Genomic DNA, 56533 nt, shown 5'->3' on the forward strand with positions numbered 1-56533 from the left:
CTGGGCGCGACCACGAGCAGCGCCGCGATGGCGCCGAACACCGGCAGCGTCCCCGGGAAGATCAGGGCCGCGATGATCCAGGTGACGACGGTCGCCGCCGCCGTCTTGACCAGCTGCAGCACCGGCGGCCGCGTGTCCACGGTGAAGCTGGACGTGAGGCGCATGGCTCCACGGTAGCCGCGGCGCGAAGGCGCGGTCACTGCTTCGGCGCCGCCTCGATGCTCGCGAGCACCGCGCGCAGCCCCCGGGCGGCGTCGTCGCGGAGCGCATCGGGCACCGCGGCGAGCAGCTCCCGCTCCACGTCGAGCACCTCGGGGAACGCGGCGTCGACCAGCGCGGTCCCCTCCTCGGTGAGGGCGATCAGCGCGCCGCGCCCGTCCGCAGGATTCGCGGTCCGCAGCACCAGCCCGCGGCGCTCGAGCGCGTGCAGTCGCTTCGTCACCGCGGGAGCGGAGGCGAGGCCGATCGTCCGCAGCGTCGTCGGCGACTGCGGCGCGGCGAGCCGGCGCAGCGTCGTCAGAACGTCGAACTCGCCGCGGGTCAGCTCGAAGGCGGCGAGCCGCTCCTCGGTCGCCCGCACGAGCAGAGCGGAGGCACGGATCAGCCGCCCGGCGATGTCCACGGCCGTCGTGTCCAGCTCGGGCCGCAGCCGGCGCCAGCCCGCGCGGATCTCGTCGACGGCGTCCGGGGCGGCGTCCGGCGCAGGGCTCGACACAAGATGATTCACGAGTAAAGTATATCTGGTTCACCCGTGAACGACCTCTCCGGCCGGTGCCGCTCGGATCCGCCCGCCGACCCGAGGACTCCGATGCCCGCCACCCCCTCCCTCCGCAGCGCGCTGCCGCACCCCCGCGAGCTGGTCGCCTTCGGCCCGCACGACGGCGCCCACCGCGTCGCCCTGCGCGCCGGCGTCTCGATGGCCGTGCCGCTGCTCGTGCTCTGGGTGTTCGGCCGCACCGACCTCGCCCTCTACGCGACCTTCGGCGCCTTCACCGCGCTCTACGGCCGCCGGCACACCCACCGCCCGCGCCTGCTGATGCAGGCCTCGGCCGCCGCTTACCTGGTCGCGATGGTGACGATCGGCACCGCCGTCGCCCTCTCGCCGCAGCGCGACTGGCTGATCATCCCGGTGGTCACCGCCGCCGCCGCCGGCGCCGCCTACCTCAGCGACGCCCTGCACTGGCACCCGCCCGGTCCGCTCTTCCCGGTGTTCGCCGTCACCGCCTGCGCGTCGGTGCCGGTCGAGGCGACGCGGATCCCGGAGGCGTTCGCCCTCGCCGCCGCGTCCGCCGCCTTCTCGCTGCTCGTCGGAGTGAGCGGTCTCGCCGCCCCGCGCGCCCGCCTGCTGCCCGCGACCCCGTGGCGCCCGGCCTTCCGCGCCGCCGCCGCCCGCTCCTCGACCCGCGCCGGGATGCTCCGCTTCGGCGCCGTCGTGCTGATCGCCGGCGCGATCCCCACCGCGACCGGCCTCGGCCACCCCTACTGGGCGATGGTCTCCGCCGTCGCCGCGGTCTCGGGCGCCGACGCGACCGCCCGCCTCGTCCGCGCGGGCCACCGGATGCTCGGCACCGTCGTCGGCGTCGCGATCGCCGCCGCGCTACTCACCCTGCCGCTGTCCCCGCTCGCCACGATCGGCGTCGTCGTGCTGCTGCAGATGCTCGCCGAGCTCGTCGTCGGCCGCAACTACGGCCTGACCCTCGCCCTGATCACCCCGCTCGCGATCCTGATGGTCGAGCTCGCCCACCACACCGACGAGTTCGTCCTCCTGCGCGACCGCGCCCTCGAGACCGCCATCGGCGTCGCGGTCGGCGTGGCCGCCACCCTGCTGTCCCACGCGGTCGCCTCCCGCACCTCCCGCCCGACAGCCGGACGCTAGACGCCGAACCGCAGACAGCAGACAGCAGACAGCAGTACATGCTGATCGAGTAGCCCGCGCAGCGGGCGTATCGAGATCCACCCCCACCGAGAGTCGAGTCTGCAGACCCGCCGTGCTGATGACGGCGGGTCTCGATACGCCCCTCCGGGGCTACTCGACCAGCATGGAGGGACCCGGCGGGGCTACTCGACCAGCATGAGCGGACGCGGAGCTACTCGACCAGCACGACCGGGCGCCGCGCGTCCTCGCCCCACCCGGGCACGACGGAACCCCCGGTCGGCTCGCGCTGACCGGGGGTTCCGCCGGCGGGGGTCGGCGGGCACCGGACCCGATGGGCCCGCCCGCCCCCGCGGGAGACGCGCAGTCGCGCGGAGGTTTCCCCCCACCGCGCGACCCTCACGCCTCAGCTAGGCGACGAAGCTCCACTTCTGGTGGTTGCCTCCGTTGCAGGACCAGGTGCCGAGCTGACGACCCGCGGTCGTGCTCTCGTCGGGCACGTCGAGGCAGGCGCCGCTCGCGCGGTTGACGATCGTCTGACCGCTGACCTGCCACTGCGTCGTCTGCCCGGACGTGCAGGGCGCCTGCACCAGCGCGCCGCCGGAGCCCGAGGTACCGGACTGTGCGAGGCAGAGCCCGCTGTGCTGCGTCTGGAACTGCACGTAGCCACCGGCCGACGCCCGGGCGAACACGGCGTTCGACCCGTTGCCGCAGGTCCACTGGACCACCTTCGAGCCGGTCGCGGTCGAGTCGTCCGCGACGTTCACGCAGAGACCGCTCGACGCCGACTTGATCGTCGACCGCGGCAGCGCCGGGGCGGCGTTCACCGTTCCCGCGGCGGTGTCGATGACGACCCCGTCCACCTCGGGCATCGCGACCGAGGTGTTCGTCGGGAAGCGCAGCGGCTGCCAGACGTAGCTGGAGTCGTTCACCGCGCCGTTGTTCGCGCCCGCCCAGCGGTCGCCCATGTAGAGGTAGGAGGTGCCGGCCGTGCCGCTGATCGTCGCCACATAGGTCGGCTGCGAGCGGTTGCCGGTCGGCCCGCCGAAGTCGGTCGGCGTCGACCAGGGTCCGGTGATCTTCGTGGCCGTGGAGTACTTGTTCTGGTTCGGGCTCCAGCCCGTGGTCCCGGACGAGAGCGCGAAGTAGACGCCGTTGCGCTTGAAGATCGTCGGCGCCTCACGCGACTGGTTCTCCCAGTGCAGGCCCTGGAACGACTCGACGTTCGTGTAGGACGCGTTGAGCTTGAAGATCGCCGTCGACGCGTTCGTCGTGGGGATGGCCGTCGACGAGAAGAGGTACGCCGACCCGTCGTCGTCCTGGTACACCGTCATGTCGCGCGACTCGTAGCCGAGCGGCCGGAAGCTGCCCTGGTAGGCGTAGGAGCCGTCGATCGTGCTCGACGTGGCGACCGCGGTCCGGCCCTCCCAGTAGTTCTGCCCGTTCTCCCAGTGCATCCAGAGCACGTACTTCTGCGTGGCGGCGTTGTAGACCAGCTTCGGCCGCTCGATCGTGGAGACGTTCAGCTCCGGCGCCGAGTTCTTGGTGAGGATGTCGCCGCGGAACTCCCAGTTCTTGAAGTCGGTCGAGCGGTAGAGCGGGACCGAGATGAAGCGGTTGTCCGCGTCGGTGCTCTGCCCGACCCAGTAGTAGTACTGCCCCACCTTGAGCAGCCCGGCGCCGTGACCGTGGATCGGCTGGCCCTGGGTGGTGAGGAACTGCGTGCCGTTCGTGACGGTCTGCGGCGCCGCCGTCGCGGGCGCCAGGCCCGCGACCGCGACCAGCGCCGCCGTGGCGAGCGCCATGAGCGCCAGCCTGATCCGTCCTCGTCGTTTCGTCATTGAAACTCTCCTTCTCAGTTGAGGGTCATCGAGGGGACGACCCACGTCGTGGTCGACATCGCGGGAGCGGATGCCGTGAATCGGTTGCCGGCGAGCGCGACCGACGGCAGCGCCGCGAGGTCCTGGGAGGTGCCGGTGCGCACTCCCGAGGCGGTCGCGGTGGCGGGAGCGAAGCGGCTGAGGTCGTAGGTGACCGTCGCGGCAGCGGAGGTGTTGTTCACCGTGACGAGCACGACGCGCCGGCCGGCCTCGTCGTGGAAGGCGACGGTGTCGTTGTCGCTCACGCCGATCACCCGATAGCCGCGGCGGACGTAGCGGCTCCACTGCGCCATCGCCCAGAACTTCTTGTTCCGGGTGTAGTTCGAGAGGTCGGCGGAGGCGTTGTTGAGGTCGGTGTCGAGCATCCCCCAGCCACCGGAGTCGACCGCCTGCCAGTAGGCGAAGGCGCTCGCGCCCAGCCACTTCACGTCCCAGAGGATGTTCTGCGAGAGCGTCATGCCGCTCGCGTCGCCGTTGCCGTGCTCGGAGTCCCAGATCCGGGTGCCGCGGGCGGCCGTCTTGAAGCCGGTCCGATCGGAGCCCTCGTAGCTGTGCACGTTGTACTGGCCGACAAGCGCCCGCGTCTGCGCGGACCAGCTGTTCACCGTGTCGCGGCCGACGTCGATGCTCGTCTCGTCCGATGCGGCGATGCGCGTCGGCGAGCCCTGCCGCGCGAGCTCGTCCGCCAGTGCCTTCAGCATCGTCGCCTGGTTCGCCGGGAACATCCGGTTGCCCTCCTGGCGGTTGCCGAAGGTCCAGTAGGCGGCGCTCGGCTCGTTGACCGGCGAGAGCGTGCGGAACGGGACGCCCCACGTCGTGCGGAAGCGCTCGTTGACCGTCACGAGGTACCGGGCGAAGGCCTCGTAGCTGTCGGTGCGCAGGTTCTCGGCGGCGTTCCTGCCCCCGGTGACGCTGCCCGAGATGGTCATCCACCAGGGCGGCGAGTTGGCGAACGACTCGGCGAGGAACTCGCTCGCCGGGATCCGCGACTTGGCGGCCTGGAGGAACCAGCGCTGATTCGGGTCGGCGGACCAGTCGTAGGCCGCCGAGGCGGACGCGAGGTAGCCGGGAATGCGGGCGCGCAGATCCATGTGCCCGGGGTAGGCCGGGTTCTCGCCGCCGCCGATGTTGTAGCGGACGATGTTCAGCCCGAGACCCTTGTCGCGGTCGAAGAGTAGATCGGCGTAGGTGTCGCGCACCGCCTGCGTGCCGCCGATGCGGTGCGCGAACCAGCAGAGCGCCGTGCCGAAGCCCTCCCACACCGGTCCGCGCTGCCCGGGGTCGACGACCGCGGTGCCGGTGGCGGCGTGTGCGGGCGCGGCGCCCGACCCAGCGACCGCCGTGACCGCGCCCGTGAGCGCCGCCGTGCCTGCGAGGGCGAGAAGCCCTCTCCTGTCCATCGTCATGGGTACCTCCTTGTACCTGTGGTGCTCGTGCAGCGGCGCTCCATCGGCGTCTCCGCTGCACGGATGTCCACGTCAACATCAGTCAGGCGAACGTAGCATGGCAGCGCAACCATCTCCAGCCCGATCCACACCGCCAGCACCAGAAGCCTCGGACGGGGGTCACCCACGTCCGCGGCAACGTCGTGCCCGAGTGCCATGAGCGACGCGCGTGGAAACGACAGAACCCCCGGTCGGCTCTCGCTGACTCGGGGATTCTGACTGGCGGTGACGATCGCTCCTCGTCGAACTGATCGACGTACCGATGTTCCTACGCCGCCGTCGCAGGCACTTCCTAGTGGATGGTGAGATCGAATTGCTGAGCGACCCGCGCCAAGTGCGGATCGTTCTTCTCCACGGTCAGCCGCCGGCCCTCCGCGACCTCCGTACCACCGAAGATCGCCCAGCACTCGAAATCCCCGACCTTCGACATGTAGCGGATTCCCGAGTACAGAAGCTCACCGTCTTCATCCATCGCAACGTACGCGTGGAGAGCGATCGCACGCGTGACGAGACGATTCGCTCCCCGCACACGCGCGACATCGAGGTGCTCGATGCCGAGCGAGGTCAGGACGGGCGCCATCACTTCCGTCAGGTAGGTGTGGGTCTCGGTGGCCTCCACGTCGAGGAAGGGTGCTGGCTGCACCGGATGGATCGCCACAAGAGCGCGATTCATCCGCCACTCTGCAGGCACACTGCCGACCGACATGAAACCTTCGTCGCCCGCCTGAGAGAGAGCACGCATCCGTGCACTCGGACGCAATCGCGCAAGCGTCTCGGCGTAGGAGCCGCTCGGATCTGTCGCGGCGTACATCACGTCACCGCCGGGCACGTCGAAGCGATTGCCTGCAGTCGCGACCGCCGCGTCGACCGGATCGATTCTCGAGAAGTGAACGGGCTGAGATGCTCTCCCCACCCTCCAGAGCGAACCCGGGCAGTCGACCTCTGCCGGCTCAGCCACCGTTCACATAGGCGCGCGCCGCCGCCATCACTTCCCGGAAACGACCCTCTGAGAGCGCCTCAGCAGGAGCTTCGTCCTCGAGCTGAGGATTCATTCCCATGAACCACGCTCGGATCGTGTGCTCCCCCTCCACCGAGAGCAGAAGGGCGAAGACCTGGTAAGTGTTGCGAACGATCCGCTCGTCAGTCGGCCCCAAGCGAAGCTGTTCGTTCTCAACCCACCGAGAGATCGTCCGGACGTCTCTGCCCACGATGAGAGCAAGAAGATTCTTTCCCAGCGCGCCGGCAAGACGGCGGACGATGTCATCGGGACTGACTGCAAGCGCGTCAGTGTGGGCGCTGGTACGAGCGGCGTTCGTCCGAGCTGTGGTGTTGGGCACGGTTCTCCTCCTGTGGCGGCGCGGCATCGGTCGCCTGACCTGCTCGAAGCACCCCGTGGACATCATTGTCAACGAAATGTCCGACTGGAGTCAGCGTAGTTGACGGTTCTGTGAACCATATCTGTCGACGCTGCGTGTCGGGTACCCCCGTGAGAGCTCCGTATGAAAGCGGATTCCGTAGCACCCGCACCCGAGTCGGCTTCTGTCCCACCCGCGCCGACGGTGTCGCGCGGTCCGGGAATGACAGAACCCCCGGTCGGCTCTCGCTGACTCGGGGGTTCTGACTGGCGGTACCGGTGGGATTTGAACCCACGGTGGACGCAAGCCCACACATGTTTTCGAGACATGCTCCTTCGGCCGCTCGGACACGGTACCGAGGACGAGTGTACGCGAGGCTCAGGAATCCCGCCAATCGGCGCGGGAACCGCGGCCGAGCACGGGCGCCGGCCGAGCTCAGGCGGGCGCGGGCAGGAGGAAGGCGAGCACCCGCTCCCACTCGGAGACGGCGAGCAGGTGGCCGCGCCCGGGCACGACCTCGAGGCGCGAGTCGGGCAGGCGGGCGGCGTACCACTCGCCGTGCAGGCGGCCGACGGTCGCGTCGTCGGCGCCGTAGAGGAGGAGCGCCGGGGCGTCGACCGTCTCGACCGCGAAGCCCCACTCCTGCAGGGTGTAGCCGACGATGTCCGCGGCCTGGCCGAGGTTGCCCTGGGCGACGGCGCGCTCGAGCATCGCCAGGAGCCGATCGCGGACGCCGGGCGCCTCGAGCACAGCCGCATCGGCGGCGTCCCCGCCGAGCACGCCGAGCAGCGACTCGGGGCTGGGTGACGGACCGAACGCCGTGTCGAGCGCGGCGGCGAGGGAGCGGACCGCCTCGTCCACCGGCCGCTCGCGCAGCTGCTCGAGCATCGCCCGGTTCTGCTCGCCGACCCACGGCACGGCGTCGTCGGGGGCGGGGGTGCCGAGGACGGCGACGCGCTCGACCAGGCCCGGGTAGTTGGCCGAGAGGGCGAGGGCGACGCGGCCGCCCGCTGACCAGCCGGCCGCGGTGACGGAGGCGATGCCCGCAGTCGCGAGGTACTCGGCGATGTCGGCGGCGGCCTGCTCCGGGCTCGCGCCGGCACCGGCGCCGGCGGGGTCGACGTCGGTCAGCAGCGCCGAGGCGCCGTAGCCGGGGCGGTCGACCGACAGGAGCCGCACGCCGTGGCGGGCGGTGGCCGCGGGGTCCGGGTCGAGACCGGCGGCGCCGGGCGCGGGGTGCGCGAGCACGACGACGTGCTCGGCGTCCTCCGGGCCGGACCAGACGACTCCGAGCGCGCGGCCGGACTTGAGGGTGTGCACCGTCGAGGACATGCGCTCAGTCTCCCGCAGACCACCGACACCGCCCGCGCGCCGCTCGGGCGCCCGCGGGACTCCTCCCCACCGGGTCGCTCGGCCGGCTGTCCACCGTCCGGGCGCGGCGCGTCCGGGTGTCGGCGGTGCCCGCTAGGGTCGAAGACACGTTCGAAGGAACGCTCCGATGTCGGAGGCCGGCCGTAGCGTCGCCGGTGCTCCCTCGCTCCACCTCTGCCCCGCACTCCCCCGGCCCGGAAGGACCCCATGGCCTCCTCGAAGACGCGCACCGCCGCCTACCGCTGCTCCGAGTGCGGCTGGACGACCGCGAAGTGGGTCGGCCGCTGCGGCGAGTGCCAGCAGTGGGGCTCCGTGATCGAGAGCACCGAGCGCACCGGTCTCGTCCGAGCGGTCGCCGCCGTCGCCCCCACCGCGGCGCGGCTCGCCAAGCCGATCACGCAGATCGAGACCACCTCGGCCGCCCACCGGCCCACCGGCGTGGGCGAGCTCGACCGGGTGCTCGGCGGCGGCATCGTCAACGGCGCGGTCGTGCTCCTCTCCGGCGAGCCGGGCGTCGGCAAGTCGACGCTGCTGCTCGAGGTCGCCTCCCGCGCCGCCGCCGAGGGCCAGCGCGTCCTCTACGTCAGCGCGGAGGAGTCCGCCGCGCAGGTCCGGATGCGCGCCGAGCGCACCGGCGCCATGCACGACAGCCTGTTCCTCGCCGCCGAGACCGATCTCGCCACCGTCCTCGGCCAGATCGACGAGGTCCGGCCGGACCTCCTCATCGTCGACTCCGTGCAGACCGTGGCGAGCGACACGGTGGACGGCCTGCCCGGCGGGCCGAGTCAGGTCCGCGAGGTCGCCGCGACGCTCATCCGGGTCTGCAAGGAGCGCGCCCTCCCCCTCGTCCTCGTCGGCCACGTCACCAAGGACGGCTCGATCGCCGGCCCGCGCCTGCTCGAGCACCTCGTCGACGTCGTCTGCCACTTCGAGGGCGACCGCCAGACGGCGCTGCGCTTCGTCCGCTCCCTCAAGAACCGCTTCGGCCCGACCGACGAGGTCGGCTGCTTCGAGATGACCGCCGAGGGCATCGCCGAGATCCCCGACCCCAGCGGCCTCTTCCTCAGCCGCACCCGCTTCCCCACCCCGGGCATCTGCGTCACCGTCGCGATGGAGGGGCGCCGCGCCCTGCCCGTCGAGATCCAGGCGCTCGTCATCGCGAACGACGGCGACCACCCGCGCCGCGTGACCAACGGCGTGGACGCCTCCCGCGTCGCGATGATCCTCGCGGTGCTCGAACGCCAGGCCGGCATCCCGCTGCGCCGCTGCGACGTCTACGTCTCCACCGTCGGCGGCGTGAAGCTGATGGAGCCGGCGGCCGACCTCGCCATCGCCGTCGCGATCGCCTCGGCTCACGCCTACACGCCCCTGCGCGCCGGGATCGCGGCCTTCGGCGAGATCAGCCTCTCCGGAGACATCCGTCCGGCGTCCGGCGCGAAGCAGCGGGCCAACGAGGCCACCCGGCTCGGCCACCCCTCCCACCTCGACTCGAGCGCCTTCACCCTCTCGAGCGCGATCACCCACGCCCTGGTGCCGGTGCCCGCCCGCATCCCCGTCGGCTGACCGGCGCCCCGCCGAGCCGCCGCCCTAGGCTGACGCCGTGAGCAGCGACACCGAGCGGAGCGACGTCGCCCCCGCAGCGACCCCGCCCGCCCGCCGTCGTCGCTTCCCGATCCCCGCCCTGCTCGACCAGGCCTTCTTCGTCCTCGGCGGAGTCGCCGCGACCCTGCTGGCGGTCGTCCTCGTCACCGACGGCGTGCGCTCCGGCTGGGCCCAGATCGGCTTCTACCTCGCCGTCTGGGTGCTGGTCGCCTACCTGGTGCTGCCGCGGCTGCACCGCATCCTCACCCGGCTCTACGTGCCCGACTACTTCATCGGCCGCGCGCGCACCAGCGACGGCCTGCTCGGCGACCCGGTCAACCTCGCCCTCCAGGGCAGTGACGCGCAGCTCGTGCACGCGATGACCTCCTCCGGCTGGACCCGCGCCGACGAGGTCACCGGGCGCAGCAGCTGGCGGATCATCACCGCCACGCTCACCCGCCGCAGCTACCACCGCGCCCCCGTCTCGCCGCTCTTCGTGTTCGGGCGGCAGCAGGACGTCGCGTTCCAGCAGGAGGTCGCCGGCAACCCCAGCAAGCGCCACCACGTGCGCTTCTGGCGCTGCCCCGAGCGCTGGTTCCTGCCGGGCGGCTTCCCGGTGGAGTGGGTCGCCGCCGGCACCTTCGACCGCAGCGTCGGGCTCTCGCTCTTCACGCTCCAGGTCACGCACAAGATCTCGCCCGACACCGATCAGGAGCGCGACCACATCGTGGCGAGCCTCCGCGAGCACCACCCCGAGGTCGGCGTCGACGTCATCCAGGACTTCTCGACCGGCTACCACTCGCGCAACGGCGGCGGCGACTCCATCGTCACCGACGGCGACCTGCCGGTGATCGACCTCCGCGCGATCCTCCTGCCGCCCGGCGCCGCTGAACACGACGCGATCGCGCCCGCCGCCGCCACCGAACTGGCCGGCGCGCTCGGCACCTCGCCCGCGACGGTCCTCCGCCGGCCCGTCACCACCCACGTCGGCGCGCTGATGCTGGTCGCCCGCGGCCTCGCCTACGGGCTCCAGGCCGTGCTGCTGCTCGCCGGCGCCGCCTCGCTCGACGATCTGACCTGGCTCGACGGCGGAACCGCCACCGCGGGCGGCTCGACGCTCGACGAGGCCTCGACCCGGCCGCTCGCGGTGGGCGTCCTCAGCGCCGCGATGCTCCTCTGGCTGCTCCTCGGCGCACTCGTGCTCCGCGGCTCCGGGACGGCCCGCACGCTCGCCCTCTCCTCCAGCCTGCTCAGCACGATCACCGCCTTCGTCGCCGTGCTGCAGGGCGGCGCGGCGATCAGCCTGCAGACCAACCTCGGCAGCGTCGCCTTCGACATCCTCGTGCTGCTCGCCCTCTCGAGCCGCAGCTCCCGCGACTACGCCGCCGCGAAGAGCCGCCTCCGCGCCTCACGACGCGTCGAGGCGAAGAACCGGCGGCGCACCCGCGGACGGGCGACGATCTAGACCCCGCCGCCTCCGCCGCCCCCGCCGCCACCACCCGAGCTGCCGCCACCGCCGGCGCCGCCGCTCGACGAGCTCGACGACGAACCGACGTAGCTCGACGCGGTCGAGGAGAACGACGCGACGCTCCCGGCGAACGCCGCCGCCTGGAAGCCGGCCCGCCCCGAGTACCAGCCCGGGCTCTCCCCCGTCTGCTCGTAGGCCGTAGCGAGCGCCGCCGACCACTCCTTCTCGAGCCCGAGCAGGACGGCCCACGGCAGCAGCCGCTCCGTGACCTCGACGACCTCGACCGGTCCGACGCTGCGCCGGTCGGCGCCCTTCGGCGACTGCAGCATCGCGAACCGGTCGGCCTCGGCCAAGCGCAGGTACAGCTCGAGGCCCTTCAGGTGGTCCCGCAGCTCAGCGCCCGCGGCGGTCAACGGCACCTTCGCGAGGAGCACGCAGACCACGGCGCCGACGGCCACCGCCACCAGGACCAGGACCAGCGGCAGCGCACCGCCGAGCACCGCCCCGAGCAGCAGCGCTCCGGACACCACGGCGCCGACGGCCGCGACCACCGCGAGCAGGATCAGGAGCACCGAGCCGCGCACCGTCCCCGGGCGCCGCAGCCCCTCCTCCACGACCCGCTTCGACAGGCCCGTCTGGAACGCCGACACGGCCTTGCCGAACTCCTTGTCCTTCGCGCTCAGATCGCGCACGGCCCCCGGCTCGGGTGAGGCTCCGAAGGCGATGTCGAAGAACTCCCGATCGAGCGGAGCGACGGGCCTCGGCCGACCCGCACGCCGCGGCCCTGCCGTCCCCGGGTCGAGCACCCGGAGGAGGAAGCCCGGCTTCCTGCCCGAGTCCTTCTCCTCCACTCGGACCAGCCCGCGCACCGCCGCATCGAGGAACGCGGCGGCCGGCGCGCGAGCCCCCTTCCCGCGCAACGCCGCCGCGAGGAAGAGCCCCTCCGCGGGCGGCTCGTACTCGGCGATCACGGTCGGGCGCCCGGGAGCATCGCGCAGCACGGTCACCCGACGCCGGACGGCCGCGACCAGCACTCCGAGCAGCACGAGCAGCGACGCCAGCTGCACCCAGGCCCAGGCCGAGGCGAAGTAGCCGTCGTCGCGCGGCGTGAAGGTCCCCGGCGCGAAGCCGACCGCGACGGTCACGTTCTCGCCCGCCGCAAGGTCGGTGCCGCTCGCGGTCACCACGGAGCCGTCGCGGCCGATCGAGCAGCCGTCGGTGGAGCCGGCCGAGCCGCGGTAGCAGGACGCGGTCCCGGTCGCCGCCTCGGCCAGACCGTCGGAGAGCCGGATCCGGATGTCGTAGCGGTCGAAGGGCTGCCGCCACTGGGTGCCGTTCGCGTCCCAGTAGAACTCGTCCTCGCCGCTCCGCGTTCCGGAGCCGGGCAGCGTCACGTCGTGCTGGGTGTAGGTGAAGACGTAGGTCTGGCTGCCGCTCACGAAGCCGTCCGCGGCGCTCGTCACGAGGAGGATCCCGTCCTCGGTCTCGGTGTCGACGGGTCGGGTACTCCCGGTCTCGTCGGTCACGGACACCAGGTCGACGCCGGTCGGGTAGCCCTCGTACTCCAGCGGGATCGCGCGCTGCATCCCGCGGTTCTGGTCCTCTGGGAACTCGGCGACGAAGGTCTCGACGGTGGTCAGTGTCGAGCGCCCCTCCGCGTCCCGGCCCAGCCCGTAGTCGACGGCGTAGCGGGAGAAGCGGAAGTCGTCGACGCCGCGCGCGAGGCCGCCCACGGGAGCGGCGGCGGCAGGGTCCGCGGGAGCCCCGGCCACCGAGGGTACGGCCGCGACCGCCGCGGGCGCCCCCGCGAGCGCAGCCACGAGAAGCACACCCGCCGCTCCCGCGGACAGCCCGGGTCCGCGCGCTCCGGAGCCCCGCCCCCTCGGCGTGATCGCGGACAGGAGCCGGCGGAGCGTCCTCATCATGTCCGTGAGCGTACGCGCGCGTGTTCCGCGCCACCTCCCCCTGAAGGGCGACAGGCGGGACGGACTACTGCAGCAGGAACTGCGTCGGCGACCCCGAGGGGATCCCCGCGACCGACACCGACAGGTTGTACGCCGCGCCGCCCGCCTCGACGGCCTCGCGCCCGCCGGAGCAGGTGTCGGGCGAGGAGCGCGTGCGGTCCCAGGTGATCGAGCTGCCCGTGACCGAGGTGCCGGCCGGCAGCAGGATCGGGAGGTCGGACGCGCCCGTCTGGCAGTCGGTCGAGGTCCAGACCGGGTCCGAGCCGCTGCTGATCGTGAAGACCTGCCCGCTCGTCCCCGCGTCGATGACGCAGTCGGCGCTGGAGATGTTCGCGAGCGAGAGGGAGAGCTGCGGTGCCTCGTCCGGCCCGTAGCTCGTCGCGTCGGTGACGGCCGTGACCGCGACGGTGTCCGCGGTGCAGGCGGCGGCGTCGGCGGGCGGCGAGCCCTCCGGCGCCGTCGACGGATAGAGCGTCGGCAGCGCCGAGGCCGTCGGACTCGCGCTCTCGGCGGCCCCGCGCGCTCCCGCCCACGGCTGGAGTGAGACCACCGCGGCGATCGCGGCGATGATCACGAGTAGCGCGAGGATCAGGCCGGCCCTGCGCCGCCGGTAGACCCGGGAGGGCAGGCGGCGGGGAGGCGGAGTCACCGACACAGGCTACGACGTGCGCGCGCTCAGAGCGTCTTGAGCATGCGGGTGTTGCCGAGCGTGTTCGGCTTCACCCGGGCGAGGTCGAGGAACTCGGCGACACCCTCGTCGGGCGAGCGCAGCAGCTCGGCGTACACCTCGGGGTCGACGACCTTCTCACCGATCGGCGCGTAGCCGTGGCGCTCGAAGAAGCCGACCTCGAAGGTCAAGCAGAACAGGCGCTTCAGCCCGAGCTCGCGCGCGTCGTTCTCGAGGCGCTCCAGGATGTGGTGGCCCACGCCCCGGCCGAGCCAGTCCTTCGCGACGGCGAGGGTGCGCACCTCCGCGATGTCGTCCCACATCACGTGCAGCGCGCCGCAGCCGATGGCGGTGCCGTCACCGGACTCCGCGATCCGGAACTCCTGCACGGCGCCGTAGAGCACCACGCGGTCCTTGCCGAGGAGGATGCGCTCGTTGACGAGCGGCTCGCTGAGCTCCTGGATGAAGGGGACGTCGCTCGTGCGCGCGCGGCGCACCGGGTACTTCCAATCGGCCATCCGACAAGCGTACGGCCGAACGACGACGAGCCCGTCCCTCCGCGAGGAGGAACGGGCTCGCTGTCGTGCTGTGCGGGTGCTACGCCATCAGGTCGGGCGTCGCCGGGCCGGCGGTCGCCGCTCCCGCCGTCGCACCGGCGCTGATCGAGATCAGGCGCGGCGTCGTCGTGAAGACGAACTTGTTCTCGAGGAAGTCCACGTGCACGTGGTCTCCGGAGCCGAGCTGGCCGTGCAGGATCTGCTCGGACAGCTGGTCCTCGATCTCGCGCTGGATCGCGCGGCGCAGCGGGCGGGCGCCGAGGGCCGGGTCGAACCCGACCTCGATCAGCCGCTCCTTGGCCGACTGCGTCAGCTCCACCGTCATGTCGCGGTCCAGCAGACGGTCGCCGAGGCGGCCGATGAACAGGTCGACGATCTGGAGCAGCTCCGGCTTCGACAGCTGCGGGAAGACGATGACGTCGTCCACGCGGTTGAGGAACTCGGGCTTGAAGTGCTTCTTCAGCTCCTCGTTGACCTTGCCGCGCATGCGGTCGTAACCGGTGGCGTTGTCGCCCTCGATCTGGAACCCGACGGGACCACCGGCGATGTCACGCGCACCGAGGTTGGTGGTCATGATGATGACGGTGTTCTTGAAGTCGACGACGCGCCCCTGGCCGTCGGTCAGACGACCCTCCTCGAGGATCTGGAGGAGCGAGTTGAAGATGTCGGGGTGGGCCTTCTCGATCTCGTCGAAGAGGACCACGCTGAACGGCTTGCGGCGGACCTTCTCGGTGAGCTGGCCGCCCTCCTCGAAGCCGACGAACCCGGGAGGGGCGCCGAACAGCCGCGAGACCGTGTGCTTCTCGCCGTACTCCGACATGTCGAGCGAGATCATCGCGTTCTCGTCGTCGAAGAGGAACTCGGCGAGTGCCTTGGCGAGCTCGGTCTTTCCGACACCCGTGGGGCCGGCGAAGATGAACGAGCCCGAGGGGCGCTTGGGGTCCTTCAGGCCGGCGCGGGTGCGGCGGATGGTCCGCGAGAGGGCCGCGATGGCCTCCTCCTGGCCGATGACGCGCTGGTGCAGCGCCTTCTCCATGAAGACGAGCCGCGAGGACTCCTCCTCGGTCAGCTTGAAGACCGGGATGCCGGTCGCCTGGGCGAGGACCTCGGCGATCAGGCCCTCGTCGACGACGCCGGTCGCCTTGACGTCGCCCGACTTCCACTTCTTCTCCAGGCGCAGGCGCTCACCGAGCAGCTGCTTCTCCTCGTCGCGGAGCGACGCGGCCTTCTCGAAGTCCTGGTCCTCGATCGCGGCCTCCTTCGCGGTGCGGACGACGGCGATCTTGTCGTCGAACTCGCGCAGCTCCGGCGGGGCCGAGAGGATCGACAGGCGCAGGCGGGCGCCGGCCTCGTCGATCAGGTCGATGGCCTTGTCGGGGAGGAAGCGGTCGCTGATGTAGCGGTCCGCGAGGTTGGCGGCCGAGACGATCGCACCGTCGGTGATGGACACCTTGTGGTGCGCCTCGTAGCGGTCGCGCAGGCCCTTGAGGATGTTGATCGTGTGGGGCAGCGACGGCTCCGCGACCTGGATCGGCTGGAAGCGGCGCTCGAGCGCGGCGTCCTTCTCGAAGTGCTTGCGGTACTCGTCGAGCGTGGTCGCGCCGATGGTCTGCAGCTCGCCGCGGGCGAGCAGCGGCTTGAGGATCGAGGCGGCGTCGATCGCGCCCTCCGCGGCCCCTGCGCCGACGAGGGTGTGGATCTCGTCGATGAAGGTGATGATGTCGCCGCGGGTGCGAATCTCCTTCGTCACCTTCTTCAGGCGCTCCTCGAAGTCACCGCGGTAGCGGGAGCCGGCGATGAGCGAGCCGAGGTCGAGCGTGTAGAGCTGCTTGTCCTTGAGCGTCTCGGGCACGTCGCCGCGCACGATCGCCTGGGCGAGGCCTTCGACGACGGCGGTCTTGCCGACGCCGGGCTCGCCGATCAGGACGGGGTTGTTCTTGGAGCGGCGGGAGAGGATCTGCATGACCCGCTCGATCTCCTTCTCGCGCCCGATGACCGGGTCGAGCTTGTTGTCGCGCGCCGCCTGCGTGAGGTTGCGTCCGAACTGGTCGAGGATCTGCGAGCCGCCCTGAGGCTGCTGCTGCTCACCGCCCACGGCGACCTGCTCCTTGCCCTGGTAGCCCGAGAGGAGCTGGATGACCTGCTGGCGCACCCGGTTGAGGTCGGCGCCCAGCTTGACGAGCACCTGTGCGGCGACGCCCTCGCCCTCGCGGATGAGGCCGAGCAGGATGTGCTCGGTCCCGATGTAGTTGTGGCCGAGCTGCAGCGCTTCGCGCAGGGACAGCTCGAGGACCTTCTTCGCTCGCGGCGTGAAGGGGATGTGGCCGGTGGGCTGCTGCTGCCCCTGGCCGATGATGTCCTGGACCTGCTCGCGCACCGCGTCGAGCGAGATGCCGAGGGACTCGAGCGCCTTGGCGGCCACTCCCTCGCCCTCGTGGATCAGGCCGAGCAGGATGTGCTCGGTCCCGATGTAGTTGTGATTGAGCATCTTGGCCTCTTCTTGGGCCAGGACGACGACGCGCCGTGCGCGATCGGTGAATCTCTCGAACATGCTGTCACTCCCTACAGAACCCGCAGGGGTGGGCTCCGATAGCTCGACTGTAGCCAGCGCTCCCCCCGGTCGGACCCCCTGTTCGCCCTGGGCGTGAGGGGGGTGCCCGGTCGCGGCCGTGCGGCGGCGCCGACGTCCCGCGACACGTCCGCCTCCGGGCGGATGCGGCACGGTCTCCCGTGCGGGATCGTGACTCAGCGCTCTCGCCCCGAGAGCCTCGATCACCTGGGGGACCAGCACCACATGACACGACTCGCACCACCCTTCGCCCGCGGCGCCGTCGCCGCCACCGCCGCCGCTCTCGGCCTCGCGCTGCTGGCGGCGACGCCCGCCTCGGCCGCCGAGATCGAGGGCGAGGAGATCTTCGAGTACAACGGAGGCGGCATCACCGTCGACGCAGGTCCCGAGTACGCCGGCTACGACGTGTTCGTGCAGTCGCAGGTCCCGCGCACCGTCGAGGGCTACGAGGGCGGTGGGGTCTGGAACATCCGCAAGGCGTCGCTGGACGCTGAGGGCACCGCCCGCGTCGTCAACTTCGCCGGACCGACGAACCTCTACTTCTTCAGCCCGAGCGCTGCGCAGCCGGGCCTCGAGCTGCCCGAGCCCGATGCGAGGGCGGCCATCTACCGCGGCGGCGAGATCGAGTATGACGTCGACCCGGAGGCCGGCACCGCCGTCGTCGACGGGGCCGTCCCGACGGTCACGGCGCCCGCCCTGACCGACCTGCAGACGTACGGCACCCCGCTCACGCTCGCGACCGTCCAGCCGTCGAGCTACACGGTCGACGAGGCGTTCGACCTCACGTTCTCCGAGCTGTACTGGGCGGGGCCGGGCGACCTCGACGGGCAGGCGACCAGCACCGTCGTCTACTCGGAGCCGACCACCATCGGCACCGCGGCGATCGCCGGCGGCTCGGTCACCACCACCATCGGCGCCGAGTACACCACCGACCCGCACACGGTCGTGCTGCTGGACGGCTACGGCCGCGTGCTGTCGGCCGCGACGCTCGACGGCGGTGCCGCCGCTCCGGAGGCCGAGCCGACGGCGACGCCGACCACGACCCCCGTGGCCGTGGCTCCGGTCGCGAACACCGGATCGAAGCCGGGCGCGAAGCCCGGCGCTCACCTCGCGGAGACCGGCGTCGAGGCCGGCCCGATCGCCCTGCTGGCGAGCGGCCTGCTCGCCGCAGGCTTCGGCGGACTCGTCCTCGCCCGCCGTCGCCGCGTGAGCGCCTGACGCACCACTCCGGAGCGGAGCGGACCGGAGTGCGCGAGCACGCCGGTCCGCCCGCTCCCGGCACGACGAGGCGAGCACTGCTGGCGGTGCTCGCCTCCTCCGTGCTCCCCGGGCTCGGCCACCGGATGCTCGGGCGCCGGCGAGCGGCGGCCGTCCGCGCCGGCCTCGCCGCGCTCGCCGTCCTCGGGATCGCCCTCGGCGCCTGGACCGCGTCCTCCGACCCCGCCGCGCTCGTCGGTGCCGCGACGGACACCCGCGTCCTGCTGCTGCTCGGCGCGCTCGGCGCGCTGATCGGCCTGTTCTGGATCTCGGGCCCGATCGCCGCCGCCCTGCTCGCCCGGCGCACCGCGGCACCACGGGCGGCGCTCGCACTCGTCACCGCGCTGGCCGTGCTCGCGCCCCTCGCTGCGACCACCTGGTGGGTCTCGACCGTCTCGGCCCAGCACCGCCTGCTGACGGCTGTCTCGGCGTCGGGGCGCGGCGTGGAGCCCGTCGACGGCCGCTACACGATCCTGCTGATGGGCCTCGACGACGACCCGCTGCGCGACCAGGTCCTCCTGCCCGACTCCCTCACCGTCGTCAGCGTCGACGCGGTCACCGGGCGGAGCGTGCTGTTCGGTGTCCCGCGCACCGCCGCCAACTTCCTCTACCCGCCCGGCTCCGCGATGGCGGCCGCCCTCCCCGAGGGGACCCGCTGCCTCGCCGGCTGCGGGGTCAACCACACCTATCAGTACGGGCTCGAGCACCCGGAGCTCTACCCCGGCAGCGCGGACCCGGGCGCGGACGCCGTGCGGGAGGCGGTCAGCGGCTACACGGGCCTGCCCGTGCAGGCGACGGTCTCGATCCGGATGACCGGCTTCGTCGAGCTCGTCGACGCGCTCGGCGGCGTCTCGGTCGTGGTCGGCCGCCCCGTCCTGCAGGCGGGCGTGCCCGACGACGGCAGCGGGCGCCCGGTCGAGTACGGTCCGCCGATCGAGGCCGGCCTCCAGCACCTGGACGGCGGCGAGGCGCTCTGGTTCGCCCGCTCGCGGGTGAACACCTCCGACGCCGACCGCTCCGAGCGGCAGGGCTGCCTGCAGGCCGCGCTGTTCCGCCAGGCCGACCCGCTGACGGTGCTGACCCGCTTCCAGGCGATCGCCCGCGCGGGCGGCGAGAACGTCTCGACGAGCCTCCCCGCGGAGTCCCTGCCCGCGCTCGCCCGCCTCGCCGTCGCGGCCCGCGCGCACCCGTTCGTGCGCGTCGAGCTCGGCCTGCCGCTGACCCTCCCCGAGCAGCCCGACATCAACCTGGTCCACCGGACGGTCGCCGAGGCGATCGCCGGGACCCGCGAGGAGGACGCCTCGACGATCGAGGTCCCGGCAGCGGACGCCCCGGTCGAGGGACCGGCGGTGACCGCTCCGGCCGGCCCGGACGGGGCGGAACCCGCCTGCAGCGTTCCGTGAACCGCCGCCACAGATCTATGCAGAGGCATACACTTCCGGCATGAGCGACCTGGAGAAGCACCCGGAGGAGCACCCGGTGCCCGCCGGGCGCAGCACCGCCGTCGAGAGCCCCGCCGTTCCCAGCCCCGTCGTCGAGATCCTCGAGGCGCGCCTGGTGCCGCTCGGCGGACCCCGCGCGATCGAGGTGCGGCGCACCCTCCCCCAGCGCTCGCGCTCCACGATCGGCGCCTGGTGCTTCGCCGACCACTACGGCCCCGTGCGCCTCGGCGCGGAGGCGGGCATGGACGTCCCGCCGCACCCGCACACCGGGCTGCAGACCGTCAGCTGGCTCTTCGAGGGCGAGATCGACCACCGCGACAGCGTCGGCAGCCACCAGCTGGTGCGTCCGGGCGAGCTCTACCTGATGACCGCGGGGCGCGGCATCTCGCACTCCGAGGTCTCCACCGGCACCGAGCCCGTGCTGCACGGCGTGCAGCTCTGGGTGGCGCTGCCCGAGGAGGCGCGCCTGGGCGACCCGTTCTTCGAGCACCACCGCGGCGTCCGCGTCGCACTGCCCGGCGCGGTGGCGCAGGTCTTCGTCGGCGAGCTGCTCGGCGCCTCCGTTCCCGCGAGCGTGTTCACCCCGCTCGTCGCCGCGCAGCTCGACCTCGAGCCCGGCGCGCGCGTCGAGATCCCGCTCGAGGCGGCCTGGGAGTACGGCGTGCTGGTCGATTCCGGCCCGATCGCCGTGGACGGCGTGGACGTGGCCCGCTCCGACCTCGCCTACCTCGCGCCCGGCCGCGACGCGCTCGTGCTCAGCGCCGGCGACGAGGGTGCGCGCGTGGTGCTGATCGGCGGCGAGCCGTTCCCCGACCAGCTGGTGATGTGGTGGAACTTCGTCGGCCGCAGCCACGACGACGTCGCCGCCGCGCGCGAGCGCTGGCAGGACGACGTCATCGCCGGCGGGGACGCGGACGGCCCGTTCGGCACGGTCGCGGGCTACCCGGGCCGAGCCCTGCCCGCGCCGACGCTGCCGACGGTCCGGCTGAAGCCGCGCCGGCGCGCCTGAGGCGGCGCGCCGGCACCGGCCGGGTCAGGAGGCGCTGTCCGCCTTCTCCTTCGCGGCGCGCTTCTCGGCTGCCTCGCGGTCGGTCGCCTCGGCGGTCTCGCGGAAGGCGCGGCGCGGATCCTGCAGCGCGCTCATCGGCGACAGGTCGCGGCGCGAGACCGCGTCGACGAGCCAGCCCGCGATGATCCGCCACTTGCGGTCGAAGGTCGGCATCGCCGCCCCGTGATAGGCGCGGTGCGCGAGCCAGGCGGGCAGCCCGCGCAGCTTCACGCCCTTGATCAGCCCGGCGCCCTTGCCGATCCCGTACTCGGCGACCGTGCCGACGGACACGTGCCGGTACTCCTCGACCGGGCCGCCGGTGATGTCGGCGATGATGTTGCGCGCCAGCAGCTTGGCCTGACGGACGGCGTTCTGGGCGTTCGGCGGGTAGTACGCGGGCTGCTTCGCGGCGGTGAGGTCGGGGACCTGCGCGCCGTCGCCGGCGGCCCAGGCCGAGCCGACGGGCTCGCCGTCCTCGGTGATCACCCGCAGGCGGGCGTCGGCCATCACGTGGCCCTTCGGCCCGCGCGGCGCGTCCGTGGCATCGAGGATCGGGTTCGGCTTGACGCCGGCGGTCCAGACGATCGTCGCGGTGGGGATCCGCTCGCCGCTGGAGAGCTCGACCACGCCGTCCTCGCAGGAGGGCATCGTGGTCTTCAGGTGCACGTGCACGCCGCGCTTGCGGAGGTGGTCGAGCGTCCAGACCGAGAGCTCCGGGCCGACCTCGGGCGCGACCCGGTCGAGCGCTTCGACGAGGTGCCAGGTGACGTCGCCCATCGACAGCGAGGGCTGCGCGGCGAGGGTGCGGCGGCTGAGGTCGAGCAGCTCGCTGAGCGCCTCGACCCCGGTGTAGCCGCCGCCGACGAAGACGAAGGTGAGCAGGCGCCGGCGCTCGGTCGGATCGGTGGTCAGGGCGGCCTTCGCGATGTTCTCGATGACGCGGTCGCGCAGGTGCGCGGCCTCCTCGACCGTCTTGAAGCCGATGGCGTGCTCGGCAAGACCGGGGGTCGGGAAGGTGCGGGTCACCGCACCGAGGGCGAAGACGACGTGGTCGAAGGGCAGCGTGCGACTGGTGCCGTCGATCGCCGCGACCGTCGCGGACCGGTCGGCCAGGCTGACGCCGGTGATCGCGCCGCGGACGATCCGGGTCCGCTTGAGCGCCTGCACCAGCGGCACGGTGACGTGCCGGGGCTGGACGTGCCCGCCCGCCACCTCCGGCAGGAGCGGCTGGTAGGTCATGTAGGGGTTCGGCTCGACGACGGTGACGTCGATCGGCGTCGCTCCGCGGAGCTTCTCGAGGCCCCAGGCCGTGTAGAGGCCGACGTAGCCGCCGCCGAGGATGAGGATGCGCGTCGTTCTGGTCGCCGCCATGACGTTTCCCTTCTGAAGGGCCGACCCGGCAGGACCGGGCGCCCGCACCGTGCTGAGGACGCTCCGACGCTACGCCGGGCTCCGCGCGCGGACCAGGGCCTTGCGCGAGTCGCCACGGCCCGCAAGCACGGACCGCGGACGCTGCCGCGCAGGGGCGGCCTCAGCCGGCGGCGAGGTCCTCTCCGCTCAGGCGGCGCCGGTACTCGCTCGGCGACAGGCCCGTCTCCGTCGCGATGGCCCGCCGCAGCCGCTCGGGCGAGGAGAAGCCGGAGCGCCGGGCGATGTCGCTCAGCGGAAGGGCGGCCGAGTCCGGGGTACCGACGAGGCGCAGCGCGTTCTCGGTGCGGACATCGGAGATCAGCCTGCGGAGGGTCGAGCCGCGCTCGTCCGCCACGGCGCGCTGCAGCGTGCGCAGGCTGACCCGGCAGCGCCGCGCCACCGTGCTCGGGTCGAGCGTGGGGTCGCTGAAGTCGGCCTGGATGACCTGCAGGGCGGCCTCCACCATGTCGTGCAGTCCGAGGCGCTCGCGCGAGCCCTCCTCCCGCTCCGAGCCGAGCAGCCGCGCGAGGCGCAGGACGGTGCCCTCGAGGTACTCGGCCTGCACCGCGTTCTCCGGGTCGAGCTCGGCCAGGAACGCGCGCAGCATCGTGCGCGCGGTGGCCGTGGTCGAGGTGGCGGGGATCAGCCGGACCGGATCCGCGCGACGGCGCTCCGAGACGCCGTTGTCGGCGCAGAGCACGAGGAGGCGGACCGGGCGGGCGGAGCGGACGACGACCGGGTCCTCCGTGGAGAGCGCGAGCCCGCCGTCGTCGACCTCGAGCAGGTCGGCCGACGCGTCGACGGCGAGCGAGCCCTCCATCGGCAGCACGAAGACGGAGGAGCCGTCGACCGCGCTCGTCCCGGGCCAGCGGACGGCGAACGGCGTCGAGACGACGTGCAGCACGCGGACGCGCTCGGTCGCAGCGATGACGAGGTCCATCCGGAATCCTGTCGCCGTCGGGACCGACACGTCGACGGTGCGGCGGAGCGCGGCGACGCCCTCCGCGCCGCGGAGCCGGATGGCGCGGGCGCCGGCGCTGAGCGGGATGCAGAGCGGATTGCGGTGAGAGGGGCGAGGGATCACGGTGGCGACTCCGTTCGAAGGTGAGCGAACGTCGACGAGCGCTCGCCTTCGGAGCGTAACAAAACCTGAGGGACTCTCGCCATCCCTGAGCGAAGCTCGAGGAGTCGCTATTGGAGGGCCGAGGTGAGCCGCGCCAGATTGTCGAGGATGGTCGAACGCAACGGCTGCTGCCGCCACTCACGCAGCGTCAGCTCCCGGGAGTGCTCCCGGTAGTCCTGCTGCACCTCGCGGAGGTCCTCGACGAAGTCGGAGCCGCGCACCATCAGCGACACCTCGAGGTTGAGTGTGAACGAGCGCATGTCCATGTTGCTCGAGCCGATCACGGCCACGTCGTCGTCGATGGTGAAGTGCTTCGCGTGCAGGATCGTGGGCTTGCGGTACATCCAGATCCGCACGCCCGCCGTGAGGAGCGTCTCGTAGTAGGAGCGCTGCGCGTGGTAGACGACCGCCTGATCGCCGATCTCGGAGACGAAGAGCTCGACGTGCACCCCGCGCCGGGTCGCGGTCGTGATCGCGTAGAGCATCGCCTCGTCGGGGACGAAGTACGGGCTGGTGATGATGATCGACTTCTGCGCCGAGTAGAGCAGCGCGAGGAAGAGCCGGAGGTTGTTCTCACCGTCGAAGCCCGGCCCGCTCGGCACCACCTGGCAGTCGATGGTGTCCCGCGACTGCAGTGCCTCCATCGGCGCCGACTCGCGCAGGAGCAGCTCGTCGGTCTCGCTGTACCAGTCGGTGATGAAGATGGCGTTGATGCCCTGCACCACCGGCCCCTCGAGGCGCACCATCAGGTCGTGCCAGTGCAGACCGCGGCGGATGTTGCCGCGCTTGTTGTAGCTCGAGTCGACGACGTTCTGCGAGCCCATGAAGGCGGCGTTGCCGTCCACGATCAGCAGCTTGCGGTGGTTGCGCAGGTCCGGCCGCTGGTACTGGCCGAGCCACGGGCGCACGGGGAGCATGTAGGACCAGTGCGCGCCGGCCCGCTCCAGCGCGCGGAGGCGGCGGTGCGTGCCGGTGTAGTAGCCGGGGACGCGGATCGAGGCGATGTGGTCCAGCAGGATGCGCACGGTCACCCCGCGCGCGACCGCGCGGTCGAGCGCGTCGAAGAACGGGGCCGTCGTCGCGTCGGCGGCGAGGATGTAGAACTCGCAGTGCACGTAGCTGCGGGCGCGGTCGATCTCGTCCGCCATCGCCCGGATCGTCTGCTCGTAGCCGCCCTGCAGGCGGGCGTCGTTGCCGCCGACCAGCGGCATCGCACCGAGATTGCGGTTGAGCGTGACGACCGACTCGAGCCAGAGCGGCCACGGGTGGTTGCGGGCGACCCGGTCGATGCCCTCCGTCGACTCGAGGATGAAGCGGTTGATCTCCTCCTGCTTGCGCCGGCGCTTGCGCGGCAGCCGGTAGCTCCCGATGAAGAGGAAGAGCAGGATGCCCACGTAGGGGATCAGGAAGATCGCCATCAGCCAGGCGAGGCCGGTGGTCGGGCGGCGGTTGCGCGGGACCACGATGACGGCGATCACGCGGACGACGAGCTCCACGACGATGGCGCCGACCGCGAGGATCAGCGACCAGTCGGGGGTGCTCACGCGGGCTCTACGCGGCGTCGCGCGGGGGCAGACCGCGGCGGGCCCGCTCCTGCGCCTCGATGCGGTCGTAGGCGCGGCGCTCGTTGCGGTCCGAGCGGATCAGCGCGCGCATGATGAACCAGAAGAGGAGGCCGATGGTGACGGTCGGCACGAGTGCCCACAGTCCTTGATTCCACAGCTCCCAGTCCATGGGGGCGATCCTACCCGGGTCGGCCGGGAGCGGGCCCGGAGCGGCCGCTCAGCGCACGGTGCTCGTCAGCGGGTCGCTCGGCGGCCGGTTCGGCTCAGCTGCTCTCGATCGAGCGATTGAGGGCCGACGCGTCGGCGTTCAGCCCCTCGAGCTCGGAGCGCAGGCCGTCGTAGACCGCGACGTCGGTGTCGATCGCGGCGCGGGTGGCGTCGATCGCCTCGCCCCGCGCGAGCAGGTCGGCCCGCTCGGCGTCGAAGGCGGCGTCGGAGGCGAAGTCACCGCTGTCCGCCCGGGCGTTGAAGGAGTCGATCTCGGCGTTCAGCGCGTCGTACTCGGCGTTGTTGGCGTCGATGCGCGCCGTCAGGTCGGCGTACATCGCGTCGATGCGCGCGACCAGCTCGGTGATCCGGTTCTCGAGATCGGTGAAGACCGCCTCGTACTGGGCGTTCAGGCCGACCACGATCGAGCGGTCGGCGAAGTACTCGGCGTAGTGCGCCTCCAGCGGGGGCGGCAGGTCGGCGACCTCGGTGCCGAGGATCGAGTGCAGCTCGTTGACGCGCTCCCCCAGCCCGCCGGTGCGGTAGAGCTCCAGGCGCTCGGCGATCGGGCCGTCCTGCGGCAGCGCGGCGTAGGCCGCCTCCAGCTGGGCGCCGACGTCGGCCTGCTCGGCGGCGTCCATCCGGACCCACGCGGCGTGCAGCATCTCGTGGGCGGCGGTGACGTCGCGGATCCCGTCGAGGTCGGGGTTCTCGACGTCGGAGATGTAGATGTCGCTGCCGGTGTAGCAGCCGAGCACGATCTCGTCGGAGGCGCCGTAGCCGCAGAGTGCGTTGAAGCCGGTCGTCGGCTCCACCGAGGGGTTCGAGGCGTAGTAGAGCGCGCGACCGCGGGTGGACATCGCGGTGCGGTCCGCGAAGCCGGTGATCGTGGCGTCGGGGGTGAACGACTGCGCGGCCCGCTGGTCGGCCAGCGCCCGGCCGAGATCCGCCGAGTCGACGAGCACCGAGGTCGCGACCGCCGTGCCCACGCCGAACTGCGCGAGCGTGAGCACTCCCGCGACGACCGTCGCGACGATGCTGGATGCCCTGACCACGCCCTCGAACCTACTTGACCAGCGGGAAGAGGATGGTCTCGCGGATCCCGAGCCCGGTGACGGCCATCAGCAGCCGGTCGATGCCCATGCCCATGCCGCCGGTCGGGGGCATGCCGTGCTCCAGCGCGCGGAGGAAGTCCTCGTCGAGGCGCATCGCCTCGTCGTCGCCCGCCGCGGCCTGGAGGGCCTGCTCGACGAAGCGCTCGCGCTGCACGACCGGGTCGACCAGCTCGGAGTAGCCGGTGGCGAGCTCGAAGCCGCGGACGTAGAGGTCCCACTTCTCGACGACGCCCGGGATGCTGCGGTGCGCGCGCACCAGCGGCGAGGTGTCGACGGGGAAGTCCATCACGAAGGTGGGACGGACGAGGCCGCCCTTGACGAAGTGTTCCCAGAGCTCCTCGACGTACTTGCCGTGGGTGGGCACGTGCACCTCGACGCCCTCGCGCGCAGCGAGGGTCTCGAGCTCGACCAGCGGGGTCGCCGGGGTGATCGCGATGCCCGCGGCCAGCGAGAGGCTCTCGTACATCGAGATGCGGTCCCACTCGCCGCCGAGGTCGTACTCGGTGCCGTCGGCCCAGGTGACCACGTGCGAGCCGGCGACGGCGAGCGCCGCGTTCTGGATCAGCTCCTGGGTGAGGTCGGCGATGCTCGAGTAGTCGCCGTAGGCCTGGTACGCCTCGAGCATCGCGAACTCGGGCGAGTGCGTCGAGTCGGCGCCCTCGTTGCGGAAGTTGCGGTTGATCTCGAAGACGCGGTCGATGCCGCCGACGACGGCGCGCTTGAGGTAGAGCTCGGGCGCGATGCGGAGGTAGAGCTCGGTGTCGAAGGCGTTCGAGTGCGTGGCGAAGGGGCGGGCGGAGGCGCCGCCGTGCATCACCTGGAGCATCGGGGTCTCGACCTCGAGGAAGCCGTGGTCGACGAAGGTCCTCCGGAGCGACGCGTTCACGGTGGAGCGCGCGATGACGGTCTCGCGGGCCTGCGGGCGCACGATCAGGTCGAGGTAGCGCTGGCGCATCCGGGTCTCGTCACCGAGCTCGTTGTGGAGGTTCGGCAGCGGGAGGATCGCCTTGGCCGCGATGCTCCACTCCGACACCCAGACGCTCAGCTCGCCGCGCTTGCTGGAGAGCACCTCGCCGGCGACGAAGAGGTGGTCGCCCAGGTCGACGAGCTCCTTCCAGCTCGCCAGCGACTCCTCGCCGACGTCGCCGAGCGAGACCATCGCCTGGATGCGCGAGCCGTCGCCGGCCTGCAGCGTCGCGAAGCAGAGCTTGCCGGTGTTGCGCTGGAAGACGACGCGGCCGGCGAGGCCGACCTGCTCGCCGGTCTTGACGTCGGGCTCGATGCCCTCGTGGCGCGCGCGGACGGCCGCGATGGTGTCGGTGACCGCGACGGAGACCGGGTAGGCGCCGCCGCCGAGGTCGTCGCCGGCCAGCTCGATCAGGCGCTCGCGCTTGGCCAGGCGGACGGCCTTCTGCTCGGAGGCCTCCTCGGCGGAGAGCTCGGACGGGGGCACGGGGGCGCCGGGGGTGTCGACCATGTCAGAACGCGGGTGCTTTCGGTTGGAGGCGGCGGGCGCGATCAGGCGAGCAGGATCGGGCCGTTGTCGAGGAGCCGGGTGGAGCCGACGACCGCGGCGACGAGCACGAGGGCCGGGCCGCGGTGGTCGTCGTCGACCGGCAGGAGCGTCGCCGGGTTCGCGACGACGAGGTAGTCCAGCTTAACCAGCGGCTCGCCCATCGAGGCGGACTGCGCGGCGGCGATCACGGCGTCGATCCCGCGGTCGGCGGCGGAGGCGGCGGCCTCGAGCAGGAGCGGGATCGTCCGGGCGGCGCGGCGCTCGCGGGCGTCGAGGTAGCGGTTGCGACTGGAGAGCGCGAGGCCGTCAGCCTCGCGGACGGTGTCCACGCCCTCGATCGCGACGGGCAGATCGAGATCGCGGACCATCCGGCGGACGAGGAAGAGCTGCTGCGCGTCCTTCTGCCCGAACATCGCGACGTCCGGCTGGACGATGTGCAGGAGCTTCGAGACGACGGTCAGCATGCCGTCGAAGTGGCCGGGGCGCGAGCGGCCCTCGTAGAGCGAGCCGACCTTCCCGGCGACGACGCGGGTGGAGGAGGGGCCGTCCGGGTACATCTCGGCGACGCTCGGCGCGAAGACGTGGGCGACGCCGCGCTCCTCGAGCAGGGCGACGTCGGCCGCGAGGTCGCGCGGGTAGCGGTCGAGGTCCTCGTTCGGGCCGAACTGCAGCGGATTCACGAAGATCGAGACGACGACGACGTCCGCGATCTCCCGCGCCCGGTCGACCAGCGCGAGGTGCCCGTCGTGCAGCGCGCCCATGGTCGGCACGAGGGCGATCCGCGCCCCGGAGCGCCGCGCCTCCTGCAGGGTCCCGCGGAGCTCGCCGATGCGTTCGATGGTGCTGATCACCCGAGAACCCTACCGGCGGGGGCTGCGGGGACAGCGGCGGGGGTCACGCCCTCCGCGCCACGGCCGCACTGAAGCCGGGTCCACGAATAACGTGAGTCTTCTTCATCGAAGAGGGGGTGGCATGCAAGCACGCGACGGTCGAGGCTCGACGCTCGGCCCCGGACTGGGTGCGCTCGCGCTCGCGCAGGTCGCCGCCTCGACCGCCACCGGTACGGTACTGACGATCGCGAGCATCACGGCACTCACTCTGTCCGGATCCGAGCAGATCGCCGGACTCGTGCAGACGTCGACGGTCGTCGGCGCGAGCGCGCTGACGCTGCCGATCGCCCGGCTCGCCTCGACCAGGGGGAGGAGGACGGCCCTGGCGGTCGGCTACGGCGTGGCGATGCTCGGCGCCGCCCTAGCGGCCGCCGCGGTACTCAGCGGTCTGCCGGCACTCCTTCTCGGCGCGGCGATGCTGCTCGGCGGCGGCACGGTCGCGGGATTGGCGGCCCGGTTCAGCGCTGCCGAGCTCTCGCCCGGCAACGCAGCGCTCGCGATCTCACTCGTGCTCTGGGCCTCGACAGCGGGATCGATCGTCGGACCGATCCTCGCGGGAGCAGTCGCGACCTCCAGTGCAGAGGCGTTCCTGCTGGTCGCAGCGCTCTACGGCGTCTCCGCGGTGTGCGTGCTCGTCGGGCTTCCCCGTTCCCCCGCCCGATCGACGGTCGCGCCCGACAGCCGACTGCGCTTCGGGGATGTCGTCGCGGTCCTGAGGAGGTGTCCTCGCGCGCTGATCGGACTGGTGGTCTCCGTCTCGGTGCACGCGACGATGATCGCGCTGATGACCCTGGCTCCCGTACAGCTGCACGCGAAGGGAGAGCCGACCGCGATCATCGGGTTGCTCGTGAGCGGACACCTCGCCGGCATGTACGCGCTGAGTCCGCTGGTCGGTCTCCTGGTGCGACGCGCCGATGCACCACGCTGCGCGGCAGTCGGCCTGGGCCTCTCCATCGCCGCGGCCGCACTGCTCGGGGTCGGCGTCACTGGCGGGACTCCGCTCTTCGCCGTCGGTCTCACCCTGCTGGGCGTCGCGTGGTCGATCGGAATGATCGCGGGCTCGACGCTCGTGACCGAGTCACTGAGCCGCCGCGATCGGACAGCGACGCAAGGGGCCACCGATCTGGCGATCAACCTCGGTGGCGGGGCGGCGAGCATCGTCGCCGGCGCGGTGGTCGCCGCCGCGGGATACGCGCCCCTCGCATGGTGCTTCGCGGGGCTCGGCCTTCTCTGCATGGCGATGCTGATGACTCTCGTCGCTCGATGCCCGCTCCACGGCGCTCCCTGAGCGCCGGTCCGCGAGACGGCAACCCGCTTCTGGTCGAGCAGCCCGCGCAGCGGGCGTATCGAGATCGACCAGCCTCAGAACACGAGTCCGCAGACACGCACTGCTGATGACGGTGGGTCTCCTAGGAAAGATCACCCAATACGTATGGGAGAACCATGCTGATCGAGTAGCCCGCGCAGCGGGCATATCGAGATCCACCACCGTCAGAACGCGAGTCCGCAGACCCGCCCTGCTGGTGGTGGCGGGTCTCGATACGCCCCTGCGGGGCTACTCGACCAACATGACGCGGCGCAGCCGCGTCCTTTCCCACACCACCGAGACGCGAAGCGGCTTCGCCGCTCGATACGCGCCTGCGGCGCTACTCGACCAGCATGGGCGCGCCTGCGGCGCTACTTGACCAGCATGGGGTGCCTGCGGCGCTACTCGACCAGCATGGGCGCGCCTCCGGCGCTCCTCGGCGGGCGGGCGGCGTCAGCCGGCCGCGCGGCGGAGGGCGTCGTCGACGGAGGAGCGGACGAGGCTGGAGAGGAAGAAGCCGGGCTTGTCGACGCCGATGCCGGCGAGGAGGCCGGCGGCCTGCTCGACGATGGCGGTCGAGAAGGTGGTCGCGGTCGAGACGGCCTCGGCGTAGGCGGGGCGGTCCGCCTCCGCGACGGTGACCGGCTCGCCGCCCATCTCGACGACGAGGGCCTGCGCGATCGGCAGCACCGGGCCGGGGGCGGTCACGGCGAAGTAGGTCTCGGCGAGGCGGGCCAGGTCGAGGCTGGTGCCGGTGAACGTCATCGCCGGGTGCACGGCGAGCGGGATGACTCCCGAGGCCAGGGCGGGGGCCAGCACGCCGAAGCCGTGCTCGGCCGCGGTGTGCAGCACGAGCTGGCCGGGCTGCCAGGCGCCGGTGGCGGCGAGTCCGGCGACGAGCGCGGCGATCTCGCCGCCCGGGACCGCGATGATCACCAGCTCGCTCCGCTCGACGAGGTCGGGGATCGCGAGCACCGGGGCGCCGGGCAGCAGCGCGTCCACCCGCTCCCGTCCGGCCTCGCTCGTCGTGGCCACGCCGATCACGGCGTGCCCGGCGTTGGCGAGCGCGGCGCCGAGCACCGGGCCGACGGGGCCGGCCCCGATGATCCCGACGCCGAGGCGTCCGTCGCGGCGGGCGTCAGGCATACGGGTCTCCCTCGGGTGCGGCCCACGCGTCGCGGGGCGTCGGGGCGGCGACCGGGCGCCGTCCCCAGTGGTGGCTGGCGTCGCGCTCGGCCGCGGCGGTCCCCGCCCGGCCCACGCGCTCGAAGAAGGCGAGCCCGTCGGCGACGCTCATCACCGGCACCAGCGGCGTCACCGGGCCGGCGACCGTGTGCACGCGCGCCGAGGCGAGCCCGAGCATCCGCTGGAGCGGCCCCTGCTGCACGCCCACGCTCTGCATGCGGGCGAGCGGGACGACCGTGACGCGGCGCCAGACGGCTCCGCTGCGCAGGACCACGACGTCCTCCGCCAGCCGGAACCCGGTGCGCCGCCAGGAGAACGGGCGGAGCAGCATCGCCGAGCGGGGCGCGCTGGTGAAGCCGGGGGCGTCCCGGCGGCGGAGCGCGTCGCCGACCGGGGTGGCCTCCGACCCGGCGTCGGCACCGGGCAGCAGCAGCGCGAGCACGCGCTCGACCGCCGCGAGGTCGCCGACCGGCAGGATCGTGGTGTTCGGCTCGCCGTTCGCGCCGCGCGAGGCCGCGTGCCCAGCCCGGTCGATCTTGACCTGCCACCAGCCGAACGGGCGCCAGAGCAGCGGCTGGGTGATCTCGACGGCATGGATCCGGCCGGGCGGCAGGGTGTCGCTGCTGGTCGAGAGCACGCCGTAGCCGACGCGGACGCCGTCGGGCGTCGACGCGATCGAGTAGCGCAGCGAGCGGACGAACTGGCGGATGTAGTAGCTGCCGGAGCCGATCAGGCCGGGCAGGATCGCGAACAGCACGTAGGGCGAGCCGTAGACCGAGGTGAGGACCACGGCGACGATCGCCACCACCAGGAAGAGCGTGAAGCCACTGAACACCAGCGAGCCGAGCAGGCGGCCCGGTGGGATCGAGACGACCGACTCGGGCGGCGTGTCCTCGGCCGGCTCGCCGAACTCCTCGATCCGGCGAGCCAGGAAGCCGCCGGCCGGCGCCTCCCCCGCGACCGCCTCCCGCTCGCGCACGCCCGAGGCCAGCCGCAGGATGTCGCGGCGCAGGGCGTCGACGAGCCGCGAGCCGAGGTAGGAGAGCTGCACGTTCGCGTCCTGCCCGGCGACGCTGACCTCGAGCTTCGCCGCGCCGAACAGCCGCGCGAACAGCGGGCGCTGCACGGCGATCCCCTGGATGCGGTCGAGCCGCGCGCGGCGGTTGGTGCGGAAGAGCACTCCTGAGCGCACCTCGACGATCTCGTCGGTGATGCGGAAGGTGTGCATCCGCCAGGACAGCCAGAAGGCGAGGACGGCGACGGCGAGACCCGCGGCCACGGCGAGCAGCGCCCAGCCGATCAGCCCGCGGTCGATCAGCGCGTCGACCGGGTCGCCGCTCTCGTAGTCCCCCGGGCCGGGGAGGAAGAGCTCGAGGAGGCGCTCGCGGAGGTTGGTGATCAGGATGCCGAGGACGACCAGCAGGCCGATCCCGCCCTTGAGCACCGGGGTCGCCGGGTGCAGGCGGTGCCACTCGCCGTCGGCGAGGTCGGTCTCGATGCCGCGGACTGCCGCCGGAGCCTCGCTCACAGGCCGGCCCGGCGCGACTCCGCCAGCGCGACGAGTCGATCGCGCAGCTCCTCGGCGTCGCCGTCGACGAGCCCGGGGATGCTGACGCCGGTCGCCGCGGCGGCGGTCACGAAGCGCAGATCGGCCAGGCCGAGCGCGCGGGCGAGCGGCCCGCGGTTGACGTCGATCAGCTGCATGCGGCCGTAGGGCACCGAGACGAAGCGCTGGAACATGATGCCGCGGCGGAAGAGCAGGTCGTCCTCGCGCAGCTGGTAGCCGTAGGCGCGGGCGCGACGGGGAGCGACGACGAGCATCGTGACGGCGAGGACCGCGGCCGCGAGGACGAGGATCCAGGCCCAGTCGACCCCGATCAGGAGCAGGAAGGCCGGCACGGCGAGCAGCACCACGCTCGAGACCACGGCCGAGACGACCTCGACGGCCACGTACTTCGGCGAGACGCGCCGCCACGGGCCCGCCAGGTCGAGCCGGTCGCCACTCGGGGAGTCGGGCGCGGCGGGGTCGAGCCGGACGCCCTCCGGCTGGACGGCGTCGTGCTCCGGTCGGACCGCCTCATGCTCCGGCTGGACCGCGTCGCGCTCCTGCTCGAGCGCCGCCTCGCGACTCCGTGCCTCGCGGCGGCTCAGCGGCTCCGGAGCGGCCGAGGGGGTCGCCTCCTGGTCGTCGGCCATGATGACGTCCTCCCTGCCTGCGTCCGAGCGGGCGTCGGCGTCAGGCGTGGTTCACCTCGCCGACAGCGGGGTCGTCGTCGTCGGTCGGCGGGATGGTGCACAGGTGCTCGGCGACCAGACCGGCCACCAGCAGGACGATCGCGCCGACGATGGCGGCCACGTCCTGCCACACGGAGCCTAGCGAAGGCACCACCGGCCGGCTCAGCAGGTAGACGAGCACCCCGCCGGACGCCCCGAGCAGCAGCGCGCCGACGAGGCTGGACGCCTTGGCCAGCACCACGACGCGCATCGCGCGGAAGGGGTCGATGGGGCGGCGCAGCGTCCCCTTCGTCGCCCGGTGGATCGGGATCGCGAAGCCGATCACGAGCGCCGCGACCACCACGAGGGTGAGCGGGACGGTGAGCGGCGGGATCAGCACCGGGCGCCCTGCGGAGGCGATCGCCAGGTCGATCAAAAAGCCGGCGACGGCGCCGACGAGGGCCAGGCCGAGCAGGGAGCTGATGCGGGTGCGCTTCACGGAGTGCTGCTCTCGGGGTCGGTGCGGCCGGGGGCGGTGCTCGGTGCGGTGGGGGTCGTTCCGCGGGAGGCGTCTCCCGAGGACCGCGTGCGTCGCCACGCTATCGCCTCGGGCCGGTCGGTCACCCGGTCCGTCGCGCGAGCGCGAAGCTCGGCGATCGGGCCGCGTCCCGCCAGGACGGCGTGCGGCTCGACGTCGAGCCACGGCTCGAGCACGAAGGCGCGCTCGCCGGCGCGGGGGTGCGGGAGCGTGAGGTGCGCGTCATCGCGGGTCACCCCGCCGATCGCGATCACGTCGATGTCGAGCGTGCGGTCGCCCCAGCGCTCCTCGCCCTCGCCGCGGACCCGCCCGCCCGCGCTCTCGATCGCGGCCGTCGCGGCGAGCAGGTCGTCGGGGTCGAGGGTCGTCGATCCGATCGCCACGGCGTTGAAGTAGGCGGGCGCGGCCTCGTCGACGCCGTCGAGCTTCCAGGCCGGCGACTCGACGACCTTCGACACCGCGTCGAGGCGGAGCCCGGGCGTCGTCGCGAGTGCCCGGACGGCGGTCTCGAGGTGGGCGAGCCGGTCGCCGAGATTGCTCCCCAGGGCGAGGACGACGCGGCGCCCGGGCAGCAGCCGTTGCGGCCGGGGCCTCACGGGCGGACCCGGGTGATCTGCACGGCGACGTCGTCGAACGGCAGCGGGATGGGCGCGTCGGGCTTGTGCACGGTGATCCGGACCACCTCGGCGGCGGCGAAGCTCAGCGCGACCGCGGCCAGGCGCTCGGCGACGGTCTCGATCAGGTCGACCGGGTCGCGGGTGACGGCGTCCGCCAGCGCGATCGCCAGCTCGCCGTAGTGCACCGTCTCGGCCAGCGCGTCGCCGTTCGCGGCGGGGGTGAGGTCGAGCCAGACCGTGGCGTCGATGACGAAGTCCTGGCCGTTCTCGCGCTCGAAGTCGAAGACGCCGTGGTGCGCGCGCACCCGCAGGCCGGTGAGGGTGATCGAGTCGCGCAGGGCGAGCGCGGCGGCGTCGAGGCCGGGTCGGGCGGCGGCGGGGTCGGTCACGAGAGCTCCTCCTGGAGGCGGGCGCCGAGCGCGAGGGCGCGGGCGCTCGAGCGGACGTCGTGCACGCGGACGCCCCAGGCGCCGCGGTCGACGGCAGCGAGACTCAGCAGCGCCGTCACGTCGTCGCGGTCGGCGGCGGTCGAACCGGCCGGGGCGAACGGAGCGAGGAAGCGCTTGCGGGAGTGGCCGACCAGCACGGGCAGCCCGAGGGAGACGATCGCGTCGAGGTGCGCGAGCAGCGCCCAGTCGTGGCCGCCGTCCTTCGCGAAGCCGAAGCCGGGATCGAGGATCAGGTGCTCGTCGCGGATGCCCGCCGCCCTGGCCGCGTCGACGCGGCGCTCGAGCTCGGAGCGCACCTCGGCGACCACGTCGGCGTAGGTGGCGAGCCGGGTCATCCCGGCGCTGTGGCCGCGCCAGTGCATCGCGATGTAGACCGCTCCGCGCTCGGCGACCAGCGGGAGCATCGCGGGGTCGGCGAGCCCGCCGGAGACGTCGTTGACGACGACCGCGCCCGCGTCGAGTGCGGCCTCGGCGGTCGCGGCGCTCATCGTGTCGATGCTGACCCGGACGCCCTCGGCCGCGAGGGCGCGGACGACCGGGAGCACGCGCGCCTGCTCGGCGGTGGCGTCGACGCGCGCGGCGCCGGGCCGGGTCGACTCCCCGCCGACGTCGACGAGGTCGGCGCCGAAGGCGGCGGGGCCCTCACCGGAGGGACGGCTCATCCCGATCCCGTGCCGCACCGCGTCGTCGACGGAGACCCAGCGACCGCCGTCGCTGAAGGAGTCGGGGGTGACGTTGAGGATCCCGAGGAGGGCGGCGCGGTGGCCGGGGGCGAGATCGGTGACGGCGGGCCCCACGTCAGGCCTCCCGCGCGGCGCCGATCAGCGCGATGATCTCGGCGCGCGCGGCGGGGTCGGCGAGCGTGCCGCGCGCGGCGACGGTGACGGTCGAGCTCGCGGTCTGGCGCGCTCCGCGCATCCGGACGCAGCCGTGCTCGGCGTCGACGACGACCAGCACGCCCTCGGGCGAGAGGCCCGCGTCGAGCACGTCCGCGATCTGCTCGGTGAGGCGCTCCTGCAGCTGCGGCCGCGAGGCGACGGTCTCGACGACCCGCGGGAGCTTGCCGAGGCCGACGACCCGCTCGCCGGCGCGGTAGGCGATGTGCGCGACGCCGGCGAAGGGCAGCAGGTGGTGCTCGCAGACCGAGCGGAACGCGAGATCGCGGACGACCACGGTCTGCGTCGCCGGCGGCTGCTCGCCCTCCTCGACGACCGCGAAGGTCTCGGCGAGGTGCGAGGCGGGATCGAGGTCGAACTCGCCGAAGAACTCCTCGTAGGAGTCGGCGAAGCGCTGCGGGGTCGTCGCGAGCCCCTCGCGGCCCGGGTCCTCCCCGATGGCCGCGAGGAGCTCGGCCACGGCGGCCTCGATGCGCGCCCTGTCGACCGGCACGGTGCTGCTACGCCGTCGTCGGGCGCGGGTTGATCAGCGGCGGCCGCTGCGCGACCGGCTCGGAGCTCTCCGAGACGACAGCGCCGTCGGTGGCTCCGGCGTCGATCGGCGCCTTGGCCGGCGGCATCGGGATCGGCGGGAGGTCGGACAGCGGGCGCTTGTCGCTCGAGAGCCACTGCGGGCGCTCGTCGATCTTGCGGACGTCCTTGAAGATCTCGGCCAGCTGGTCGTGGTCGAGCGTCTCCTTCTCGAGGAGGTCGGCCGCCAGGCGGTCGAGGATGTCGCGGTTGGCGTTGATGACCTGCCAGGCCTCGTCGTGCGCCTGCTCGATCAGCTGCCGGGTCTCGAGGTCGACCCGCTCGGCGATCTGCTCGGAGTAGTCGCGCTGGTGACCCATGTCGCGGCCGAGGAACATCTCGCCCGAGGAGGAACCGAGCTTCACGGCGCCGACGGTCGAGGACATGCCGAACTCGGTGACCATCTTGCGGGCGATCGAGGTCGCCTTCTCGATGTCGTTCGAGGCGCCGGTGGTCGGGTCGTGGAAGACGATCTCCTCCGCGACGCGGCCGCCCATGGCGTAGGCCAGCTGGTCGAGCAGCTCGTTGCGGGTCGTGGAGTACTTGTCCTCCAGCGGCAGCACCATCGTGTAGCCGAGGGCACGGCCGCGCGGCAGGATCGTGACCTTGGTGACCGGGTCGGTGTGGCGCATCGCCGCCGCAGCGAGGGCGTGACCGCCCTCGTGGTAGGCGGTGATCAGCTTCTCCTTGTCGCGCATGACGCGCGTGCGGCGCTGCGGACCGGCGATGACGCGGTCGATCGCCTCGTCGAGCGCGCGGTTGTCGATCAGCTGCGCGTTGGAGCGGGCGGTGAGCAGTGCGGCCTCGTTGAGGACGTTCGCCAGGTCGGCGCCGGTGAAGCCCGGGGTCTTGCGGGCGACGACCTCGAGGTCGACGCCGTCGGCGAGCGGCTTGCCGCGGCCGTGCACCTCGAGGATCTTCTTGCGGCCGAGCATGTCGGGGGCGTCGACGCCGATCTGGCGGTCGAAGCGGCCTGGGCGCAGCAGCGCTGGGTCGAGGATGTCCGGGCGGTTGGTCGCCGCGATCAGGATGACGTTGGTCTTCACGTCGAAGCCGTCCATCTCGACCAGGAGCTGGTTGAGGGTCTGCTCGCGCTCGTCGTGTCCGCCGCCCATGCCGGCGCCACGGTGGCGGCCGACGGCGTCGATCTCGTCGACGAAGATGATGGCCGGCGAGTTCTCCTTGGCCTGCTGGAACAGGTCGCGCACGCGGCTCGCACCGACACCGACGAACATCTCGACGAAGTCGGAACCGGAGATCGAGTAGAAGGGGACGCCCGCCTCACCCGCGACCGCGCGGGCCAGCAGGGTCTTGCCGGTGCCGGGAGGGCCGTAGAGCAGGACGCCCTTGGGGATCCGCGCGCCGACGGCCTGGAACTTGGCCGGCTCCTTGAGGAACTCCTTGATCTCGTGCAACTCCTCGATCGCCTCGTCGGCGCCGGCGACGTCGCCGAAGGTGACCTTGGGCGACTCCTTCGAGACCAGCTTCGCCTTCGACTTGCCGAACTGCATGACGCGGTTGCCGCCGCCCTGCATGCCCGAGAGCATCAGCCAGAAGAACGCGCCGATCAGGAGGATCGGGAGGAGGAAGCCGAGCGCGGAGAGGAACCAGTTGGTCTGCGGGACCTCGTCGTCGTAGCCGTCCGAGGGGGCCGCGGTGGTGACCGCGTCCACGACCTCGGCGCCGCGCGGTGCCACGTAGTAGAACTGCACCTGCTTGCCGTTGTCGCCGTCGTCCTGCGCGAGGGTCAGGTCGACGCGCTGCTCGCCGTCGACGATCTTCGCGGAGTCGACCTTGCCGTCCGAGAGGAGCTGGAGCCCCTCCTGCGTGCTGATCTGCCGGAAGCCCGACATCGTGATCAGCGAGGACCCGATCCAGACCGCCACGATCGCGAGGACGACGTAGAGAATGGGACCCCGGAAGATGCGCTTGACGTTCATGAATGTTGCGGGCGCAGGCCCGGCACCTTTCTGACGAGGAAATGTGAGTGTCAGGCTACCTCCCGCTCTCTGAGCGGACGCCACGCGTTCGCCCTGGGCGGAGGAAGCGTCGGCTGGGCGCGGGGCGGCCTCTTCATGCTGATCGAGTAGCCCGCGCAGCGGGTGTATCGAGATCCACCACCGTCAGAAGCCGAGCCTGCAGACCCGCCCTGCTGGTGGTGGCGGGTCTCGATACGCCCCTGCGGGGCTACTCGACCAGCATGAGGCGTGCCCGGTCGCCCAGCTGGGCCGCTCCGGTCACGCCGTCTCGAGGAGGGGCTCCGGGTCGCGCAGGGCCGGGGTCAGGCCGCGGCGGCGGCGGGCGGCGGCCAGCACGGTGACGGCGAGGGCGCCGAGCAGCCAGAGCGAGAGCACCAGCACGGCGTTCGCGACGCCGATGCTGCCGCCGGCGATCAGGGAGCGGAACGCCTCGACCGTGTAAGTCAGCGGCAGCACGCCGTGCAGGACCTGGAAGAAGGCGGGCGCCGTCTCGATCGGATAGGTGCCGCCGGCCGAGGAGAGCTGGAGCACGATCAGCAGCAGCGCGAGGAAGCGGCCAGGCGCGTCGAGCAGGGCGATCAGCGCCTGGTTGATCGCGACGAAGGTCAGGCTGGTGAGCACCGCGATCCCCATCAGCGCGGGGAGCTGCGCCATCTCGACGCCGACGCCGAAGCGGATCACCAGCGCGGCGAGGACTCCCTGCGCCACGGCCATCAGCGCACCGGGGAGGTAGCTGCGCAGCGCGATCACGCACGCGGGCCGGCGGGCGGCGAGCAGGCGCTCGCTCAGCGGCGCGCTCATCAGGTAGAAGGCGAGGGCGCCGACCCAGAGCGCGAGGGCCATGAAGTAGGGCGCGAGGCCGGAGCCGTACTCGGGCACGCGGTTCAGGCGCTCGGTGTCGAGCGCGACGGGGGCCGCGGCGACGGCGCTGAGCGCGTCGGCCTGATCCGCCGTGTAGGAGGGTACGTCGGCGGCTCCGTCGGCCAGCTTCCCGGACAGCGTCTCGGAGCCGGAGGCGAGGGAGTCGAGGCCCGAGGCGAGGCCGCCGGCGCCGGTCGCGGCGTCCGCGGAGCCCTGCGCCGCTCCGGCCGCCCCCGTGGCGAGGGCGTCGGAACCGGAGGCGAGGGAGGCGGTGCCCGAGGCGAGCGCGCCGGCCCCGCTCGCGGCGGAGTCGAGGCCGCTCGTCAGCGGGCCGACGCTGCCGGCGAGAGTGCCGGTGCCGGCGGCGACCTGCGCCGCTCCGGAGTCGAGGGACACGGCGCCGGTCGCGAGGGACTGCGCGCCGGCGCTGAGCGACTGCGCGCCGGAGTCGGCCGTCGCGGCTCCGGTGGCGAGCGACTGCACGCCGGTCGTGAGATCGGCGGCCCCGGAGGACACGGAGGTGGCGCCCGCGGCGAGCGCGGTCAGCCCGCCGGAGGAGTCGCCGACGAGCGCCGACGACCCGGCGGCGAGGGTCTGCGCGCCCTGGTCCGCGGCGGTCGCACCGGCCGAGACGCCGGCGGCCCCGGTCTCCAGCTGCGTGAGGAGCGCGATCCGCTCGGGGTCCGTGAGGGTGCTGTAGCCCGCGATCAGCGACTGGAGACCGCCGTCGACCGTCGCCGCTCCCGCGGCCAGGGCAGGAGTGCTCGCGGCGAGCGCCGCCGAGCCGTCGCGCAGCGTCCCGGCTCCGGCGAGCGCCGCCGTCGCGCCGTCGGAGACGGAGGACGCGCCCTCGGCGAGGGACTGCGCGCCGGTCGCGGCCGTCGCCGCCCCTGCGGACAGAGCGGCGGTGCCGGTGGCGAGGCTCGCCGCTCCGGTCGCCAGGTCCGATGCTCCGCCGTCGAGGGTCCGGGCGCCCGAGGCGACCGACTGCGCGCCGGTGTTCAGCGCGGCGGCGGACGACGGCAGCGCGGCCGTCCCGTCGGCCAGCTGCTGCAGCCCGGAGGAGAGGGTCGCCGCGCCGTCCGCGGCGGAGTCGGCGCCGGAGCGGAGCGAGTCCGCCCCGGTCGAGAGCTGCGCCGTGCCGTCCTGCAGCTGCTCCAGGCCGACGACGAGCTCGTCCGAGCCGCTCGACGCGGTGTCCGCGCCGTCGGCGAGCTGCGTCGCGCCGTCGGCGGCCTGCTCGAGGCTGTCGTGGACGTCCGTGAAGCCGACGTAGACGTTCTTCAGGTAGCTCTCGCCGACCTGCTTCTCGAGGGTCTGGGTGACGGTGCTGCCGATCGTCGCGGCGATGTTGCCGACGATCAGGTTGGCGCCGTCGTTCGTCGCGATCGTCAGCCGGGCCGCGGTCGCCGCCGACGGGTCGTCTCCGCCGACCGAGGCGACGTCGGCCGAGAAGCCGGCGGGAACGGTCAGCACCGCGTAGACGGCGCCGGAGGCGAGCTCGCTCGCGGCCTCGTCGGCGTCGGTCCGCGTCCAGTCGAAGTTCGAGGCGGAGGTGCTCGACGTCAGCTCGTCGGTCAGCGCGTCGCCGAGCGCCAGGGCCGAGCCGTCGGAGGCGGTCGCGCCGGTGTCCTCGTTCACGATCGCCGCGGGGACGGTGTCGAGGTGGTGGGTCGGGTCGAGGTTCGCCGAGGTCAGCAGTCCCGCGTAGATCAGCGGGATGAGCGCGATGGCGGAGAAGACGACGACGAGGCGCGGGGAGACCGAGCGCAGACGGTGGAGGAGCCGGGGTGAGCGGCGGGCGGCGGAGGCGGGCATGGTCCTTCTACTTCGAGGAGTCGGTGACGAGGGTGGTGAGCCGCGGCGTCGCGACTCCGGTGACGAGGAGCTCGGCGATCTCGGCCGAGGCGGCGGCGGCGGAACGGCGGTCGTCGCCGTCGAGCAGCCAGCCGACGACGAGCCAGACGGTCCCGGCGGCGAGGAAGACAGCGAAGCGCTCCACTCGGGCGCGGTCCCCCGCCTCCTGCGCGGCCAGGGGCGAGAAGGTGAGCAGCCGCTGCGCGAGGAAGGCGACGACCGATTCCTGGACGGAGCGGGCGGTGCCTCCGCTCAGCGCGCGGCGGTAGAAGTCGGCGTGCTCGAGGAGTCCCGAGAGCAGGCCGCGCACGACACGGGGCACCGCGGTCTCCCAGACGTCCTGCGGCGAGGGCGGCACGACCTCGGCGAACAGCGCGTGCATCCGCTCGAGCGCGGCGGCCTCGACCAGCGAGGGGACGTCGCCGAAGTGCTGGTAGAAGGTCGGCCGGCTGACGCGGGCGGCGGTGCAGAGCTCGGTGATCGACGGCTGGTCGTCGCCCGGGTGGTCGAGCGCGGCGGTGATCGCGGCGATCAGCTGCTCGCGGGAGCGGGCGAGGCGGGGGTCGGTCATGTCGCCTCCTTTACGTTCGTAATTTACATTACATCCGTAAAGGAGCCGGGGGAAGGCATCTCTCCATTGCTGACGACGCGGGGTCTCGATACGCCCCTCCGGGGCTACTCGACCAGCATGGGGAGACACAGCAGCTCGCCCGTTCCTTGTTGATCGAGTAGCCCGCGCAGCGGGCGTATCGAGATCCGCCGTTGCCAGAAGTCGAGTCTGCAGCCCTCCCTGCTGATGACGGCGGGTCTCGATACGCCCCTGCGGGGCTACTCGACCAGCATGCGTGCGGGCGTCTCTTCCAAGTAGATCCACCGTGGCCAGCGGTCGGGTCTCACGCTCCGTCGGGCTCGTCGGCGAGGATCGCCGCGATCTCGGTGGTGTCGATCACGAGGGCCCCGTGCGGGGTCAGGCCGGGGCTCTTCGGCGTCGGCACGGGCAGGCGGACCAGCAGTGCGCCGGGGTCGACGCTGAAGCGGCCGCTCGTGGTCCGGCCGATCGGGTCGCCGTCGAGCTCGGCGAGCACGGGCTGGTCGAGCTCGAAGGAGAACTCGCGCCCGGGCCACTGGTGCAGGGACGCCAGACCGTTGCGGTTGCCCGTCGCCACGTCGAGGGCGAGGCCGAAGCGGCGGCGCAGCAGCACCAGCTCGAGGTCCCCGTCGTCGAGCACCGCGCCGGCGGCGAGCTCGATGTTCGCCACGACCGAACTGCAGTTGCAGGCCAGCACCATCAGGGTGCGGGTCGGCGGCTCCGGCTTCCCATCGATCGTCAGCGTCACCTCGAAGCCGGCCTTGAACATCACCTCGGCGCCCGCCGCGACGTAGGCGCCCCAGCCCACGCGCTTCTTCAGCTCGTCATCGGTCTTGTCCATGATCTCGGCGTCCAGGCCCACGCCGCCCATCACCATGAAGACGCGCTCCTCGCCGTCGTCGAAGGTCGCCGTCCCGACGTCGATCGCCCGGTCCTGCCCGAGCAGCGCGATCTCGACCGCATCGGCGAGCGAGCCGAGCGGGATGCCGAGGTTGCGGGCGAGCAGGTTGCCGGTGCCGCTGGGCAGCAGGCCGTACGGGACGGAGGTGCCGCGCAGCACCGAGGCGACCGCGCGAACGGTGCCGTCGCCGCCCATCGCGCAGACGAGGTCGGCGCCCGACTCCAGCGCGGCCCGCGCGGCTCCGGCTCCGGAGTCGTCGACGCTGGTCTCGAACCAGAGCGGCTCGCGCCAGCCGGCGCGGCGGGCGACCGTGGCGACCACGTCCTGCGCGGCGCCGACGTCGTCGAACTTGCTCGGGTTGATGACGACGGCGACCACGGGTCGCGGTGCCGTGGATCTCGCGGAAGGGGCTCTCACGCTCTCAGTCTGCTGTGCCGCGCGCAGCGTCCCGCACCGTGCGCCGCTCGAGGGTCGCCGCCGCCTCCGACGCGAGGACCGCCCCGAGCTCGGCCGAGAGGGTCGCGGGCAGGGTCGGCGGGGCGTCCCAGCGCGGGCCGGCGAGCAGCACACCGCCGCGCTCGCTCGAGCGCCAGAGGGCGTCGACACTGCCGGTGACGAAACCGCGGATCCGCGCGGCGGACCGGGCATCGACCCCCTCCGCCGTCGCGAGATCGACCAGGTGCCGGTAGGCGATCCCTCCGAAGAGCGCGCCGTCGCCCGCGCCCTGGTCGATGAACACGCCGTCGGGAGCGAGGCGCGTGAGCAGGTCGTCCGCGGTCCGGGAGGCGTGCGCGAGCAGCCGCGCATCCGGACGCAGGCGGTGCAGCGCCAGCGCCGCGCCGATGTAGACACCGTGGTTGTAGCTGAACGCCCAGTCGTCGCGGGCCGAGCCGCCCTCGCGGCCGATGCCGTCGGCGACGAAGCCGGTGTCGTCGTCGCGCAGCCGCACGTGCAGCCAGTCGAACGCGGTGCGGGCCAGCTCCTCGCGGCCGTCCGGACGGATCCGCTCGAGCCGCGCACCGAGGATCGCGAACGGCCCGTTCGCCGGCGCGTTCTTGTAGTCGAGCTGCCGACGGCGCCAAGCGAGGCTCGCGCCGTGCCGGAGGTTCCAGCCGCGCTCGACCGCGAAGCGCCAGAGCCGGTCGGCGCGGTCGAGCCAGCGCCCCTCCCCTGTCGCCTCGCCGAGGCGGGCGAGCGCGCCGCCGAGCCACATCATGTCGTCGAAGTAGCCGTTGACCAGCCGGCCGCCGTTGCGGAGCCGGACGGCGCGGTGGATCCGCGCGGCGCGCTCGAGGTGCTCGGTGTCTCCGGTGCGCTCGAACGCGTCGACCGCGGCGTCGATCGCGTGCGCGAGCCACCAGTAGTTGAACTCGAGATCGGCGCGCAACGACGTCGGATAGCTCATGTGGTAGCCGAGGACCGGCACCGCGAAGAGCCGCTCGAGGCTCGACTGCGCGGCGTCCGCGCGGGCGTCGGCCCCGGGCCGGTCAGGCGTAGACGTGGGGAGCGAGGATCGCGACATCGCGGAGGTTGCGGTAGCGCTCGGCGTAGTCGAGGCCGTAGCCGATGACGAAGTCGTTCGGGATGTCGAAGCCCACGTAGGCGACGTCGACCTCGACCTTGGCGGCGCGGGGCTTGCGGAAGAGCGCGCAGATCTCGACCGACTCGGCGCCGCGGCTGCGCAGGTTGCCCTGCAGCCAGGAGAGCGTGAGGCCGGAGTCGATGATGTCCTCGACGATGAGGACCTTGCGGTCGGTGATGTCGGTGTCGAGGTCCTTGAGGATCCGCACCACGCCGGAGGACTTCGTGCTGCTGCCGTAGGAGGAGACGGCCATCCAGTCCATCACGATGTCGAGCTTGAGCTCGCGGGCGAGGTCCGCCATCACCATGACGGCGCCGCGGAGCACCCCCACGATGAGCAGGTTCTCGCCGGCGTAGTCGCGCTCGATGGCGCGGGCCAGGTCGCGGATCCGCTCGTGGATCTCGGCCTCGGTGAAGAGGACCTCGGTGATGTCGTCGGCGATGTCGGCTGCTTCCACCCGGCCACTCTACGGGCGGGGGCACCGTGCTCCCCTCCGCGAGATGCCACTTGTGCACGCCTTTCACGGCGTGTCGCGTGCACAAGTGGCATCTCGCGGCGGGGAGATCACACGGGGGCGAAGACGAGAGTGGGGCCCTCTCGGGTCGCGCGGACGCCGGGGAGGTCGACGCCCTTCTGGCCGTGCCAGTCGGTGACGAGGGCGGCGACGGCGAGGGTCTGCGCGCGGGAGAGGGCGACGCCGAACTCGTTCTGCACGACGAGGCGGATGATGCGCTGGCGGAGCGCCGGCGGGTCGGCGGCGAGGCCGCGCGCATCGACCGTGACGTGGCCGTCGTCGTTCTGGCCGACGAGCTCGAGCGCCCAGTCGAGCGCCATCGCGTCGAGCGCGTCGCCGTCCTCGCGGAGCTGGTCGGCCGTGCGGGCGAGCGCCTCGGCGACTCCGGGGCCGAGCTCGTCCTCGAGCACCGGCAGCACCGAGCGGCGGACGCGGACGCGGGTGTAGCGCGGATCGTCGTTGTGCGGGTCGTGCCACGGCTCCAGGCCCGCGTCGGCGCAGGCCGCACGGGTGCTCGTGCGCCGGATCCCGAGCAGGGGACGCCGCAGCACCCCGCTCACGGCCGCCATGCCGTGCAGGCTCGCGGCGCCCGCGCCCCGGGCCAGCCCGAGGAGCACCGTCTCGGCCTGGTCGTCGAGCGTGTGGGCGAGGAGGACCGCCGCGGCACCCGTCGCCTCGACCGCGTCGTCGAAGGCGCGGTAGCGGGCCGTGCGGGCCGCCGCCTCCGGACCGTCTCCGTCCGGCAGCACCGACACGACCTCGCGCAGCACGGGGGCGAGACCGAGGGCGTGCGCCTGCTGCGCCGCGCGTCGCGCGACCTCCGCCGATCCGTCCTGCAGCCCGTGGTCGACGATCACCGCGCCGGCCCGCCGACCGCCGCGCTCGGCCTCGAAGGCGACCGCGGCCGCGAGGGCCAGCGAGTCGGCTCCCCCGCTCAGGGCGACGAGCACCAGGGCGCCGGGCTCGAGCTCGTCGAGGCTCGCGCGCACCGCGCGCCGGATGTCGGCGACGGCGGGAGTCAGGCGGGGGCGATCGGGCACATCAAGTAACGTTAGGCCAGCGATCCGGCCTGCGAGCGCGCGCGTCCGCACGCGCTCCCGGAGCCGGTCCGACCCGCCGATGCGCCGCCCGCGGCGCCACCGACTCAAGGAGCGAACATGGCCGCATACGACGTCGTCGTAGAGATCCCCAAGGGCAGCCGCAACAAGTACGAGGTCGACCACGAGACCGGTCGCGTCTACCTCGACCGCGTGCTCTTCACCTCCTTCGTCTACCCGACGGACTACGGCTACTTCGAGAACACCCTCGGCCTCGACGGCGACCCCGTCGACGCGCTGGTGCTGCTCGAGTACCCCGTCTTCCCGGGCGTGGGCGTCTCCGTCCGCCCGGTCGGCGTGCTCAACATGAGCGACGAGGCCGGCTCCGACGCCAAGGTGATCGTGGTCCCCGCCAAGGACCCGCGCTGGCAGCACATCCAGGACATCGCTGACGTCCCGGAGCAGACCAAGAACGAGATCAAGCACTTCTTCGAGCGCTACAAGGACCTCGAGCCCAACAAGTGGGTCAAGGTCGAGGCCTGGGGCGACGCGGCCGAGGCCGAGCAGATCGTCCAGGACGGCATCAAGAAGCTGGCCGAAGAGGGCCACTGACCCTCACGGGTCCGTGACCGACGGAACCCGCCCCGTCGAGTCGACCGGCTGCTGCCGGCGCCTCGAGGGGGCGGGTTCTCGTGTCTTCGGGCGGCGCTGTTGGGGCGGTGCTACGCCGTCGGGCGGCCGACCATGCCGGTCGGGGTGCCCCAGATCGAGTGCACGCGCACCGGCGAGTTCGGGTTCGGCGCCTCGATCATCTGGCCGTCGCCGAGGTAGATCGCCACGTGGTAGTAGTCGCCGGGCGAGTCCGACCAGAAGAGCAGGTCGCCTCGCTGGCGCTGGCTGTAGGGGACGAGCTTGCCCTCGCTCGCCATGGTGTTGTACTGGTTCGTCGCGGAGTGGGTGCCGATGTACTCGCCGGCGCTCGCGTACGACTGCTTGGTGAGTCCGGAGCAGTCCCAGACGTCCGGGCCCATGCCGCCGAGGACGTAGCGCTCGCCGAGCTGCGCCATCGCGTAGGAGATCGCGGTCTCGACCTGGTTCTGCTGCGGGGCGGGGTTCTCCACCGGAGCCGGAGCGGGCGGCGGGGCGGCGGGCGCCGGGACCGGGGCGGGAGCGGGAGCGGGAGCGGGAGCCGCCGGTGCGGCCGGACCCTGCGGGGCGGGCTGGACGGCGGGCTGCTCGACGACGGGCTGGTTCGCGGCCGGCGCCGCGGGCTGGTTCGCGGCCGGCGCGGCGGGGCGGGAGCCCGAGGACGAGGATCCGAACGACTGGGGCTGCGCGGCCGGCCGGGCGGCGGCGGCATCGGCCTCGGCCTTCGCCGCGGCGGCAGCGGCGGCCGCGGCGGCCTTGCGCTCCTGCTCGCCGGCGAGGAACGCGGTCTCGATCTCGACGGTGGAGTCCTTGAGCAGCGCGAGCTGCGCGATGAGCTCCTCCGACTTCGCCTCCTGCGCCGCGAGGGCGCTGCGGGCGGACGCGGCGGCGGCGTCGGCGCTCGTGCGCGCCTCGTCCGCGGCGTCGGAGAGCTTCTGGTGCTCGACGACGGCCACATCGGCCTGCTCGGCGAGCGACTCCGCGTTCTGCTTGTCGGCGAGGGCGTCGGAGTAGACGCGCTGCGACTGCTCGGACAGCTGCGACATGGCGCCCAGCTGGTAGAGCAGATCGCCGGCGTCCTGGCCCTTCGCGACGAGGCTCATCGAGAGATCGCCGCCGGCGGAGCGGGAGAGGTGCGCGGCGAGGAGGCCGGCCCGCATCTGCGAGGTGTGCGCCTTCGAGGACGCCTCGTTCGCGCGGTCCTCGAGCTCGGTGACGGCGGCGGCCGCGGCGTCGAGCGCCTCCTGGGCCTGGCGCCAGGACTCGGCCTTCTTCATCGCGACGAGCGACGCGTCGTCGACCGAGGTCTGTAGACCGCCGATCAGCGCGGTGATCGAGTCGATCTCCGCCTGCTTGCTCGCCTCGTCGGTCTTCGCGTTCTGCACGTCGTCCCACGACGGGTACGACGGGTCGTCCGCCTGGGCGGGAACCATCCCGAGCGAGGCCGTGACCGCGGTCACCGCGAAGGCGGCCGAGACCGCCAGCGGAAGACGCCCCTTCCAGGCCCGCTCACGCGGGGCGGGGGTGAAGCTGCGGGCGGTCTTCTGCGCGTCAACCAAGTGTGACTCCTCGTGCGGCCATGAAGGGCTGAGCGTCCACGGCGGTGCCGTTGACGCGGGTCTCGTAGTGCAGGTGGCAGCCGGTGGAGGCGCCGGTGGTGCCGACGGCGGCGATCTGCTGGCCCGCCTCGACCCGCTGGCCGACGCTGACGTAGATGCCGCCGGGCATGATGTGCGCGTAGCCGGTGCTGATGCCGTCGCCGTTGCTGATCTCGATCCAGTTGCCGTAGGTGCCGAACCAGCCGGCGTAGGTCACCGTCCCGCTGTGGGCGGCGAAGATCGGGATGCCGCAGCCGCCGGCGATGTCGGTGCCGCGGTGGTAGGAGCTGGTCGAGCCGCCGCCGGTGGAGAGGCTGCCGCGCGGCCCGAAGGTGCCGGTGATCCGGCCCGACGCGGGGCGCACCCAGCCGGAGTCGCTGACCGCGGTGGAGCCGCCGCCGGGCGAGGGAGCGGCCGGAGCGCTGTAGCCGCCGCCGGAGGACCCGCGGGCGGGGGCCGCTGCCGCTGCCGCATCACGGGCCGCCGCGGCCTGCTGACGGGCGATCTCGGCCTGCGCCTGGCGGGCGGCCTCCTCGTCGGCGAGCCGCTGCAGGCGCTCGGCCTCGCGGGCGGCGACGCCGGCCTCGTACTCGGCGACGGTCGTCGACTCGGTGTCGCGGAGGGCGGCGAGCTGCTGCTCGAGGACGACGCTCTGGTTCTGCTGCTCGGTGAGCGCGGCCTCCGACGCGGCCTGCGCCGCCGTGGCCTCGGCGAGCTTCGACTCGGCGGCGACGCGGAGCTCCTCCCGCGCGGCCTCCGCGACCTTCGCCTGGGCGCCGAGCGACTCGGCGGTGTTCTTCGTGGTGCTGGCCTGCTCGTAGATGGCGTTGGAGCGCTCGACGAGCTTGGTCATGTTGCCGATGCGGCCGAGGAGGTCGTCCGCCTTGCCGCCCTCGCCGTCGAGGAAGATGTTGACCGAGAGATCGGTGCCGGTGGTGCGGTAGAGCTGAGCGGCCAGGAGGCCCGCCTGCTGCGTCGCGGCGTCGGCCTCGTCGGCACTGGCGGTGGCCTTCGCCTCGAGCTCGCTCGCCTCGTCCGACGCCTTGTCGAAGGCGTCCTGCGCCGCGAAGTACTCGTCGCCGCGCTGCTGAGCGACCTGCTGCGCCGCCGCGACCTCGCTCTGCAGGCCGTCGATCAGCGAGAGGATGCTGTCCACCTGCGCGGCCGCCGCCTGGGTGTTGCCCTTCGCCGCCTCGACGTCGGCCCAGCTGGGGTACTCGACCGCCTGGGCGGGAGTGGCGACCAGCAGGCCCGCGACCAGGGCCACCGCGGCCGAGACGAGTGCCGTGCCGCGGAGTCGGCCGATCCGCGGCGCGCCGGAGCGGCGTGCGGGGCGGTTGCGGCGCGGGGAGTGGATCATGGGACCTCGGTGCTGGAGACGGAGTACTCCCCCGGCGGCGGTGCGGCTCCGGCGCGAGGAAGTGACGATTCCGACCCACACTAGTCAAGCCCCTCCCGTACGCCTAGAGATCGGCGTCGCCCGTCAGGGGCACAGGCGCGCTTCGACGGACGCCGTCCGAACCCGGGCCCGGCGCCTCACGGGGGCCGATTTTGCATATCGGCCCGGCTGTCCCTATGCTTGCGTGTCGGTAGTCATGGTGGGTCGGCCGCAGGGTCGCCCCGGCGAGCTTCCGGCCCCATCGTTTAGTGGCCTAGGACACCGCCCTTTCACGGCGGCAGCACGGGTTCGAATCCCGTTGGGGTCACGGATGAGGGTTACCACCGCAAGAAGGAACATCACCGCAGAACGGCCGGAGACGGCCGGGACGTGAAAATCGAACAGCCTCGAAGGCAGTATGCTTGTCTTCGCAACGAGGCCCTGTAGCGCAGCTGGTTAGCGTGCCGCCCTGTCACGGCGGAGGTCGCGGGTTCAAGTCCCGTCAGGGTCGCAGAGAGGCCCTTCCGAGAGGAAGGGCCTTTTCCAGGAGACGACGCGTTCGTCTCCTCGCGGCATCGATGCTCTCGAGCATCTCCGTCTGCACGGCTCTGTAGCTCAGTTGGTAGAGCGCACGACTGAAAATCGTGAGGTCACGGGATCGACGCCCGTCGGAGCCACGGAAACCCTCGCCTAGCTTCTACATGGCGGGGGTTTCTTCCGTTAACCGGTCGTTCCGGCGCCCGACCGATCAGCACGCGCCCCACTCCGCAGAAGTCGTCGTGCTCGACGCAGGAGTACGACGAGTTTCGCGCAGCAGAGCTCGAGAGCAGCTGCTCGGCTCGTCGAATCGGCCTCGGCTCGTGAGAACGGCTCGATCCGGCGAGCCGGACGTGATTCTGCGAGCCGGAGGTGCGCTCCGGGCGCTCAGCTGGGCTGCGTAGCCTGGGCGGGCCATGAATCCCGCCGCCTTTCCGCCGCCCGATCCGTCGACCGTCGCCCCAGAGCAGCTTCCCATCGCCGTGCCGCAGCCCGGCGGGCCCGCCTTCGCGTGGGCGCCGCCGCCCGAGCCGCAGCCGTCGGTCGACGCGCCGTACTCCTCTCTCCTCTATCTGCCCGATCCGCGGGTGCGGTGGGGGCTGCCGACGGCGGCGCTGACGATCGCCGGGATCGTTCTTCCGCTCGCGCTGCTGATCCTGCTGTTCGGCTTCGGGGTGCTGCCCTACTCCCCCGGGCTCGTGTTCGCGGGGTCGTTCGCCAGCTACCTGGTCGCGCTCGTCATCCCGTTCGCCGCGTCGAAGCTGCGCGGGCTGGGGTCGCTCGCGGCGGACTACGGGCTGCGGTTCCGCTGGATCGACGTGCCGATCGGCATCGGGATCGGGATCGGCGTGCGCCTGGCGATCGTCGCGGTGCTCATCGTGTTCTCGCCGCTGCTGCAGGGGGCGGAGAGCAACCTCGAGCTCGACCCCGATCCGCTGTGGTTCGTGCTCAGCTCCGTGATGATCCCGGTGCTGGTCGCGCCGATCGTCGAGGAGATCCTCTGCCGCGGAGTCGTGATGCGGGCGGTGCGCAACCGGATGCTGCGGACGAAGGGCGACGCTCCGGCGCCGACCCGAGGGCGCCGCGTCTGGGCGGCGGTGTTCAGCGTGATCGCGTCGACGCTGGTCTTCGCGCTGCTGCACGGGCACCAGATGGTGAACCCGGCGACGGTCGTCACGCTCGGGACGACGACGGTGATCGCCGGGCTCGCGCACGGCTGGATCTCGACCGTGACCGGGCGGCTCGGCGCGGCGATCGTGTCGCACGCGACGCTCAACGGGACCGCGGTGCTGCTGCTGGTGCTGGTGACGGCGCTGGGGTAGTTCCGGCGACAGGGATCTCGATACGCCCGCTGCGCGGGCTACTCGATCAGCATGAGGCGGCACCGCCGGCTCGTCCATGCATGCTGGTCGAGTAGCCGCGGAGCGGCGTATCGAGACCCGACGTGTCGGGGACGGTGGATCTCGATACGCCCGCGGAGCGGGCTACTCGATCAGCATGGAGCGAGCCCCCGATCCGGGCTGCTCGATCGGCAGGGGGACAGCCCGCGGAGCGGGGCCGAACGGCGCCGCGTGTCAGACGTCGACGATGCGGAGGATCGGGTCGAGGGGGAGCTCGCCGCGGACCTGGCGGTGCAGGCGCTCCATGTCGGCGTCGAGGGTGGCGGCGGTGCGCGCGGCGTCGGACAGGCCGTCGAGCAGCTGCTGCGGGACCTGGCGGTCGTACTTGTAGTAGATCTTGTGCTCGAGGCTCGCCCAGAAGTCCATCGCGATGGTGCGGAACTGGACCTCGACGCAGACGTCGACCGAGCCGCCGGAGAGGAACACCGGCACCTCGATGATCGCGTGCAGGCTCTTGTAGCCGTTCTCCTTCGGGGTGGCGATGTAGTCCTTCACCTCGAGGACGCGGACGTCGGCCTGCGAGGTGAGCATGTCGAAGACGCGGTAGACGTCCGAGACGAAGCTGCAGGTGATCCGGACTCCCGCGATGTCGGTGATCGCGTCGGCGATGCCCTCGAACGAGGTGCCGCAGCCCTTGCGCTCGATCTTCTCGATCAGGCTGTCGGCGGACTTCAGCCGGCTCGACACGTGCTCGATCGGGTTGTACTCCCGCATCTCGCGGAACTCCTCCTGCAGGATCGTCACCTTCGTGACGATCTCGTCCATGCCGAACTTGTACTGCAGCATGAACCGCGCGAAGTCGTCGCGGAGGGCGCGGATCTCGGCGACGGTGCCGGCGTCGAGCGCCTGGGCGACCTCGTCGCTCAGCGGGGGGACGGCGGGCGCCGCGGAGTCGGGAGATCGGGGTTCCACGGGGAGTCACCCTACGCGCGGGCACCTCGGGCCCGGGTGTGAAGCGCCATCGGGGTTCCGAGGAGTCGTGCTTCCGCCCCACGGGGGACGACCCGCCCGATCCCCGCTGGGTAGCGTCGGAGGATGTTCTCCGCTCTGAACGTCTTCGGGATCCTGTACATCGTCGCCGCCATCGCCGTCGTCGTGATCGTGATCGTGCTCGCCGTGCTGCTCTGCCGGCTGGTGATCGCCGCGCGCGAGAACCAGCTGACGACCGCGCGGCTGCGCGAGCTGCAGATCGAGCGGCTGCTCCTCGACGAGGAGTGACCGCCGCTCCGGAGCCGACGCGGCGGTCAGGGCAGCGCCGGGTGCGCCTCCGGACGCGAGACCTTCGGGATCAGCAGCCCGAGCACCACGGCCACCACGGCGCCGATCGCGCCGATGACGAACGTGGTCTGGAACGCCTCCGAGCTGGGCAGGTCGACGGCGCCGACCGAGACGGTCAGCTGGGCCAGCACCGCGGCCGTCACCGCGGAGGAGAGCGTCGTGCCGAGGGTGCGCATCAGCGAGTTCAGGCCGTTCGCCGCCGCGGTCTCGGAGGCGGGCACCGCGTGCATGATCAGGGTCGGCATCGCGGCGTAGGCGAGGCCGAGGCCGACGCCGATCAGCGCGTTGATCACGAGGATCTGCCAGACCTCCGCGCCGAACGGGAGGATCAGCAGGTAGGACACGGCGATCAGTGCGGCTCCCGAGACCAGCACCAGACGCGGTCCGGACTGCGCCGAGAGGCGGGCGGCGAGCGGCGAGGTCGCCATCATCGCCAGACCCGAGGGCGCGAGGACCAGGCTCGCCACGATCAGGCTGAGGCCGAAGCCGACGCCCGACGCGGCGGGCAGCTCGAGGCGCTGCGGCAGGGTGATCTGCGCGCCGAAGAAGGCGAAGCCGACAGCCACCGAGGCGAGGTTCGTGAACAGCACCGCGGGGCGGGCGGCGACCCGGAGGTCGACGAGCGGGCTCTCCTGGCGCAGCTCGTACCAGCCCCAGATCAGCAGGACCGCGACGCCGCCGAGCCCGGAGCCGAGGATGGCGGGGCTCGTCCAGCCCGCGTCGTTGCCGCGGGAGACGGCGATCAGGATGCCGCTGAGGCCGATCGCGAGGCCGACGGTGCCGACGATGTCGAAGCGGCCCGGCGAGCGCAGCGTCGAGACCGGGATGACGAGGAGCACGAGGACGATGTCGAGGACGCCGAGTCCGGCGGACATCCAGAACAGCACGTGCCAGTCGAGGTTCTCGGCGACCAGGGCGCTGAGCGGCAGGCCGAGCGCGCCGCCGATGCCGAGCGTCGCACTGACCAGGGCGATCGCACCGGGCAGGCGGTCGCGGTGCAGGGTGTCGCGGAGGATCGAGATGCCGAGCGGGATCACTCCCATCACCGCGCCCTGGAGCGCGCGGCCGACGACCAGGGTCCAGACGTCGTCCGCGAAGGCGCAGACGATCGAGCCGATCACGAGGACGACGAGGGCGGCGAGGGCCATCCGGCGCTTGCCGTAGAGGTCGCCGAGACGGCCGGAGACCGGGGTGAGGATGCAGGCGCTGAGCAGCGTCGCGGTGATCACCCAGGCGGTCTCGCTCCGGTCGGCACCGAGCAGGGTGGGCAGCTCCGACTGGATCGGGACGACCAGCGTCTGCATGAACGAGGCGCTCATCCCCGCGAAGGCGAGGACGGCGGTGATCAGGCGCGGGCTGGGCGAGCGGGTGAGCGAGCGTCTGTCAGAGTCGGGCACTGCGGTCCTTCGTGTCGGCGGCGTGCGGGAGCGGGGCGCCGGGAGTGCGGCGTCCTGCGGGGCGGGTCGTATTGCTCAGCTTTGCATCGCCGGGCCTCTGAGCCGAACCGACCGATGCTCGGAAACCTTCCCGATCGCCCTGTCCGGCCCTACCGGGTCACGGCGGGCGGGACGAGGATGGGCGCATGATCGAGATCGAGAGCTGGATCGCCGGCTACGAGAAGGCCTGGGCGACGGACGACCCCGCGGATGTCGCGGCGCTTTTCACCGAGGACGCGGAGTACTTCACGTCGCCGTACGCGGAGGCGATCACGCCGCGCGACGCGATCGTGGAGTGGTGGGTGGCGGAGAGCGAGCCGGACGACCCGACGTTCGCGTGGGGGCTGGTCGCGCTGACGGAGACGACGGCGGTGGTGGAGGCGCGGACCATCTACCCGTCGGACCGGACGTATCTGAATCTGTGGGTGATCCGCTTCGCGGAGGACGGGCGGGCGTGCTCCTTCACGGAGTGGTACATGGAGGAGCCGAGCGACTCGGTGAGCTGAGGGGGCGGGGTCTCGATACGCCGCTGCGCGGCTACTCGACCAGCATGCAGGGGGCGCTTCGCGCTGCTTGCTGATCGAGTAGGGCGCGGAGCGGCCGTATCGAGATCCACCGTGTCTGAGACGGTGGGTCTCGATACGCCCCTTCGGGGCTACTCGACCAACATGAACGCGGGGCCGCTCCGGGGTGCGGTCAGAGGGCGGAGCCCGCGACGGCGAAGGTGTCGCAGGCGGTGGCGTCGGCGTCGAAGCCGGCCTGGAACCAGCGCTGGCGCTGCTCGGCGGAGCCGTGGGTCCAGCCCTCGGGGTCGACGGTGCCGGTGGCCTGCTCCTGGATGCGGTCGTCGCCGACGGCCGCGGCGGCGCTCAGGGCGTCGCGGTACTGCTCCTGCGTCACGGGCTTGAGGTAGGGGGTGCCGGTCTCGTCGGGGACGGTCGAGGCGTCGCCCACCCAGGCGCCGGCGTAGCAGTCGGCCTGCAGCTCGAGGCGCACGGAGTCGGAGTCCGGGCCGGTGCCGCTGCGGTCGGCCGACTCCATCGCGCCGGTCAGGCTCTGGATGTGGTGGCCCCACTCGTGGGCCAGGATGTACATCTGCGCGAGCGAGCCGCCCGAGGTGTCGAAGCGGGTGCGCAGCTCGTCGAAGAAGTCGGTGTCGAGGTAGATCGTCCGGTCCGGCGGGCAGTAGAACGGGCCCACCGCGGCGGTCGCGTTGCCGCAGCCGGTGCTGGTCTGGTCCTCGAAGACGATCACGCCGCCGGTCGTCGTGTAGGTCGCTCCCACGGAGCCCGCCGCGCCGGCCCAATAGCGGTCGAGCGACTCCGCCGCGCCCTCGAGCCGGCAGTCGACCTCGGTGTTCGCGTCGGCTCCGCTGTCGCAGTCGACGGCCGTGCTGGTGACCTGCTCCGACGAGGACCCGCCGCCGCCGACGAGACCGCCGAGCCCGGACAGGTCGACCCCGAGCAGCTGCGAGAGCAGGGCGAGGACGACGACGCCCACGGCGCCGCCGCCGACCGCGATGCCGGTGGTGCGGCCGCGCCGGCGGACCTTGCCGCCGCTGAGCTGGGAGTCGTCGTTGAAGGTCATGCGGTCAAACTAGCGCCGACCGAGGACACGCTGCCCGGGGTTGCGGACGGCCCCGGCGGCTCGGGCGGATCAGCCCCAGCGGGACTCGCTGGCGTCGCGGATGATGTCGAGCAGCGCCTCGCGCAGCGGACCGTGGTCGAGGGTCCCCGGGAGCATGTCGACCTCGAGCCGGTGGGCGCGCTGCCAGGCCTCGCGGCCCTTGTCGGTGAGGGAGACCAGCTGCCGGCGGCGGTCGGCGGGGTCGCTCACGCGGGAGACGTGCCCCTCGCGCTCGAGCCGCTCGATCGTCCGGGACATGGTCTGCACCTCGACGTGGGCGGAGGCGGCGAGCTCCTTCTGCGCGGCCGGCCCCGCCTGCAGCAGGTGCAGCACGACCAGGCCCGCGTGGGTGAGGCCGATCTCGGCGAGCGCGCCGTGCCAGGCGTGCTCGACCATCCGGGACGCCGTCGCGAGGAGGCGGCCGGTCGGCCAGCCGTCCATCCCGTTGCCGTCGTCCGCGCGCATCCGCCCAGGCTAGTCCGCCCCGCCGGCCGCGCGGGGCGGGCGTGCAGGAACGGTCAGGAGGCGAAGCGGTCGGTCGCCTCGATCAGCGCGTCGAGGATGCCCGGCTCGTCGAAGGCGTGGCCGGCGTCCGGGATCAGGTGGAAGTCCGCCTCGGGCCAGGCCTTGTGCAGGTCCCACGCGGTGAAGGCGGGCGTGCACATGTCGTAGCGGCCCTGCACGATGACCGTTGGGATGCCGCGCAGCACGCCGACGTCGCGGATCAGCTGTCCCTCCTCCAGCCAGCCCTTGTGCACGAAGTAGTGGTTCTCGATCCGCGCGAAGGCCAGGGCGAAGGCGGGGTCGGACCACGCCTCGATCATCTCCGGCTTCTGCAGGAGCGTGATGGTCGAGGACTCCCAGGTGGTCCAGGCGACGCCGGCCGGACCGTGCACGGCCGGGTCGGCGTCGTGCAGGAGCCGGTAGTACGCCTCGATCAGGCTGCCGCGGGTGCCCGCCGGGATCACCGAGGTGTAGCCCTCCCAGAGGTCCGGGTAGACCACGGCGGCGCCGCCCTCGTAGAACCACTCGAGCTCGGCCCGGCGCAGGGTGAAGATGCCGCGGAGGACGATCTCGGTGACGCGCTCGGGGTGCGACTCGGCGTAGGCGAGGGCCAGCGTGGAGCCCCAGGAGCCGCCGAAGACCTGCCAGCGCTCGATGTCGAGGTGCTCGCGGAGCTTCTCGAGATCGGAGACGAGGTACCAGGTGGTGTTGGTGGAGAGGTCGGCGTCCG

51 protein-coding genes and 4 tRNA genes (2 of these 55 cut by a window edge) are annotated in these 56533 nt (G+C 72.5%); 14 read left to right on the top strand and 41 right to left on the bottom strand.

Going from position 1 to position 56533, the window contains the following annotated elements; genetic code table 11:
* Both HQQ86_RS11450 and HQQ86_RS21275 read right to left on the bottom strand, forming a co-directional pair.
* A protein-coding gene (locus HQQ86_RS11450; protein ID WP_173288192.1) for an aromatic acid exporter family protein crosses the window boundary here: on the bottom strand, window positions 1-164 show its start. Its footprint begins 877 nt before the window's first position; only the first 164 of its 1041 coding nucleotides appear in the window; it begins with the start codon at window positions 162-164; its stop codon lies off the left edge, out of view.
* 32 nt (window positions 165-196) lie between these two features.
* Window positions 197-727: a MarR family transcriptional regulator gene (locus tag HQQ86_RS21275; RefSeq protein WP_173288193.1), complete on the bottom strand. Its 531-nt coding sequence runs from the start codon at window positions 725-727 to the stop codon at window positions 197-199.
* 81 nt (window positions 728-808) lie between these two features.
* On the opposite strand from HQQ86_RS21275, the gene HQQ86_RS11460 reads away from it, so the two are divergent.
* A complete protein-coding gene (locus tag HQQ86_RS11460) occupies window positions 809-1876 on the top strand; it encodes an FUSC family protein (RefSeq protein WP_173288194.1) in 1068 nt (355 codons plus the stop codon).
* Between the two features lie 407 nt (window positions 1877-2283).
* Here the strand turns inward: HQQ86_RS11460 and HQQ86_RS11465 are convergent, their stop codons facing one another.
* The 6 genes from HQQ86_RS11465 to HQQ86_RS11490 all read right to left on the bottom strand — a co-directional run bounded on the left by HQQ86_RS11465 (window position 2284) and on the right by HQQ86_RS11490 (window position 7885).
* Window positions 2284-3714: an RICIN domain-containing protein gene (locus HQQ86_RS11465; RefSeq protein ID WP_173288195.1), complete on the bottom strand. Its 1431-nt coding sequence runs from the start codon at window positions 3712-3714 to the stop codon at window positions 2284-2286.
* Window positions 3715-3728: 14 nt separating this feature from the next.
* A complete protein-coding gene (locus HQQ86_RS11470) occupies window positions 3729-5159 on the bottom strand; it encodes a glycoside hydrolase (RefSeq protein WP_173288196.1) in 1431 nt (476 codons plus the stop codon).
* Between the two features lie 331 nt (window positions 5160-5490).
* Window positions 5491-6111: an RES domain-containing protein gene (locus HQQ86_RS11475; RefSeq protein ID WP_173288197.1), complete on the bottom strand. Its 621-nt coding sequence runs from the start codon at window positions 6109-6111 to the stop codon at window positions 5491-5493.
* Window positions 6112-6148: 37 nt separating this feature from the next.
* The gene (locus HQQ86_RS11480; protein ID WP_173288198.1) at window positions 6149-6535 is read right to left on the bottom strand and encodes a hypothetical protein; all 387 of its coding nucleotides are present in this window, start codon (window positions 6533-6535) and stop codon (window positions 6149-6151) included.
* Between the two features lie 285 nt (window positions 6536-6820).
* Window positions 6821-6910: transfer RNA gene (locus tag HQQ86_RS11485), tRNA-Ser, on the bottom strand.
* A gap of 78 nt (window positions 6911-6988) precedes the next feature.
* Window positions 6989-7885: an alpha/beta fold hydrolase gene (locus tag HQQ86_RS11490; RefSeq protein ID WP_173288199.1), complete on the bottom strand. Its 897-nt coding sequence runs from the start codon at window positions 7883-7885 to the stop codon at window positions 6989-6991.
* A 246-nt stretch (window positions 7886-8131) separates the two neighbouring features.
* On the opposite strand from HQQ86_RS11490, the gene radA reads away from it, so the two are divergent.
* Both radA and HQQ86_RS11500 read left to right on the top strand, forming a co-directional pair.
* The gene (radA, locus tag HQQ86_RS11495) at window positions 8132-9487 is read left to right on the top strand and encodes a DNA repair protein RadA (protein ID WP_173288200.1); all 1356 of its coding nucleotides are present in this window, start codon (window positions 8132-8134) and stop codon (window positions 9485-9487) included.
* Window positions 9488-9524: 37 nt separating this feature from the next.
* Window positions 9525-10970, top strand: a complete 1446-nt coding sequence (locus HQQ86_RS11500; protein WP_173288201.1) for an LssY C-terminal domain-containing protein — start codon at window positions 9525-9527, stop codon at window positions 10968-10970.
* Here the strand turns inward: HQQ86_RS11500 and HQQ86_RS11505 are convergent.
* The 4 genes from HQQ86_RS11505 to HQQ86_RS11520 all read right to left on the bottom strand — a co-directional run bounded on the left by HQQ86_RS11505 (window position 10967) and on the right by HQQ86_RS11520 (window position 16712).
* Window positions 10967-12898 carry a DUF2207 domain-containing protein gene (locus HQQ86_RS11505; RefSeq protein WP_173288202.1) on the bottom strand — a complete coding sequence of 644 codons (1932 nt, stop codon included), beginning with the start codon at window positions 12896-12898 and terminating at the stop codon, window positions 10967-10969. The two genes, HQQ86_RS11500 and HQQ86_RS11505, sit on opposite strands and share 4 nt — an antisense overlap.
* A gap of 64 nt (window positions 12899-12962) precedes the next feature.
* Window positions 12963-13586, bottom strand: a complete 624-nt coding sequence (locus tag HQQ86_RS11510; RefSeq protein WP_367948626.1) for a hypothetical protein — start codon at window positions 13584-13586, stop codon at window positions 12963-12965.
* 26 nt (window positions 13587-13612) lie between these two features.
* Window positions 13613-14122, bottom strand: a complete 510-nt coding sequence (locus HQQ86_RS11515; RefSeq protein ID WP_123446786.1) for an amino-acid N-acetyltransferase — start codon at window positions 14120-14122, stop codon at window positions 13613-13615.
* Window positions 14123-14201: 79 nt separating this feature from the next.
* A complete protein-coding gene (locus HQQ86_RS11520; RefSeq protein WP_160090849.1) occupies window positions 14202-16712 on the bottom strand; it encodes an ATP-dependent Clp protease ATP-binding subunit in 2511 nt (836 codons plus the stop codon).
* A 243-nt stretch (window positions 16713-16955) separates the two neighbouring features.
* Here HQQ86_RS11520 and HQQ86_RS11525 point away from each other — a divergent pair, with 243 nt between their 5' ends.
* From HQQ86_RS11525 to HQQ86_RS11535, 3 genes are read left to right on the top strand one after another with little or no spacing between them, the layout of a single operon-like run.
* Window positions 16956-17948 (top strand): LPXTG cell wall anchor domain-containing protein, encoded by a 993-nt coding sequence (locus tag HQQ86_RS11525; RefSeq protein ID WP_173288204.1) that lies wholly within the window; start codon window positions 16956-16958, stop codon window positions 17946-17948.
* Between the two features lie 29 nt (window positions 17949-17977).
* Entirely contained in the window at window positions 17978-19390 is a 1413-nt protein-coding gene (locus HQQ86_RS22040) for an LCP family protein (RefSeq protein ID WP_173288205.1), read from the top strand.
* 40 nt (window positions 19391-19430) lie between these two features.
* A complete protein-coding gene (locus HQQ86_RS11535) occupies window positions 19431-20438 on the top strand; it encodes a pirin family protein (protein WP_173288206.1) in 1008 nt (335 codons plus the stop codon).
* Window positions 20439-20462: 24 nt separating this feature from the next.
* Here the strand turns inward: HQQ86_RS11535 and HQQ86_RS11540 are convergent, their stop codons facing one another.
* The 7 genes from HQQ86_RS11540 to panC all read right to left on the bottom strand — a co-directional run bounded on the left by HQQ86_RS11540 (window position 20463) and on the right by panC (window position 28252).
* A complete protein-coding gene (locus tag HQQ86_RS11540) occupies window positions 20463-21848 on the bottom strand; it encodes an NAD(P)/FAD-dependent oxidoreductase (protein WP_173288207.1) in 1386 nt (461 codons plus the stop codon).
* A 160-nt stretch (window positions 21849-22008) separates the two neighbouring features.
* Window positions 22009-22971: an AraC family transcriptional regulator gene (locus tag HQQ86_RS22045; RefSeq protein WP_173288208.1), complete on the bottom strand. Its 963-nt coding sequence runs from the start codon at window positions 22969-22971 to the stop codon at window positions 22009-22011.
* 107 nt (window positions 22972-23078) lie between these two features.
* On the bottom strand, window positions 23079-24554 hold the full coding sequence (gene cls, locus HQQ86_RS11550) for a cardiolipin synthase (protein ID WP_173288209.1): 1476 nt from the start codon (window positions 24552-24554) through the stop codon (window positions 23079-23081).
* Window positions 24555-24561: 7 nt separating this feature from the next.
* Window positions 24562-24744: a hypothetical protein gene (locus tag HQQ86_RS11555; protein ID WP_123446793.1), complete on the bottom strand. Its 183-nt coding sequence runs from the start codon at window positions 24742-24744 to the stop codon at window positions 24562-24564.
* Between the two features lie 94 nt (window positions 24745-24838).
* A complete protein-coding gene (locus HQQ86_RS11560; protein WP_173288210.1) occupies window positions 24839-25837 on the bottom strand; it encodes a hypothetical protein in 999 nt (332 codons plus the stop codon).
* 10 nt (window positions 25838-25847) lie between these two features.
* Window positions 25848-27374 (bottom strand): lysine--tRNA ligase, encoded by a 1527-nt coding sequence (gene lysS / locus HQQ86_RS11565; protein WP_173288211.1) that lies wholly within the window; start codon window positions 27372-27374, stop codon window positions 25848-25850.
* Window positions 27375-27415: 41 nt separating this feature from the next.
* Complete coding sequence (gene panC / locus HQQ86_RS11570) at window positions 27416-28252, bottom strand: pantoate--beta-alanine ligase (protein ID WP_367948656.1); 837 nt, start codon at window positions 28250-28252, stop codon at window positions 27416-27418.
* Window positions 28253-28385: 133 nt separating this feature from the next.
* On the opposite strand from panC, the gene HQQ86_RS11575 reads away from it, so the two are divergent.
* Complete coding sequence (locus tag HQQ86_RS11575; protein ID WP_173288213.1) at window positions 28386-29591, top strand: MFS transporter; 1206 nt, start codon at window positions 28386-28388, stop codon at window positions 29589-29591.
* 471 nt (window positions 29592-30062) lie between these two features.
* On the opposite strand, the gene HQQ86_RS11580 is transcribed toward HQQ86_RS11575, so the two are convergent.
* The 15 genes from HQQ86_RS11580 to tilS form a co-directional block, all read right to left on the bottom strand.
* Entirely contained in the window at window positions 30063-30755 is a 693-nt protein-coding gene (locus HQQ86_RS11580; protein WP_173288214.1) for a Rossmann-like and DUF2520 domain-containing protein, read from the bottom strand.
* Window positions 30748-32322, bottom strand: a complete 1575-nt coding sequence (locus tag HQQ86_RS11585) for a PH domain-containing protein (RefSeq protein ID WP_173288215.1) — start codon at window positions 32320-32322, stop codon at window positions 30748-30750. The genes HQQ86_RS11580 and HQQ86_RS11585 overlap by 8 nt, the downstream gene beginning before the upstream one ends.
* A complete protein-coding gene (locus HQQ86_RS11590) occupies window positions 32319-32990 on the bottom strand; it encodes a PH domain-containing protein (protein WP_173288216.1) in 672 nt (223 codons plus the stop codon). Before HQQ86_RS11590 ends, HQQ86_RS11585 begins: the two co-directional genes overlap by 4 nt.
* A gap of 40 nt (window positions 32991-33030) precedes the next feature.
* Complete coding sequence (locus HQQ86_RS11595; RefSeq protein WP_123446799.1) at window positions 33031-33507, bottom strand: DUF3180 domain-containing protein; 477 nt, start codon at window positions 33505-33507, stop codon at window positions 33031-33033.
* Complete coding sequence (gene folK, locus HQQ86_RS11600; RefSeq protein WP_173288217.1) at window positions 33504-34142, bottom strand: 2-amino-4-hydroxy-6-hydroxymethyldihydropteridine diphosphokinase; 639 nt, start codon at window positions 34140-34142, stop codon at window positions 33504-33506. The genes HQQ86_RS11595 and folK overlap by 4 nt, the downstream gene beginning before the upstream one ends.
* A complete protein-coding gene (gene folB / locus HQQ86_RS11605; RefSeq protein WP_367948627.1) occupies window positions 34139-34552 on the bottom strand; it encodes a dihydroneopterin aldolase in 414 nt (137 codons plus the stop codon). The genes folK and folB overlap by 4 nt, the downstream gene beginning before the upstream one ends.
* Window positions 34549-35409: a dihydropteroate synthase gene (folP, locus tag HQQ86_RS11610; RefSeq protein ID WP_173288218.1), complete on the bottom strand. Its 861-nt coding sequence runs from the start codon at window positions 35407-35409 to the stop codon at window positions 34549-34551. The genes folB and folP overlap by 4 nt, the downstream gene beginning before the upstream one ends.
* Before the next feature lies 1 nt (window position 35410).
* Window positions 35411-36001, bottom strand: a complete 591-nt coding sequence (gene folE, locus HQQ86_RS11615) for a GTP cyclohydrolase I (RefSeq protein ID WP_173288219.1) — start codon at window positions 35999-36001, stop codon at window positions 35411-35413.
* A gap of 7 nt (window positions 36002-36008) precedes the next feature.
* Window positions 36009-38018 (bottom strand): ATP-dependent zinc metalloprotease FtsH, encoded by a 2010-nt coding sequence (gene ftsH / locus HQQ86_RS11620; protein WP_173288220.1) that lies wholly within the window; start codon window positions 38016-38018, stop codon window positions 36009-36011.
* 297 nt (window positions 38019-38315) lie between these two features.
* A complete protein-coding gene (locus tag HQQ86_RS11625) occupies window positions 38316-40736 on the bottom strand; it encodes a YhgE/Pip domain-containing protein (RefSeq protein WP_173288221.1) in 2421 nt (806 codons plus the stop codon).
* 7 nt (window positions 40737-40743) lie between these two features.
* On the bottom strand, window positions 40744-41346 hold the full coding sequence (locus HQQ86_RS11630; protein WP_173288222.1) for a TetR/AcrR family transcriptional regulator: 603 nt from the start codon (window positions 41344-41346) through the stop codon (window positions 40744-40746).
* A 322-nt stretch (window positions 41347-41668) separates the two neighbouring features.
* Complete coding sequence (locus HQQ86_RS11635; protein WP_173288223.1) at window positions 41669-42682, bottom strand: diacylglycerol kinase family protein; 1014 nt, start codon at window positions 42680-42682, stop codon at window positions 41669-41671.
* Between the two features lie 4 nt (window positions 42683-42686).
* Window positions 42687-43787 carry a glycoside hydrolase family 76 protein gene (locus HQQ86_RS11640; RefSeq protein ID WP_173288224.1) on the bottom strand — a complete coding sequence of 367 codons (1101 nt, stop codon included), beginning with the start codon at window positions 43785-43787 and terminating at the stop codon, window positions 42687-42689.
* Window positions 43753-44304 carry a hypoxanthine phosphoribosyltransferase gene (gene hpt / locus HQQ86_RS11645; protein ID WP_123446809.1) on the bottom strand — a complete coding sequence of 184 codons (552 nt, stop codon included), beginning with the start codon at window positions 44302-44304 and terminating at the stop codon, window positions 43753-43755. Before hpt ends, HQQ86_RS11640 begins: the two co-directional genes overlap by 35 nt.
* A 107-nt stretch (window positions 44305-44411) precedes the next feature.
* Window positions 44412-45401 (bottom strand): tRNA lysidine(34) synthetase TilS, encoded by a 990-nt coding sequence (gene tilS / locus HQQ86_RS11650; protein WP_173288225.1) that lies wholly within the window; start codon window positions 45399-45401, stop codon window positions 44412-44414.
* A 117-nt stretch (window positions 45402-45518) separates the two neighbouring features.
* Here tilS and ppa point away from each other — a divergent pair, with 117 nt between their 5' ends.
* Window positions 45519-46010 (top strand): inorganic diphosphatase, encoded by a 492-nt coding sequence (gene ppa / locus HQQ86_RS11655; protein WP_160090870.1) that lies wholly within the window; start codon window positions 45519-45521, stop codon window positions 46008-46010.
* Between the two features lie 110 nt (window positions 46011-46120).
* On the opposite strand, the gene HQQ86_RS11660 is transcribed toward ppa, so the two are convergent.
* Both HQQ86_RS11660 and HQQ86_RS11665 read right to left on the bottom strand, forming a co-directional pair.
* Window positions 46121-47605 carry an NlpC/P60 family protein gene (locus tag HQQ86_RS11660; protein WP_254071992.1) on the bottom strand — a complete coding sequence of 495 codons (1485 nt, stop codon included), beginning with the start codon at window positions 47603-47605 and terminating at the stop codon, window positions 46121-46123.
* Window positions 47598-49004 carry a M23 family metallopeptidase gene (locus HQQ86_RS11665; RefSeq protein ID WP_216845326.1) on the bottom strand — a complete coding sequence of 469 codons (1407 nt, stop codon included), beginning with the start codon at window positions 49002-49004 and terminating at the stop codon, window positions 47598-47600. The genes HQQ86_RS11660 and HQQ86_RS11665 overlap by 8 nt, the downstream gene beginning before the upstream one ends.
* A gap of 273 nt (window positions 49005-49277) precedes the next feature.
* On the opposite strand from HQQ86_RS11665, the gene HQQ86_RS11670 reads away from it, so the two are divergent.
* The 4 genes from HQQ86_RS11670 (at window position 49278) to HQQ86_RS11685 (ending at window position 50881) form a co-directional block, all read left to right on the top strand.
* Window positions 49278-49350: transfer RNA gene (locus tag HQQ86_RS11670), tRNA-Glu, on the top strand.
* A gap of 109 nt (window positions 49351-49459) precedes the next feature.
* Window positions 49460-49533 (top strand) — tRNA-Asp (locus HQQ86_RS11675).
* A gap of 93 nt (window positions 49534-49626) precedes the next feature.
* A tRNA-Phe gene (locus HQQ86_RS11680) sits at window positions 49627-49699 on the top strand.
* Window positions 49700-49975: 276 nt separating this feature from the next.
* On the top strand, window positions 49976-50881 hold the full coding sequence (locus HQQ86_RS11685; RefSeq protein WP_173288226.1) for a CPBP family intramembrane glutamic endopeptidase: 906 nt from the start codon (window positions 49976-49978) through the stop codon (window positions 50879-50881).
* A 252-nt stretch (window positions 50882-51133) separates the two neighbouring features.
* On the opposite strand, the gene HQQ86_RS11690 is transcribed toward HQQ86_RS11685, so the two are convergent.
* The gene (locus HQQ86_RS11690; protein WP_173288785.1) at window positions 51134-51745 is read right to left on the bottom strand and encodes a GTP pyrophosphokinase family protein; all 612 of its coding nucleotides are present in this window, start codon (window positions 51743-51745) and stop codon (window positions 51134-51136) included.
* 249 nt (window positions 51746-51994) lie between these two features.
* Here HQQ86_RS11690 and HQQ86_RS11695 point away from each other — a divergent pair, with 249 nt between their 5' ends.
* Window positions 51995-52177, top strand: a complete 183-nt coding sequence (locus tag HQQ86_RS11695) for a hypothetical protein (RefSeq protein ID WP_173288227.1) — start codon at window positions 51995-51997, stop codon at window positions 52175-52177.
* A gap of 26 nt (window positions 52178-52203) precedes the next feature.
* Here the strand turns inward: HQQ86_RS11695 and HQQ86_RS11700 are convergent, their stop codons facing one another.
* Window positions 52204-53634 carry an MFS transporter gene (locus HQQ86_RS11700; RefSeq protein WP_367948628.1) on the bottom strand — a complete coding sequence of 477 codons (1431 nt, stop codon included), beginning with the start codon at window positions 53632-53634 and terminating at the stop codon, window positions 52204-52206.
* Window positions 53635-53819: 185 nt separating this feature from the next.
* Here HQQ86_RS11700 and HQQ86_RS11705 point away from each other — a divergent pair, with 185 nt between their 5' ends.
* Entirely contained in the window at window positions 53820-54179 is a 360-nt protein-coding gene (locus HQQ86_RS11705; protein ID WP_173288229.1) for a nuclear transport factor 2 family protein, read from the top strand.
* 190 nt (window positions 54180-54369) lie between these two features.
* Here the strand turns inward: HQQ86_RS11705 and HQQ86_RS11710 are convergent, their stop codons facing one another.
* From HQQ86_RS11710 to pip, 3 genes are all read right to left on the bottom strand, one after another.
* Window positions 54370-55260, bottom strand: a complete 891-nt coding sequence (locus HQQ86_RS11710; RefSeq protein ID WP_173288230.1) for a neutral zinc metallopeptidase — start codon at window positions 55258-55260, stop codon at window positions 54370-54372.
* A gap of 69 nt (window positions 55261-55329) precedes the next feature.
* Window positions 55330-55764, bottom strand: a complete 435-nt coding sequence (locus HQQ86_RS11715) for a MarR family winged helix-turn-helix transcriptional regulator (RefSeq protein WP_173288231.1) — start codon at window positions 55762-55764, stop codon at window positions 55330-55332.
* Window positions 55765-55817: 53 nt separating this feature from the next.
* Window positions 55818-56533: the 3' portion of a prolyl aminopeptidase gene (pip, locus tag HQQ86_RS11720; protein ID WP_173288232.1), read on the bottom strand. Its footprint extends 241 nt past the window's final position; only the last 716 of its 957 coding nucleotides appear in the window; its start codon lies off the right edge, out of view — the gene reads right to left on this strand; it ends in the stop codon at window positions 55818-55820.

This window comes from Rathayibacter sp. VKM Ac-2857 (assembly GCF_013205025.1).
Classification (GTDB): domain Bacteria; phylum Actinomycetota; class Actinomycetes; order Actinomycetales; family Microbacteriaceae; genus Rathayibacter.

Bases quoted from the DNA above. Each gene is read 5' to 3' on its own strand.
- HQQ86_RS11460 (WP_173288194.1), top strand. From the start codon at position 809: ATGCCCGCCACCCCCTCCCTCCGCAGCGCGCTGCCGCACCCCCGCGAG.
- HQQ86_RS11465 (WP_173288195.1), bottom strand. From the start codon at position 3,714: ATGACGAAACGACGAGGACGGATCAGGCTGGCGCTCATGGCGCTCGCC.
- HQQ86_RS11470 (WP_173288196.1), bottom strand. From the start codon at position 5,159: ATGACGATGGACAGGAGAGGGCTTCTCGCCCTCGCAGGCACGGCGGCG.
- HQQ86_RS11490 (WP_173288199.1), bottom strand. From the start codon at position 7,885: ATGTCCTCGACGGTGCACACCCTCAAGTCCGGCCGCGCGCTCGGAGTC.
- radA (WP_173288200.1), top strand. From the start codon at position 8,132: ATGGCCTCCTCGAAGACGCGCACCGCCGCCTACCGCTGCTCCGAGTGC.
- HQQ86_RS11505 (WP_173288202.1), bottom strand. From the start codon at position 12,898: ATGATGAGGACGCTCCGCCGGCTCCTGTCCGCGATCACGCCGAGGGGG.
- HQQ86_RS11515 (WP_123446786.1), bottom strand. From the start codon at position 14,122: ATGGCCGATTGGAAGTACCCGGTGCGCCGCGCGCGCACGAGCGACGTC.
- HQQ86_RS11520 (WP_160090849.1), bottom strand. From the start codon at position 16,712: ATGTTCGAGAGATTCACCGATCGCGCACGGCGCGTCGTCGTCCTGGCC.
- HQQ86_RS11525 (WP_173288204.1), top strand. From the start codon at position 16,956: ATGACACGACTCGCACCACCCTTCGCCCGCGGCGCCGTCGCCGCCACC.
- HQQ86_RS11535 (WP_173288206.1), top strand. From the start codon at position 19,431: ATGAGCGACCTGGAGAAGCACCCGGAGGAGCACCCGGTGCCCGCCGGG.
- HQQ86_RS11540 (WP_173288207.1), bottom strand. From the start codon at position 21,848: ATGGCGGCGACCAGAACGACGCGCATCCTCATCCTCGGCGGCGGCTAC.
- HQQ86_RS11555 (WP_123446793.1), bottom strand. From the start codon at position 24,744: ATGGACTGGGAGCTGTGGAATCAAGGACTGTGGGCACTCGTGCCGACC.
- lysS (WP_173288211.1), bottom strand. From the start codon at position 27,374: ATGGTCGACACCCCCGGCGCCCCCGTGCCCCCGTCCGAGCTCTCCGCC.
- HQQ86_RS11575 (WP_173288213.1), top strand. From the start codon at position 28,386: ATGCAAGCACGCGACGGTCGAGGCTCGACGCTCGGCCCCGGACTGGGT.
- HQQ86_RS11580 (WP_173288214.1), bottom strand. From the start codon at position 30,755: ATGCCTGACGCCCGCCGCGACGGACGCCTCGGCGTCGGGATCATCGGG.
- HQQ86_RS11590 (WP_173288216.1), bottom strand. From the start codon at position 32,990: ATGGCCGACGACCAGGAGGCGACCCCCTCGGCCGCTCCGGAGCCGCTG.
- ftsH (WP_173288220.1), bottom strand. From the start codon at position 38,018: ATGAACGTCAAGCGCATCTTCCGGGGTCCCATTCTCTACGTCGTCCTC.
- HQQ86_RS11625 (WP_173288221.1), bottom strand. From the start codon at position 40,736: ATGCCCGCCTCCGCCGCCCGCCGCTCACCCCGGCTCCTCCACCGTCTG.
- HQQ86_RS11630 (WP_173288222.1), bottom strand. From the start codon at position 41,346: ATGACCGACCCCCGCCTCGCCCGCTCCCGCGAGCAGCTGATCGCCGCG.
- HQQ86_RS11640 (WP_173288224.1), bottom strand. From the start codon at position 43,787: ATGTCGCGATCCTCGCTCCCCACGTCTACGCCTGACCGGCCCGGGGCC.
- ppa (WP_160090870.1), top strand. From the start codon at position 45,519: ATGGCCGCATACGACGTCGTCGTAGAGATCCCCAAGGGCAGCCGCAAC.
- HQQ86_RS11665 (WP_216845326.1), bottom strand. From the start codon at position 49,004: ATGATCCACTCCCCGCGCCGCAACCGCCCCGCACGCCGCTCCGGCGCG.
- HQQ86_RS11685 (WP_173288226.1), top strand. From the start codon at position 49,976: ATGAATCCCGCCGCCTTTCCGCCGCCCGATCCGTCGACCGTCGCCCCA.
- HQQ86_RS11690 (WP_173288785.1), bottom strand. From the start codon at position 51,745: ATGCTGCAGTACAAGTTCGGCATGGACGAGATCGTCACGAAGGTGACG.
- HQQ86_RS11695 (WP_173288227.1), top strand. From the start codon at position 51,995: ATGTTCTCCGCTCTGAACGTCTTCGGGATCCTGTACATCGTCGCCGCC.
- HQQ86_RS11705 (WP_173288229.1), top strand. From the start codon at position 53,820: ATGATCGAGATCGAGAGCTGGATCGCCGGCTACGAGAAGGCCTGGGCG.
- HQQ86_RS11710 (WP_173288230.1), bottom strand. From the start codon at position 55,260: ATGACCTTCAACGACGACTCCCAGCTCAGCGGCGGCAAGGTCCGCCGG.
- HQQ86_RS11715 (WP_173288231.1), bottom strand. From the start codon at position 55,764: ATGCGCGCGGACGACGGCAACGGGATGGACGGCTGGCCGACCGGCCGC.